The organism is Alcanivorax jadensis T9, assembly GCF_000756655.1.
Taxonomy (GTDB): Bacteria; Pseudomonadota; Gammaproteobacteria; order Pseudomonadales; family Alcanivoracaceae; genus Alcanivorax; species Alcanivorax jadensis.
Map to the genome: position 1 here is coordinate 57,672 of NZ_ARXU01000014.1, position 45,047 is coordinate 102,718.

General features: G+C 57.8%; 48 protein-coding genes (1 of these 48 only partly in view). 31 read left to right on the forward strand and 17 right to left on the reverse strand.

The genetic code is table 11. The annotated features are described in order from the left end of the window. The 5 genes in view from T9A_RS14450 to T9A_RS14470 are tightly spaced (at most 43 nt apart) and all read left to right on the forward strand, a layout consistent with a single transcriptional unit that may run on beyond the window. Positions 1–336 carry the 3' portion of an L-threonylcarbamoyladenylate synthase type 1 TsaC gene (locus tag T9A_RS14450; protein ID WP_232222128.1) on the forward strand. The gene continues 255 nt to the left of window position 1, outside the view, so 336 of the gene's 591 nt are visible here — the last part of the coding sequence; the start codon falls outside the window, past its left edge; its stop codon occupies positions 334–336. Positions 337–363: 27 nt separating this feature from the next. Continuing rightward, positions 364–1,272, forward strand: a complete 909-nt coding sequence (hemF, locus tag T9A_RS14455) for an oxygen-dependent coproporphyrinogen oxidase (RefSeq protein WP_035249801.1) — start codon at positions 364–366, stop codon at positions 1,270–1,272. Continuing rightward, a complete protein-coding gene (gene aroE / locus T9A_RS14460; protein WP_035249804.1) occupies positions 1,269–2,081 on the forward strand; it encodes a shikimate dehydrogenase in 813 nt (270 codons plus the stop codon). The genes hemF and aroE overlap by 4 nt, the downstream gene beginning before the upstream one ends. A 3-nt stretch (positions 2,082–2,084) precedes the next feature. Then, complete coding sequence (locus tag T9A_RS14465; RefSeq protein ID WP_052043056.1) at positions 2,085–2,531, forward strand: ion channel; 447 nt, start codon at positions 2,085–2,087, stop codon at positions 2,529–2,531. Between the two features lie 43 nt (positions 2,532–2,574). Then, positions 2,575–3,552 carry a lipid A deacylase LpxR family protein gene (locus T9A_RS14470; RefSeq protein WP_035249806.1) on the forward strand — a complete coding sequence of 326 codons (978 nt, stop codon included), beginning with the start codon at positions 2,575–2,577 and terminating at the stop codon, positions 3,550–3,552. Between the two features lie 247 nt (positions 3,553–3,799). On the opposite strand, the gene T9A_RS14475 is transcribed toward T9A_RS14470, so the two are convergent. Further along, entirely contained in the window at positions 3,800–4,336 is a 537-nt protein-coding gene (locus tag T9A_RS14475) for a gamma carbonic anhydrase family protein (protein ID WP_035249808.1), read from the reverse strand. A 200-nt stretch (positions 4,337–4,536) separates the two neighbouring features. On the opposite strand from T9A_RS14475, the gene prlC reads away from it, so the two are divergent. From prlC to T9A_RS14510, 6 genes are all read left to right on the forward strand, one after another. Continuing rightward, entirely contained in the window at positions 4,537–6,570 is a 2,034-nt protein-coding gene (gene prlC, locus T9A_RS14485; protein WP_035249813.1) for an oligopeptidase A, read from the forward strand. 118 nt (positions 6,571–6,688) lie between these two features. Further along, the gene (locus T9A_RS14490) at positions 6,689–6,883 is read left to right on the forward strand and encodes a YheV family putative metal-binding protein (protein WP_035249817.1); all 195 of its coding nucleotides are present in this window, start codon (positions 6,689–6,691) and stop codon (positions 6,881–6,883) included. 570 nt (positions 6,884–7,453) lie between these two features. Further along, positions 7,454–7,999, forward strand: coding sequence for a fimbrial protein (locus T9A_RS14495; protein ID WP_232222129.1), 546 nt, complete (start codon positions 7,454–7,456; stop codon positions 7,997–7,999). A 71-nt stretch (positions 8,000–8,070) separates the two neighbouring features. Next, positions 8,071–8,790: a fimbrial biogenesis chaperone gene (locus T9A_RS14500; RefSeq protein WP_035249910.1), complete on the forward strand. Its 720-nt coding sequence runs from the start codon at positions 8,071–8,073 to the stop codon at positions 8,788–8,790. 30 nt (positions 8,791–8,820) lie between these two features. Beyond that, positions 8,821–11,331, forward strand: a complete 2,511-nt coding sequence (locus tag T9A_RS14505; RefSeq protein WP_232222131.1) for a fimbria/pilus outer membrane usher protein — start codon at positions 8,821–8,823, stop codon at positions 11,329–11,331. Next, positions 11,303–12,346 (forward strand): fimbrial protein, encoded by a 1,044-nt coding sequence (locus tag T9A_RS14510; protein WP_198030674.1) that lies wholly within the window; start codon positions 11,303–11,305, stop codon positions 12,344–12,346. Before T9A_RS14505 ends, T9A_RS14510 begins: the two co-directional genes overlap by 29 nt. On the opposite strand, the gene T9A_RS14515 is transcribed toward T9A_RS14510, so the two are convergent. The 3 genes from T9A_RS14515 to T9A_RS14525 all read right to left on the reverse strand — a co-directional run bounded on the left by T9A_RS14515 (position 12,343) and on the right by T9A_RS14525 (position 14,948). Next, positions 12,343–12,684 carry a hypothetical protein gene (locus tag T9A_RS14515; RefSeq protein WP_035249822.1) on the reverse strand — a complete coding sequence of 114 codons (342 nt, stop codon included), beginning with the start codon at positions 12,682–12,684 and terminating at the stop codon, positions 12,343–12,345. The genes T9A_RS14510 and T9A_RS14515 overlap by 4 nt on opposite strands. A 155-nt stretch (positions 12,685–12,839) precedes the next feature. Continuing rightward, positions 12,840–14,039, reverse strand: a complete 1,200-nt coding sequence (locus T9A_RS14520; RefSeq protein WP_035249824.1) for an FAD-dependent oxidoreductase — start codon at positions 14,037–14,039, stop codon at positions 12,840–12,842. Between the two features lie 132 nt (positions 14,040–14,171). Then, positions 14,172–14,948, reverse strand: coding sequence for a ferredoxin--NADP reductase (locus T9A_RS14525; RefSeq protein ID WP_035249827.1), 777 nt, complete (start codon positions 14,946–14,948; stop codon positions 14,172–14,174). Positions 14,949–15,094: 146 nt separating this feature from the next. Here T9A_RS14525 and T9A_RS14530 point away from each other — a divergent pair, with 146 nt between their 5' ends. The 3 genes from T9A_RS14530 to cobS are packed head-to-tail and all read left to right on the forward strand — an operon-like array spanning position 15,095 to position 17,247. Beyond that, a complete protein-coding gene (locus T9A_RS14530; RefSeq protein WP_035249828.1) occupies positions 15,095–15,979 on the forward strand; it encodes a LysR family transcriptional regulator in 885 nt (294 codons plus the stop codon). Continuing rightward, positions 15,958–16,482 carry a M23 family metallopeptidase gene (locus T9A_RS14535; protein ID WP_035249830.1) on the forward strand — a complete coding sequence of 175 codons (525 nt, stop codon included), beginning with the start codon at positions 15,958–15,960 and terminating at the stop codon, positions 16,480–16,482. Before T9A_RS14530 ends, T9A_RS14535 begins: the two co-directional genes overlap by 22 nt. 30 nt (positions 16,483–16,512) lie before the next feature. Continuing rightward, positions 16,513–17,247, forward strand: a complete 735-nt coding sequence (gene cobS / locus T9A_RS14540) for an adenosylcobinamide-GDP ribazoletransferase (protein WP_232222132.1) — start codon at positions 16,513–16,515, stop codon at positions 17,245–17,247. Between the two features lie 108 nt (positions 17,248–17,355). Here cobS and T9A_RS14545 read toward each other — a convergent pair whose 3' ends face one another. Continuing rightward, positions 17,356–18,150 carry a PdaC/RsiV family protein gene (locus T9A_RS14545; RefSeq protein ID WP_035249835.1) on the reverse strand — a complete coding sequence of 265 codons (795 nt, stop codon included), beginning with the start codon at positions 18,148–18,150 and terminating at the stop codon, positions 17,356–17,358. Between the two features lie 418 nt (positions 18,151–18,568). On the opposite strand from T9A_RS14545, the gene T9A_RS14550 reads away from it, so the two are divergent. The 3 genes from T9A_RS14550 (at position 18,569) to T9A_RS14560 (ending at position 20,033) form a co-directional block, all read left to right on the forward strand. After that, the gene (locus T9A_RS14550) at positions 18,569–19,015 is read left to right on the forward strand and encodes a YtoQ family protein (protein WP_035249837.1); all 447 of its coding nucleotides are present in this window, start codon (positions 18,569–18,571) and stop codon (positions 19,013–19,015) included. A gap of 142 nt (positions 19,016–19,157) precedes the next feature. Further along, positions 19,158–19,640 carry a hypothetical protein gene (locus T9A_RS14555; protein WP_035249839.1) on the forward strand — a complete coding sequence of 161 codons (483 nt, stop codon included), beginning with the start codon at positions 19,158–19,160 and terminating at the stop codon, positions 19,638–19,640. 30 nt (positions 19,641–19,670) lie between these two features. Next, positions 19,671–20,033 (forward strand): SpoIIAA family protein, encoded by a 363-nt coding sequence (locus T9A_RS14560; protein WP_052043061.1) that lies wholly within the window; start codon positions 19,671–19,673, stop codon positions 20,031–20,033. On the opposite strand, the gene T9A_RS16710 is transcribed toward T9A_RS14560, so the two are convergent. The 5 genes from T9A_RS16710 to T9A_RS14585 all read right to left on the reverse strand — a co-directional run bounded on the left by T9A_RS16710 (position 20,034) and on the right by T9A_RS14585 (position 25,073). Continuing rightward, complete coding sequence (locus tag T9A_RS16710) at positions 20,034–20,465, reverse strand: SRPBCC family protein (RefSeq protein WP_052043063.1); 432 nt, start codon at positions 20,463–20,465, stop codon at positions 20,034–20,036. Positions 20,466–20,481: 16 nt separating this feature from the next. Continuing rightward, on the reverse strand, positions 20,482–21,354 hold the full coding sequence (locus T9A_RS14570) for an NmrA/HSCARG family protein (protein WP_035249841.1): 873 nt from the start codon (positions 21,352–21,354) through the stop codon (positions 20,482–20,484). 52 nt (positions 21,355–21,406) lie between these two features. Further along, the gene (locus T9A_RS14575; protein WP_035249844.1) at positions 21,407–21,658 is read right to left on the reverse strand and encodes a hypothetical protein; all 252 of its coding nucleotides are present in this window, start codon (positions 21,656–21,658) and stop codon (positions 21,407–21,409) included. A gap of 307 nt (positions 21,659–21,965) precedes the next feature. Continuing rightward, positions 21,966–24,053, reverse strand: a complete 2,088-nt coding sequence (gene recG, locus T9A_RS14580; protein WP_035249845.1) for an ATP-dependent DNA helicase RecG — start codon at positions 24,051–24,053, stop codon at positions 21,966–21,968. Positions 24,054–24,170: 117 nt separating this feature from the next. Further along, positions 24,171–25,073, reverse strand: a complete 903-nt coding sequence (locus T9A_RS14585; protein ID WP_035249847.1) for a hydrogen peroxide-inducible genes activator — start codon at positions 25,071–25,073, stop codon at positions 24,171–24,173. A gap of 180 nt (positions 25,074–25,253) precedes the next feature. Here T9A_RS14585 and T9A_RS14590 point away from each other — a divergent pair, with 180 nt between their 5' ends. The 4 genes from T9A_RS14590 (at position 25,254) to T9A_RS14605 (ending at position 28,747) form a co-directional block, all read left to right on the forward strand. Continuing rightward, complete coding sequence (locus T9A_RS14590) at positions 25,254–26,099, forward strand: NAD-dependent epimerase/dehydratase family protein (RefSeq protein WP_035249849.1); 846 nt, start codon at positions 25,254–25,256, stop codon at positions 26,097–26,099. A 359-nt stretch (positions 26,100–26,458) separates the two neighbouring features. Then, on the forward strand, positions 26,459–26,950 hold the full coding sequence (purE, locus tag T9A_RS14595; RefSeq protein WP_035249853.1) for a 5-(carboxyamino)imidazole ribonucleotide mutase: 492 nt from the start codon (positions 26,459–26,461) through the stop codon (positions 26,948–26,950). Next, the gene (locus T9A_RS14600; protein ID WP_035249855.1) at positions 26,950–28,056 is read left to right on the forward strand and encodes a 5-(carboxyamino)imidazole ribonucleotide synthase; all 1,107 of its coding nucleotides are present in this window, start codon (positions 26,950–26,952) and stop codon (positions 28,054–28,056) included. Before purE ends, T9A_RS14600 begins: the two co-directional genes overlap by 1 nt. Positions 28,057–28,168: 112 nt before the next feature. Continuing rightward, positions 28,169–28,747 (forward strand): VTT domain-containing protein, encoded by a 579-nt coding sequence (locus T9A_RS14605; RefSeq protein ID WP_232222134.1) that lies wholly within the window; start codon positions 28,169–28,171, stop codon positions 28,745–28,747. Positions 28,748–28,786: 39 nt separating this feature from the next. Here T9A_RS14605 and T9A_RS14610 read toward each other — a convergent pair whose 3' ends face one another. The 5 genes from T9A_RS14610 to gmk form a co-directional block, all read right to left on the reverse strand. Further along, positions 28,787–29,023: a DUF2789 domain-containing protein gene (locus T9A_RS14610; RefSeq protein WP_035249858.1), complete on the reverse strand. Its 237-nt coding sequence runs from the start codon at positions 29,021–29,023 to the stop codon at positions 28,787–28,789. Between the two features lie 148 nt (positions 29,024–29,171). After that, entirely contained in the window at positions 29,172–29,558 is a 387-nt protein-coding gene (locus T9A_RS14615; protein ID WP_035249861.1) for a deaminase RidA, read from the reverse strand. Positions 29,559–29,917: 359 nt separating this feature from the next. Next, positions 29,918–32,029, reverse strand: coding sequence for a bifunctional GTP diphosphokinase/guanosine-3',5'-bis pyrophosphate 3'-pyrophosphohydrolase (spoT, locus tag T9A_RS14620; protein WP_035249862.1), 2,112 nt, complete (start codon positions 32,027–32,029; stop codon positions 29,918–29,920). 195 nt (positions 32,030–32,224) lie between these two features. Then, positions 32,225–32,488: a DNA-directed RNA polymerase subunit omega gene (gene rpoZ / locus T9A_RS14625; protein ID WP_035249864.1), complete on the reverse strand. Its 264-nt coding sequence runs from the start codon at positions 32,486–32,488 to the stop codon at positions 32,225–32,227. A 145-nt stretch (positions 32,489–32,633) separates the two neighbouring features. After that, positions 32,634–33,257: a guanylate kinase gene (gene gmk, locus T9A_RS14630; RefSeq protein WP_035249867.1), complete on the reverse strand. Its 624-nt coding sequence runs from the start codon at positions 33,255–33,257 to the stop codon at positions 32,634–32,636. 172 nt (positions 33,258–33,429) lie between these two features. On the opposite strand from gmk, the gene ilvD reads away from it, so the two are divergent. The 5 genes from ilvD to T9A_RS14655 all read left to right on the forward strand — a co-directional run bounded on the left by ilvD (position 33,430) and on the right by T9A_RS14655 (position 39,907). After that, positions 33,430–35,115, forward strand: coding sequence for a dihydroxy-acid dehydratase (gene ilvD / locus T9A_RS14635; RefSeq protein WP_035249869.1), 1,686 nt, complete (start codon positions 33,430–33,432; stop codon positions 35,113–35,115). A 138-nt stretch (positions 35,116–35,253) separates the two neighbouring features. After that, positions 35,254–36,243: a N(2)-acetyl-L-2,4-diaminobutanoate deacetylase DoeB gene (doeB, locus tag T9A_RS14640; RefSeq protein ID WP_035249872.1), complete on the forward strand. Its 990-nt coding sequence runs from the start codon at positions 35,254–35,256 to the stop codon at positions 36,241–36,243. Positions 36,244–36,354: 111 nt separating this feature from the next. Continuing rightward, positions 36,355–37,782 carry a Glu/Leu/Phe/Val family dehydrogenase gene (locus T9A_RS14645; protein ID WP_035249874.1) on the forward strand — a complete coding sequence of 476 codons (1,428 nt, stop codon included), beginning with the start codon at positions 36,355–36,357 and terminating at the stop codon, positions 37,780–37,782. A 570-nt stretch (positions 37,783–38,352) separates the two neighbouring features. Then, complete coding sequence (locus T9A_RS14650) at positions 38,353–38,640, forward strand: helix-turn-helix domain-containing protein (protein ID WP_035249877.1); 288 nt, start codon at positions 38,353–38,355, stop codon at positions 38,638–38,640. Next, the gene (locus tag T9A_RS14655; RefSeq protein WP_035249880.1) at positions 38,630–39,907 is read left to right on the forward strand and encodes a type II toxin-antitoxin system HipA family toxin; all 1,278 of its coding nucleotides are present in this window, start codon (positions 38,630–38,632) and stop codon (positions 39,905–39,907) included. Before T9A_RS14650 ends, T9A_RS14655 begins: the two co-directional genes overlap by 11 nt. A 52-nt stretch (positions 39,908–39,959) precedes the next feature. Here T9A_RS14655 and T9A_RS14660 read toward each other — a convergent pair whose 3' ends face one another. Beyond that, positions 39,960–40,694, reverse strand: a complete 735-nt coding sequence (locus T9A_RS14660; RefSeq protein ID WP_146026884.1) for a hypothetical protein — start codon at positions 40,692–40,694, stop codon at positions 39,960–39,962. Between the two features lie 336 nt (positions 40,695–41,030). On the opposite strand from T9A_RS14660, the gene T9A_RS14665 reads away from it, so the two are divergent. The 5 genes from T9A_RS14665 to T9A_RS14685 all read left to right on the forward strand — a co-directional run bounded on the left by T9A_RS14665 (position 41,031) and on the right by T9A_RS14685 (position 44,462). Then, positions 41,031–42,341, forward strand: a complete 1,311-nt coding sequence (locus tag T9A_RS14665) for a hypothetical protein (RefSeq protein WP_198030675.1) — start codon at positions 41,031–41,033, stop codon at positions 42,339–42,341. Positions 42,342–42,566: 225 nt separating this feature from the next. After that, on the forward strand, positions 42,567–43,280 hold the full coding sequence (locus T9A_RS14670; protein WP_035249889.1) for an inovirus Gp2 family protein: 714 nt from the start codon (positions 42,567–42,569) through the stop codon (positions 43,278–43,280). A 79-nt stretch (positions 43,281–43,359) separates the two neighbouring features. Continuing rightward, positions 43,360–43,548, forward strand: a complete 189-nt coding sequence (locus T9A_RS14675; RefSeq protein WP_035249891.1) for a helix-turn-helix transcriptional regulator — start codon at positions 43,360–43,362, stop codon at positions 43,546–43,548. Positions 43,549–43,611: 63 nt separating this feature from the next. Next, positions 43,612–43,935 (forward strand): type II toxin-antitoxin system PrlF family antitoxin, encoded by a 324-nt coding sequence (locus tag T9A_RS14680; protein WP_035249893.1) that lies wholly within the window; start codon positions 43,612–43,614, stop codon positions 43,933–43,935. Further along, on the forward strand, positions 43,932–44,462 hold the full coding sequence (locus T9A_RS14685) for a type II toxin-antitoxin system YhaV family toxin (RefSeq protein ID WP_052043065.1): 531 nt from the start codon (positions 43,932–43,934) through the stop codon (positions 44,460–44,462). The genes T9A_RS14680 and T9A_RS14685 overlap by 4 nt, the downstream gene beginning before the upstream one ends. Positions 44,463–44,592: 130 nt before the next feature. Here T9A_RS14685 and T9A_RS14690 read toward each other — a convergent pair whose 3' ends face one another. Continuing rightward, positions 44,593–44,949, reverse strand: coding sequence for a hypothetical protein (locus T9A_RS14690; RefSeq protein ID WP_035249895.1), 357 nt, complete (start codon positions 44,947–44,949; stop codon positions 44,593–44,595). Between the last annotated feature and the right edge of the window lie 98 nt (positions 44,950–45,047).

Consider the following 45,047-nt stretch of genomic DNA (forward strand, 5'->3'; position numbering starts at 1 on the left):
AGTCAGCGTGAGCAAGTGGCAAGGCAATGGCCAGCACCGCTGACCTATCTGGTTGACGCCCGCGAAAGCGTACCCGCCTGGGTGCGTGGCGCTTTTACCAAGGTGGCGGTGCGGGTGCCGGATCACCCCTTGGCCAGAGATCTGTGCCGGGCCGTGGGCCAGCCGATCATTTCCACCAGTGCCAATATCAGTGGCCGCCCGGCGGCCCGCAATCAGTTCCAGGTGGCCCGTCAGCTTGGTGAAAGGCTGGACTTTATTGTCAGCGGCGCCTGTGACCGGGCCGCCAAACCCTCTACCATTATTGATCTGGAAAGTGGCCGCACCTTGCGGGCTTAAGCCAAGTAATACAAACCGGGAGACGGCATGTCAGAGGTATCACTGCAGGCGGTGAAGGACTACCTGCTGGAACTTCAGGACCGCATTTGCGAGGAACTGGCCGAGGAAGATGGCAGCGCCACTTTCCGTGAAGACAGTTGGGACCGCGAGCAGGGAGGGGGTGGCCGCAGCCGTGTGCTGGAAAACGGTGCAGTGATTGAGAAGGGCGGGGTGAATTTTTCCCACGTGTTCGGCAATCAGTTACCGCCGTCTGCCACCGCGGCCCGCCCGGAACTGGCCGGCCGCAGTTTCCAGGCCATGGGCGTATCGTTGGTTATTCACCCGAAGAATCCTTACGTGCCCACCAGTCATGCCAATGTCCGTTTCTTTGTTGCGGAAAAAGAGGGCGAAGATCCGGTGTGGTGGTTCGGTGGTGGTTTTGATCTCACCCCTTTCTACGGTTTCGAAGAGGATGTGGTGCACTGGCACCAGACCGCCAGGGATGCCTGTAATCCTTTCGGTGAAGACATCTACCCGGAGTTCAAAAGCTGGTGCGATGACTACTTTTATATCAAGCATCGTGACGAGCCACGTGGCGTGGGCGGACTGTTTTTCGACGATCTAAACCGCTTTGATTTCGAGACCTGTTTTGCGCTGATGCGCAGCGTTGGCGACGCCTATATTCAGGCCTACCGTCCCATTGTGGCAAGCCGCAAAGGGCATGATTATGGCGACCGGGAGCGTCAGTTTCAGCTCTATCGTCGTGGTCGCTATGTGGAATTCAACCTGGTCTACGATCGCGGCACCATCTTCGGGTTGCAGTCTGGCGGGCGCACCGAATCCATCCTCATGTCCCTGCCACCACTGGTGCGTTGGGATTACGACTGGCATCCGCAGCCGGACAGTGCGGAAATCGAGCTTTACCAAAAATTCCTGATTCACCGGGAGTGGTTATGACGGCCCTGTATTGTGTGTTCGGCAACCCGGTAGCCCATTCCCGCTCCCCGGATATTCATCATGCCTTTGCTGCCCAGCGCGATGATGATTTGCGCTATGAAAAGCGCGAAGCGCCACTGGATGATTTCATCGGCATGTTAAAAGCCTTTCGTGAAGAAGGGGGGCAGGGTGCCAACGTGACCGTGCCCTTCAAGGAACAGGCCTTCGACCTGTGTGATGCGGTCACCGAGCGCGCTGGCCAGGCGGCTGCGGTGAACACCCTGTGGTGGGATGGTGACCAGCTCCATGGTGACAACACCGATGGTGCCGGCATAGTAAAAGATATCCGCGACAACCAGGGCTGGGTGATTGCCGGCAAGCGGGTGTTGGTGTTGGGTGCCGGTGGCGCTGTGCGCGGTGTCATGGGACCGTTGCTGGCGGAAAAACCGACCCTGGTAAGGGTGGCCAATCGTACGGCCGAGAAAGCGGAAATTCTGGCTCGCCGTTTCATGAGCGGTGACAGCTCGCCGGTACTGGGTAGCGGGCTGGACGGTCTGACGGGCCAGTTCGACCTGGTCATCAATGCCATTTCTGCCGGTCTGCATGGCGAGATGCCGGACCTGCCCGGGGGGTTACTGGCGGAAGGCGCTGTGGCATACGACATGGTTTACGGCAAAGAGTTGACGCCTTTTATGATCTGGGCACAACAGCAGGGTGCGGTAGCCACTGCCGATGGTCTGGGTATGTTGGTGGAGCAGGCCGCAGAAGCCTTTGAAATCTGGCGTGGCTGGCGCCCGGATAGCGCATCGGTTATGGCCATGCTGAGATAAGTCATGGAGCACGAAGCCATCGTTTACGAAGTAATGTATGCCTCTGCGGTCAGCCTGTTCATGGTGCTGACCACAGTGACCTTGCATTACTGGACTCTGGCGGGGCTGTCGGCGTTGTTGAAACGCTGGAAGCGTTTTCGTGGAGAAATTCTGCTGGTTGTGATCACCATGTTTTTTGCCCATATGGTGGAAGTGACCCTGTATGCCCTGGTCTACCTGGTCCTGGATCGGGGCGATACTGCCATGAATCTGGCCGGTGCAGTGGATGGCAGTTTTCTGGACCACTTGTATTTTTCCGCTGCCTGTTATACGTCGCTGGGTCTTGGTGATCTCTATCCCGTGGGCACCTTGCGTCTTATTGCCGGGGTGGAAGCTCTGAACGGATTGATACTAATAACATGGTCCGCGTCGTTCGCCTTTCTGGTTATGCAGCGGCGGTGGCGTTTTTGATGTTGATAGCGGGGAACGTCTTTTTACCGAAAGAGGTATGGCCATGTCCGCGCGTGTTCTGTTGATCCTTTCCTGCCTGCTTCCCCTGTGTGGCCAGGCGTCTACCTTCGGGTTTTCCTGGGATAACGATTTGTTCGTCGGTTCCGATGGCCAGTACACCAATGGCGTGCGCATCAGCTGGGTGGGGGATGCCCATCATCGTTGTGAAAGAAATGGGACTTTCACCTGTGGTCTGGCCGCCGCGCTGGATCCGCTACCAGGCATCAGCCTGGTAGACGATAAGCATGCACTGACCCTTAGCCTGGAACAGATCATGATTACTCCGTCCGATCTCGCCAGGGAGACGCCGGACTTCAATGATCTTCCCTACGTGGGCTACAGTAATCTGGAGTTGGGATTGTTCAGCTGGAACGGCAACAGCCTGTTCGGCTACGGCGTGCGGATTGGCATCGTGGGTCCGGATTCCGGCGCTGAACAATCACAAAAAGTGGTGCACAAGATCACCGGCTCTGAGGAGCCCAAAGGCTGGGACAATCAGCTTGGCCACGATGCCATCGGCGGCGCCTATTTTATTCATGCCCATCGTCTGTTCCGGTATGTTCAGGGTCCGCTGGAAAGTGAAGTGGGTTATGCCTGGGGGGTGGATGCCAATAATTTTAATGGTACTGCCAGGGCCGGTGGGTTCTGGCGGATTGGTCAGAATTTACCGCGCAACTTTATTCCCGATTATGCGGGCATTGGTACTGCCGGTTCATTGGTGGGTTTGTTCGATGGCGAGGGGTTCGGCTGGGAAGTCTTTTTTGCCAGCTTTGGCGAGTACATCGGCTATTCCTACCTTGAAGAAAACAGTGGGCCCTATGATGTTGAGTCTCGTGACGGCATTCTCGGGCTGGTGCTCGGCGGCGGTATCAGGATGGATGATTTTTCCTTCACGCTGACCTTGCAGGGATCCTCATCGCCGACTCGTAAAAGCGATGATATTCTGAGTTTCGGGAATATGTCGTTTATGTGGAGGATCTAGCTACGAGCTACGCTGGTTGGATAGGGAAAGGCCAAGAAGTTCCCACGTAATCCGTGTTCTCTACGAAGCCGCGGTAGGAGCTATGCTTGCATGGCGAGCCGCGCTTGCGCGGAAATCGCCCGCAGGGCGATCAGGAATCTCAGAGCTCGACAGGTTTCAGAAATAACAGAACGACGGCTAGATTGATCTTCATTCCCCTCGCTACGCTCGGTTCGCGGCTCTAGTGCCGCTCCTACAGTTAGTCTCTTTACCCCTCCTCACCCAGATACCGATCCTTCAAGCGCACATAATTCCCGGCCACATAGGGCAGAAATTCCCTCTCTTCCGCGGTGAGGGCACGCACCTGCCGGGCTGGTTGGCCGCGGTAGAGGTAACCACTTTCCAGCCGCTTTCCAGGCCCCACCAGTGACCCGGCGGCGATGATCACGTCGTCTTCCACTACGGCGCCATCCATGACGATGGCCTGCATGCCCACCATCACCCGGTTGCCCAGGGTGCAGCCGTGCAGCATGGCCTGGTGGGCCAGGGTCACATCGTCACCGATCTGCAGGGCAAAACCGCCAGGGTTGAACCGGGAATCGTGGGTGATATGCAGCACAGCGTTGTCCTGGATGCTGACTCGGGCGCCAATGCGGATGGCATGCATATCTCCGCGAATGACGGCCCGCGGCCATACGGAGCAATCATCGCCCAGCACCACCTCGCCGATCACGGTAGCATCCGGGTCCACAAATACCCGTTCCCCCAACTGCGGGGCCTTGTCTTCAAAGCGGCGAATCCCCATCACTGATAAACTCGATAGCTGAATGTGGTCGTCAGGGAGGCCCATGAACAAGCCGCCCACCCGTATATTGATTGCCATACTGATCTTGCTTGGCGTTTTCCTGCTGAGCAAGTGGCTGATTTTCCAGACGCTGCTGCAACCGGACGAGACTACTCGTCAGCGCTTGCCAGCAGCGCAGACAGAACCAGGACAGGACACCCATGAGTAACAACCCGCTGATTGATTATCCGGAACTGCCGCCGTTTTCCAAAATCCAGCCAGAACACGTATTGCCCGCCGTGGAGCAATTGGTGGCGGATGGCCGCGCGCGCATCCAGCAGGTGCTGGCGGAGGGCAAGTTCGATTACGCCCATCTGGTGCAGGCACTGGATGAGGAAGACGACCGCCTGGGCAAGGCCTTCGGCCCTGCCGGGCATCTCAATGCGGTGGCCCAGAATGAAGCCCTGCGTAATGCCTACAACAGCTGCCTGCCGCTGCTCAGTGAGTACGGCACCGAAGTGGGCCAGAACGCACAGCTGTGTGCCGCCTACCAGGCGCTGCGTGACAGTGATGAATGGAGCTCGCTCAGCGAAGCCCAGCAGAAAGACATTGAAAATACCCTGCGTGATTTCCGCCTCTCCGGGGTAGATCTGCCAGATGACAAGAAAGCGCAATACATGGCCAACTCCAAGCGACTGTCTGAGCTGACCAGCCAATTTTCCGACAATACCCTGGATGCCACCCAGGCCTGGACCAAACACATTAGCGATGAGGCGGAGCTGGATGGCCTGCCCGACAGTGCCAAAGCCGGTGCCGCCGACCGGGCAAAGGCGGACGGAAAGGACGGCTGGTTGCTGACGCTGGATGCGCCGGTCTTTATTGCCGTCATGAGCCACTGCAAGAACGCCGAGCTGCGCAAGGAAATGTACGTGGCCTGGACCACCAAGGCCTCTGATCAGGGTCCTCAGGCTGGCCAGTTCGACAACACCGCCATCATGGATGAAATCCTCAAATTGCGGCACGAACAGGCGCAACTGCTGGGGTTTGCCAACTTTGGCGAAGAGTCCCTGGCCACCAAGATGGCTCGTGATGTGAACGAGGTGATTCAATTTCTCGAGGACCTGGCCAAACGGGCCAAGCCCCAGGCGGAACAGGAACTGGCGGCATTGAGGGCCTTTGCGGCCGAGAAGGGTGCCGACGATCTGAACCCCTGGGATATCGGTTTCTGGAGCGAGCGGCTGCGTGAAGAGCGCTACAGCATTTCCGAGGAAGAGCTGCGCCCCTGGTTCCCGGCGGATACCGTGATCAACGGCATGTTTGCCGTGGTCGGAAAGCTGTTCGGGATTCAATTCCGGCAGCGTGATGATGTGGACCTGTGGCACGAGGATGCGCGTTTCTACGAGCTGGTGGACGACGATGGCAGCGTGCGTGCGGCTTTCTATCTGGATATGTATGCCCGCACCGGTAAGCGCGGTGGCGCCTGGATGGATGACGCCCGCATTCGCCGTCGGCGCCCGGACGGCAGTCTGCAAACGCCGGTGGCTTATCTGACCTGCAACTTCGCGCCGCCCGCCGGTGGCAAGCCGGGCCTGCTGACCCACGATGAAGTGGTCACCCTGTTCCACGAGTTCGGCCACGGCCTGCACCACATGCTTACCGAACAGGATGTGTCCGGTATTTCCGGCATCAACGGTGTGGCCTGGGATGCGGTGGAGCTGCCCAGTCAGTTCCTGGAAAACTGGTGCTGGACGGAAGAGGGCATCGCGCTGATCTCCGGCCATTATGAAACCGGTGAGCCCCTGCCCAAGGAGAAGCTGGAAAAAATGCTGGCCGCGAAGAATTTCCAGGGTGCCATGCAGATGGTGCGGCAACTGGAATTCTCCCTGTTCGACATGCGCATTCATGCCGAATACCAGGAAGGGCTGGATATTTATCAGGTCCTGAACGAAGTGCGTGAGCAGGTATCAGTGATACAGCCACCCGCGTTCAACCGTTTTCCCAACAGCTTCGGGCACATTTTTGCCGGCGGCTATGCGGCGGGGTATTACAGCTACAAATGGGCGGAAGTGCTCTCCGCGGATGCTTATTCCCGTTTCGAGGAAGAAGGCGAGTTCAACGAAGACACCGGCCGTGCCTTCCGTAGCGAAATTCTTGCCAAGGGTGGCAGCCGCGAACCCATGGAACTGTTCAAGGCCTTCCGCGGCCGCGAGCCCAGCGTGGAACCCCTGCTGCGCCATTGCGGTATCAACGGATGATAATCTCATAAAACCTCACCGTAGGAGCGGCGCTTGAGCCGCGAACTGTACTTGGGAAAGCCTTCGCAAGCAGGTTCGCGGCTCAAGGGCCGCTCCTACGAAGGGATAGGGAGCAACCATGAAACGCCAATTTATTGCCGGTGCCACCTGTCCGGAGTGTGGGCAGATGGACAAGATCCAACGCGTCATCGACGCCGACAAACAGTGGATGGAATGTGTGGCCTGCGGGGCGACAAAGGATCTGGATGCCAAACCCCCAGAAGCTAGCGATGCTTTGGCTAAACCGGTCACCCTGCAGCCAGCAAAGAAATAAGGTTTTCCTTTAGGCGCGGAGCGCAGGAGGGAATCGTCGTTTCCTTCAGAGAACGCCGAAGGCAGTCGGCAGCCGCTTGCATTTCCTTCCCCTCCCCCCCTGAAAGTAGCGCCAGTGGCGTTATTCACTGACGTCTCTGCTGGAGGCGTTGCACCACACCCTTTCTCCTCCGCCGCTACCGCTTATCCCGGCCGCAGTCCCGGTCCGTGACAGGCAGTTTCAATGCCCCTGTTCATATCAACGGTTGTCCGTTTTCCCGGCAAGTGCGAGGGGGAGGCTTATTACTCATTGTTTATTAGAAACATGAAATATTGAATCACATTCATGCTTTGATGGATTTTAATAATAAAAGCGTAGGACCCATAAAATAAAGTAAGCGCTAATAACTATAAAGGTGACATCAGGATGATCAATCGTTATTAGAGTGTGTAAAAAAGTAAGCAAAGGTATCCAATTTTACAAATAACTTTCCTCAAGCCGTGCTAAGTTCCATTCCGCTGTCTGTTATGTGAACTATTTCACTAAAACAAATAGCGAACTCAGTTGCGACCACCCAAAGAGGGAACTTCCATGCGCGTGAAAAAGCTTATTCTGGTTTCTGCCGTCGCGGTATTGTCTGCACCGGCCCTGGCGGTAGACGGTACTATTACATTCAATGGCCTGGTGACTGATCAGACCTGTGAAATCACCACTCCTGCGGGCAAAGACTTCACTGTCACTCTGCCCACAGTGTCTGCCAGCACGCTGAATGCGGCCGCTCAAACTGCCGGTCGTACGCCTTTTTCTATCAATCTGTCCAACTGCAGCAGCGATGGCAAAGTAGCGACCTACTTCGAGCCGGGCCCGACCGTTGATTTCGACACTGGCCGTTTGGTTAACCAGGCCAACGCTGCCGATGCTGCCACCAACGTACAAATTCAGTTGCTGGGCGAGAACAGCCTGTTCATTCCGGTTCAAGCTGCCGGTGCTGGTGGTGCGCAAGACAACTCCCAGTGGGTTGACGTAACCGCAGGCGGTGCTGCTGATCTGAACTACTACGCTGAATACTACGCTACCGCTGCAGCGACTGCCGGTACGGTTAATACCTCCATTCAGTACACCATCATCTATCAATGATGACGTGATGGCAGCTCCCGCCTCCCGGGGGCTGCCAACAATCTGAGCCGGGTAATGCAATGTTATTAAGAATGAAACTGTTCTTGCTGAGCGGCTTTCTGCTGTCGGCAGAGTGGGCGAGTGCCAGTGTGATTATTGATGGCACCCGTGTGGTTTATCCACAAAAAGCCCGCGAGGTGACTGTGCAGCTTCACAACACAGGTGAAACACCGTCGCTGGTGCAATCGTGGGTAGACGAAGGTGATAAGGATGCAACACCGGATTCGAGTTCGGCACCGTTCATCATTACACCACCCATTTCCCGTATAGAAGCGGGCTCTGGGCAGGCATTGCGCTTGACCTTTACCGGCAGGGATTTGCCCTCTGACCGGGAATCCTTGTTCTGGTTGAACGTTCTGGAAGTGCCTCCGGCACCGGAAAGTGCCGAGGACAAGAATCTTATGCAGTTGGCGTTTCGTTCAAGGCTGAAAATTTTTTATCGCCCTGTTGGTCTTGCAGGTAGGGCGAATTTATCAAGCCACTCTCTTGAGTGTGGTTTTGAATCAGAAAACAGAGTCATGAGTTGCACCAACCCAACGCCTTACCACATAAGCGTTGTCAAGTTGGAGCTGGTCCATGAAAGCGGAGAAACGGATCCGGTTGAAAAGGGGCTGATGTTTTTGCCTTTTGCGACACATGATTTCGAAATCGGCTTCAAAAAAGATGTCAGGCAGGGAACAAAAGCCGTTTTTACATCGATAAATGATTTTGGTGGGGCGGTAGAAGCTAGCATCGATATATCCCAACGATAACGGAATAAACGGCCTAGAGGTCTGGTAAGGATGCCAATGCTGTCGGCGTTATCAATCAATAAAAGCTTCGCTATCGGTATGGCCATCCTGGCTGTCGGGTTTTGGTGTGGTACTTCCTATGCACAGGATGAACCTGCATCGTTCAACTCATCTTTCCTGATGGGTTCCGCCAGAGACATGGATACCTCCTTGTATAGTCACGGCAATCCTGTGTCGGCAGGCGAGTACCGGCTGGATATGTATGTTAATGGCCAGTGGTTTGGTAAACAGGATATTGTTTTCAAGCCGGTGCCAGGAGAAAAAAGCGCAGAAACCTGCTTTACCGCTGAGGAGCTTCAGTTCTATGGCGTCGACGTTGAGTCTGTCGGGGCGCCAGATATTGAGGTAAAAAAGTGCAAACCCCTTTCTGAATGGATTGGGCAGGCGCAATCTCGCCTCGAGATTTCCTCACTACGCATGGATCTGACCATTCCTCAGGAAAATATGCGCCGCGAGGCGAGAGGTTACGTGAATCCTGAGCTATGGGATCGTGGTATTGATGCCGGTTTTATCGGCTACGACCTGAATGCTACAACTATCCGTGCGGACGAATCAGGGTCTGGAATCTCAAACAGTGACAACCTTTATCTTGGTATGAATTCCGGTGTGAATGTTGCGGGGTGGCAGCTCCGGCATAACTCCAGCGTATCAAGGCGGTCCGGTGATGGTTACGATTTTCAGAAGACTTCCACATTTGCGCGTCGCGCGTTCTCAAAAATTCGTAGTAATCTGACCATTGGTGATAGCTTTACCAGTGGCGAGTTGTTCGATTCCGTAGCGTATCGAGGCATGAACCTTTCCAGTGAGGATCGCATGCTGCCTGATTCCATGCGTGGTTATGCCCCGGTGATTCGGGGCGTGGCTTCGACTAATGCCCGTGTCGAAGTTCGCCAGAACGGAAATCTTCTCTATAGCACCACAGTATCACCCGGAAACTTTGTCATTGATGATCTTTATCCCACAGGTTTCGGGGGAGATCTGGATGTGCTTGTCACCGAAGCTGACGGCCAGCAGCGCACCTTTAGTGTGCCCTATTCTTCCATTGCACAATTGCTGCGCGAGGGCATCGGTCGGCATAGCGTTACCGTGGCGCAACTACGCAATGACGAGCTGGAAGATGAGCCTCTGTTTATGCAGGCCACGTACCAGCGTGGCCTGTATCATGACATTACCGGTTACCTGGGCAGTACAGTCAGTCAGGGTTATCGCTCTGTTTTGGTAGGTGCTGGCCTGGCCACAGAGCTGGGTGCCTTCTCCTTTGATGTGACCCGATCGCAAACAGAATTCAGGAATAATGACGACAAGTTTGGTAATAGCGTTCGTATCAATTATTCAAAGATGCTGAATCAGACCAACACCAACTTTACGCTTGCCGCGTATCGCTACTCTACAAAAGGTTTTTATGGTCTGTCGGATGCCATGTTTGCCAGAGAGTTTGATGAGCAGCAGTTGAGTCTGGCAGCGCTGAGAAACCAAAAGAGCCAGTTTCAGCTGACATTGAATCAGTCTCTTGGTCGCCGCTACGGATCTTTATACTTCACCGGCTCTGTGCGTGATTTCTGGGATACTGAAGGTGAAACCAAGCAATACCAGATGGGCTATAACAACCGCTTCAGGTCTGTTAGCTATGGTATTTCTGCAATCCGTACCACAACCCAGGAAGGCGATGCAGATAATCAGTTTGATCTTTCCTTCACCATGCCAATCGGTGGTGGTTATAGCGGTCAATATATTGATGGTGGTGTTTCACTGGATGATGACGGTTATACATCGAGCCGTGCCGGTATCAATGGCTATGGTGGTGACCGCAACCAGTACAACTATGGTATGCGGGTAACTGATAACGAACAGAATGGTTCCACGGTTGGAGTAAACGGTGAATACCGGAGCCGCTTTGCGTCTGTTAATGGTTCCTACAGTTACAGTGATGATTACCAGCAGGCCTCTGCCGGTGCGCGTGGCGCTTTTGTGGCGCACAAGGATGGCATAACCATGACACCGCAACACGGTGACACCATGGTGCTTATTGAAGCCAAGGATGCCAAGGGTGCCGGAGTGGTAAGTGCCTCTGGTGTAGAAGTCGATGACTTTGGTTATGCGGTTTTACCCTATGTAACCCCTTACCGGATGAATCGCATCACTCTGGACCCCAACGGCATTGACAGAAATGTTGAGCTGAAAGGAACCAGTCGCAAGTTGGCACCTTATGCCGGTTCCATCACCAAGATGACATTCGAGACAGAAAAAGGCCTTCCCATACTAATAAAAGCACACCGTCGTGATGGCATCAGTCTCCCTTTCGCTGCCAGAGTCTTTGATCTGTCTGGAAATGAAGTGGGTGTGGTTGGTCAGAGCAGTGTCATTTTTGTTCGCAGGGAGCAGCGTCAAGGGGTGTTGACGGTGAAGTGGGGTGGTGAGCAGTGCAGGCTGACCTATCAACTTGGTGATGTGTCTCCAGAACAGGAGTTCGGTTTTGAAAAAACCAATGCGATTTGTCACTGAGCGATTTGATGGCATGGCGGCGTACTGTTTATCCGTCAGCATGCTGTGTTTGCTGAGTATTACAGGTCATGCAGCTTGTTATGTGTCATCCGGATTTAGCGCTCAGGACGTGCGCATGGAATTGGGCCGTGTCCTGATCCAGCCGGATTTGCCGGTCGGGGCGATCATTCAGACCCTGCAAGTGCCGATTACCGCAAAAAACAATGCCGGGTCCTGTAACTTCGGAGGCTTTTCCAGAGGGGAGCTGGTGCGCAATCCTTCTGCTGTCCCCGGGTTTTCGAATGTGTATCAAACGGATGTGCCGGGGGTGGGGATTCGGCTTTACCGGGAAGCGGGTGATATATCGACCTACTATCCTCACCAGATCAATTTCAGCGGCAACCGGCAGTTAAACCTGATTGGCGGGTACTTCAAAGTGGAGCTGGTAAAGACGGCAGCGGCCACCGGGTCCGGGCCTGTTGGCCCCCCGGGATTGTTTTCAACGTATTATCTCGATGGTTCTGGCATTAACCGACCGGTTCTTACCTCCACGTTGACGGGGCAAGGGATCACTATTGTTAATTCATCCTGCCAGGTCGATGCGGGCTCAAAAAATATTGCCGTTAACTTCGGCTCGGTTTCCAACCGTGATTTTAGCGGGGTAGGGTCGAGGGTGAATCCGAGAGATTTCGAGATCCGTATGCGTTGCCAGGGCGGCAATGTTGCCGGTCTGGATCAGGGGCTCATCAAGGTAAGGTTTGATGGAACCCAGGACACATCAAACATGCCGGGTGTGCTGGCCATTGATAGTGGTCCGGCATCGGCTAGTGGTATTGGCATTCAGCTTAATCAGACGCTGGGAGGCACCGAGCAGACGGTTTCTTTAGGTGAAGGCGTTACCCTGGGCCGCACTCCTGTTAACGATTCGGCGGAGTTTGTGTTGCCCATGCGTGCTTACTATATCCAGACCCAGCCAGGCACAGTTGGCGCAGGGACCGGTAATGGAAGAGCCACGTTCACCATTGAGTACCATTAATGGTACTCAATGACATAGCGCATACTGGTCGGCTCCGTGCCAGAAGACGCAATACGCTCCTGAAGGTGTCCTGACCGGGTCTCTACCGCCACAGATTGGGTGTGACTGGATCCGGCGACAGGCTCAAGGTAGGTCTTGGCAATGTGCTGCCCGGCAGACAGCCCCTGATTGCCGCAGGAGTTCACGATCACGTCGGTATAACCGGCCTGGTTCTGCGTCCCCGGTTGGCAAGACGCATAAACAACCGCTCCCTGGAATGAGATCGTATTGCTGGCCATGGCTGCTGAGGCAGACAGTGCGAGTAGCGCGGCGATCCCTGTTCGGCTTGCAGTATTCATGGTGCCCCCTTCGATCACTGTTTAGTTATTTTGTCTAAGCGCGAAGGTTTATTTCTAGTACTTTTTCATTGGTTTTATGTAGTGATTGGCGTGCTCTTTTACATTTTCAGCACTGAAAGGTGGAAAATGGAGGATGACCGGTTGCGGCAGAAGGATCAGTCGAGCAACGAACATTTCCGTCCCGCCACCGTCTTTGCCATCTGCATGCGCAGCCATGGCACTCTCTCCATGATCGGAAAGAGCAGGTCCCGCCCGGTGGATACGTTGCGGCTATGGGATTGAAACGCCGGGGTCAGCCAGCGGCTCATGCGCTGGTAGAAGCGGATTTGTGGCTCCCGCTGGCGATGATAGTGCGCCCAGGCCTGGGGCCAATTGTCCGTGTTGGCCACGGCCTGGCCGAGAGCCCGGGCATCCAGCAGGGCCATGTTGGCGCCCTGGCCCAGTTGCGGGCTCATGGCATGGGCGGCATCGCCAATGATGCCCAGCCGATTTTCCCCCCAGTGATGCATGATTACATCCCGGTAGGTGGCGGGGAGCAGCTGTTTCTGGTGTGTCAGGGGAGCCAACACTGATTCCAGTTGCGGCCAGAGCGTGAGTGCCTGCTGGCGCCAGCCGGCAAAATCAAAATCCGGGTGCTGCCAATCGTTCATCTGCGCCACCGGCAGGCTCCAGAAAAAACTGGCCAGGGCTTGCTCCGGCTGATCCGGGCGGCAGCCGGTGGGCAGGATGCCAGCCATCTGTCCGGCCTGGTGGTAGCGCTGTTGCAGCAACGGTGCCGCAAACGATTCGACCATGGGCTGCATGGCCCACATGGCTCCCCAGGGATAAAGCCGGTCATAGCGGGTCCAGGCGGCCGGGCGTAGACGGCTGTGGCTGCCGTTAGCAATCAACACGGCATCAAAGGACAGCCGGCAGGGCTCACCTGCCTGCTCGGCGATCACGGTGGCGTGATCCGCCAGGGTTTCCACGGCACTGACCGTGCAGTCCATCAGCCGTTGGTGTGGGAGTGTGTGCAGGTGCTGGTCCAATACATGGCAGAGACTGGCACGGTGCACGCCCAGGCCGTGGCTGTGAGCGTCCAGGCTGCGGTAGGTGGTGTTCATGATGCGCCGGCCTTCGCGGGTGTGGCCGACCAGAGCATCGACGCGGGCGCCGTAGCCGAGCATCGCCTGATACAGCCCCATCTCCTTGAGTACCGACAGGCCGGTGGGTTGTAGTAAAAGACCGGCCCCCACTGGCGCCAGTGCCTTGGCCCGTTCAATCAGGGTGATGTGGTGCCCTTGTTCGGCGAGCAGGGCGGCAGTGGCCAGGCCGGCGGTGCCGGCGCCGATAATGGCGATGGATTGTGGTTGCACTGATGAGCGTCCTTCCCCGAAAAGGCTTGCTCATGCTAGCAGAGCAAGGTGCTATGGTTTGGGCAAGGATCAAAAAAAACGGGCCGCGAAGCGGCCCGTAGCGTGTTGCGTGCAAGCATGTAGGCGTTTAACTCATTTCTCAACAAACGCCCGCTCGATCACATACTCACCCAGCTCGCCGCCGCGGGTTTCCTTGAAGCCCCAGCCATCGAGAATTGCCTGGGTATCCTTGAGCATGGCCGGACTGCCGCACAGCATGAAGCGATCGTTTTCCAGGCTCGGGGTTGGCAGCCCCAGGTCCTCAAAGATCTTGCCGCTGGTCATCAGGTCGGTGAGGCGGCCCTGGTTGCGGAAGGGTTCGCGGGTCACCGTCGGGTAGTAGAGCAGTTTGCCTTTGACGAATTCACCGAAGAATTCGTTGTTGGGCAGCTCGCTCTGAATAGTGTCCTGATAGGCCAGTTCGGATATATGGCGCACCCCGTGGGTAAGGATCACCCGGTCGTACTGGTCGTAGACCTCTGGGTCCTTGATGATGCTCATGAACGGTGCCAGGCCGGTGCCGGTGGACAGCAGCCACAGATTCTTGCCCGGAAGCAGGTGGTCGGCTACCAGAGTACCGGTGGGCTTGCGGCTCACATAGATCTTGTCACCCGGCTGGATGTTCTGCAGCTGGGAGGTGAGCGGGCCGTCCGGCACCTTGATGCTGAAGAACTCCAGTTCTTCCTCATAGTTGGCGCTGGCGATGGAGTAGGCACGCAACAGCGGGCGGCCATTGTCCTGTTCCAGGCCGATCATGGTGAAGTGGCCATTCTTGAAACGGAAACCCGGGTCCCGGCTGGTGGTGAAGCTGAACAGGGTGTCGTTCCAGTGGCGCACGCTGGTAACGGTTTCAGTATTCAAATTAGACATAATTAATTCAGCGCTTATTCCAAAACTCCAGTTGGTGGAAATTTAATCGAAGAAGGTTTATCGGTAAAATGGGTAATTCCGATAGAATATATCGGTAAATACGATATAAGGGCTCGTCCACCTTTGCAGACAGCCCGGAGGGAGCCATGAAATTTACTCTGCGACAGCTCCAGGTCTTCCTGGCCACGGCGCACCACGAAAACATCAGCAAGGCAGCGGACAGCCTCAGCATGAGTCAGTCCGCTGCCTCCGGGGCGCTCAAGGAACTGGAGACCCTGTACGATCTGAAGTTTTTCGAACGCGCAGGGAAGCGACTCAAGCTCAATGAGGTGGGGCGTCAGTTCTGGCCGCGGGCGGAGGCGTTGCTGGCCCAGGCCCGGGAGCTGGAGGCAGACCTGTTGTCGCACCGGGATCTGGGGCGCCTGAATGTGGGGGCCACGCTGACTATCGGCAATTATCTGGCGGTGGGCATCATGGCCGATTACATGGCAGAACAGCCCGGCGCCCGAGTACATCTGGAGGTGGCCAACACCCGGAACATCGTGGAGCGGGTGTTGGCGTTCGAGCTGGATCTGGGCCTGATTGAGGGCGAGCTGAACCACCCGGATCTGGAGCTGCTGCCCTGGTTGGAGGATGAGCTGGTGGTGTTTTGCAGCCCGAGCCATCCGCTTGCCGGTAAGGAAGCACTTACCGATGAAGAGCTGCGGGCGGCCCAGTGGATTGTCCGCGAATCCGGTTCCGGCACCCGGCAGACCTTTGAACGTGCCCTGCATGGACTGGTGCCGGAGCTGGATCTGGCCCTGGAGCTGGAGCATACCGAGGCGATCAAGCGGGCGGTGGAAACCGGGCTGGGCATCAGTTGCCTGTCGCGGGTATGTCTGCGCGAGGCCTTCACTCGCGGGTCGCTGGTGGAATTACCGGTGCCCCACCGGGATTTCAGCCGTGATTTCTACTTTGTACTGCATCGCCAGAAATACCGCAGCCCGGGCATTGAGAGGTGGCTGGAATTATGTCGCGCTTGCGCCGGATAACCGGTTACAGCCTGATCGGGCTGACACTGCTGCTGGCTCTCGGGTTGCTGCTGCCGGAGGGGCGCCAGGTTCCCGTGCAGGGCGCCGACAGCAACGACTGGCACCCGCAGACGTTCTGGTATCATCCCTGGGGCAAGTCCGGAGTGCACAAGGGCGTGGATATTTTTGCCACCAGCGGCACGCCGGTACTGGCCAGTAGCGGCGGTCTGGTGCTATTTCGCGGCGAACTGGCCCGGGGCGGCAAGGTCGTTCTGGTGCTGGGCCCTCGTTGGCGGCTCCACTATTATGCGCACTTGGCGGACATTGCCGATACCGGCCCCTGGCTATGGGCCGGGGAACCGCTGGGCACCGTGGGCAATAGCGGCAATGCGATCGGCAAGCCGCCCCATCTGCATTATTCGCTGGTCAGCCTGTTGCCGTTGGTGTGGCACGCTGACGGTGCACCGCAGGGCTGGAAGAAGATGTTTTACCTTAACCCGCTGACGCATTTTGATGTGCGCTAACCTGTTGCTGCTGAAGGAGATCCCGTCATCGTGAAACAGGAGTGGCAGGCGTTCTGGCTGGCAGTGGGCTTCCTGACCCGGATTCCCATGCCGGTGACGATCGACTATTCACAGACGCTGATGAACCGCTCCAGCCTTTACTTCCCTTTGGTGGGGCTGTTGCTGGGCGGGCTTTATGCGGCGCTCTTTACCGGCCTGGCCGCGTTCTGGAGCCTGCCGGTGTGTATCGGTCTGGTGCTGGCCTTCCATCTCTGGATTACCGGTACTTTCCATGAGGATGGTCTGGCGGACAGCATGGATGCCCTGGGCGGCGGCTACACGGTGGCGCGGCGGCTGGAGATCATGAAGGACAGCCGCATCGGCACCTACGGTGCGGTGGCGTTGTTCGTGGCGCTGGGCCTGAAGGTTGTGTTGCTGATGGATGCCGAACCGGTCTGGCTGGCCCTGCTGGTGACGCCTGCCATCGGGCGGCTGACGCCCTTGCTGCTGATGCGTTTTCTGCCCTACGTGACCGACCCGGATACCAGTAAAAGCAAACCGGTGGCGGAGGCCTTCAGCGGACAGCGATTGCTACTGGCCACACTCTTTACCGTGGTGGTGGCGCTGCTGTTTTCGGTGTGGCTGCCTGCCTTGCTGGCAGTGGGGGTGGTCGCTCTGCTGTGGGGCGCCAGCCTGAAGCGGCAGCTGGGTGGCTATACCGGGGATGCATTGGGGGCCAGCGTGGTGTTTACCGAGTTGGTGTTTTTGTTGGGTTTGGCTCTGTAGGGTGAATTAGCCGCAGGCGTAATCCACCATGCATGCTCCTATTCCAACCATCACGCCTACGATGAAAAAGGTGGATTACGCCTGCGGCTAATCAACCCTACGTTTCCATCAGGGGTTGAGGTATTTCCCCCGCACAATCCCGTCCAGTTTTTCATACGGAATGGTCAGTTCCGGTTGCCCCATGGCATAGGGGGCGATGTGGTAGACGTTGTAGTGCAGCACCAGGCCGCTCTTGCCGAAGTAGACATTGTCGGTGGGATCGAAGGGCCAGCTGTCGCGAAAGGCCTGATCCAGCTCTTCCTTGTCCAGCCATTGCTGGTGCTGGTGACGGGCCAGCTCCCAGAAAGCCTGTTTTTTACCAGGCTCCAGCAGGTCAGCAAGGGTCAGTTTTTGCTGGCGAGCCAGGTCCCAGTGGAAGTACTGCACGCCGGGCTGGCCATGGGCGCCACCGGTGTATTCGTAGCTGTCCATGCGCAGGGTAAGCAGGTCGCCCCGACGGGTTTGACGCTTGATGGTGGCATTCAGCTCCCAGCCTTGTTTGGACGCCATGGCCATGTCTGAGGCATCGGCAAGGAAGGCATCCACCAGGCTTTCGATGGTGCCGTCATGGGGGGTGCTGCCCTGATTCTGAACCAGCATGCCGGCCAGTTGGGTGGTGATCGCCTCATTCAGGGTCGGCTGGTTTTCAAAGGTGATCCAGGCCAGGTTCACTTTCGGGCAGCCGTCGCCCTGGCATTGTTCATCGGTTTTTTCCAGGGTGTGGAGAATGCGCACCAGCTCACCGGTATGCCCCTGGGCGTCGGCGGTGCCCTGTTTTGCGGCAGACGGGTCGGTGTCCTGATTTTTGTTATCACAACCTGCCAGCAGTGCTGCTGCGAGCAGGAACACAAATGTCATGCGCATGGGATAGCCTTTTCGGGAAATTCGGGATGCGGGCATTTAACGGCAGTCGCCTTGCCTTTTGCAACCATGGACCTGGCAGGCTACTGAAAAACCCGTTGCATGCTCAGCGTGGCCTGAAGTGTGCAGCTGTTGTGTCTTGTCTTGACGGGCAGGGTGGCTCCCTTTCCTAGAGACAAGGCGCAGCAGATGTACGCTTCAGGCCGCGCCCTTCGGGTCTTCCAGGCTGGCCCGTACTCGTCGTTGCCGTTCTTTGAAGGTAGAAGGATCGACAGGCAACCAGCATGCCATCAAAATTGCGCCCTCTGTGCCCTGCGGGTATAGATTACGAGCCAGCCTGAAAGACTGAGCACGCAACGGGTTTTTCAGTAGCCTGCTATGCTGGCCGGGCTTACTGACATTGATAGATGGGAGAAACGCAATGAGCTTCTGGACGGTTTACCTCTCCGGGGAGATTCACACCGATTGGCGCGAGCGCATCATTCAGGGGTGTGCCGAGAAAGAACTGGATATCGAATTTAGCGGCCCGGTGACCGATCACGAAGCCAGCGACAAGGTGGGGGTAAACATTCTTGGCGCGGAAGAAAAGCGCTTCTGGGAAGATCGCCTGGGTGCCGGGATTAACGGCATCCGAACTCGCAAGCTGATCGACGAGGCCGATCTGGTCATTGTCCGTTTCGGGCCCAAGTACAAGCAGTGGAATGCGGCCTTCGATGCGGGTTACACCGCCGCCCTGGGCACGCCCATGATCATTCTTCACGACGAAGAACACGACCATCCCCTCAAGGAAGTGGATGCCGCTGCCGATGCCGTGGCACGCACTCCCGAGCAGGTGGTGGAAATGCTGGTCTATATCCTCAACGCCTGACAGGACGCGGGGTCAGAGCTTGCTGGAAGTGGTCAGTTCAGGCCCCGTTTTACCTCATTTTTCATCTCCTAAGGAGCATTTCCTGCGTTCTGCTTGTCCTACCGGGTGACAGGCATTAACAGGCAATACAAGGAGTGCTCCGATGACACACCGTTTACTCGCTGCCGCCGCATTCATGCTGGTAACCACCGCTACCTCCTGGGCGGACACCCAAGGGGTGCCCAATGTGAAAACCCCGGACCCGGATAAAGTCGCCGTGCAGATGGAAGACACCCTGGAAGATATTCAGGAATTCACGGTGGAACAGAAAAACGATGCCATGCGCACTGCCCGCCATGCGCTGGATGATCTGGATCGGCAGATCACGCTGCTGCAGAGCGAAATTGATAGCGGCTGGAAAGAGCTTTCCCAGCAGGCTCGGCTGGACAAACAATCCGCCATGGCAGCGCTGAAAGAGCAACGCGCAGAGCTGGAAACCCGTTACCAGGCACTGCAGCAGGCCGGTGCGGACAACTGGGAAGCCGCCAAGGTAAAATTTTCCCAGGGCTGGGAAGCCGCCAAACAGAGCTGGCAGGCGTTGAATGCGCCCGTGGCTGAAGGCACGGATAACCCCGAGGAACAATGAGGGCCGAGCGGCACACAAGGAGGGGCAGGCATGCTGACACTCATTCCGTTTGACGATGATCGCGTGGTTGGTGCAAGAATTTCCGGCAAGATCACCCGCCCGGAGTTCGATGCAGTGGCAGAAGCCCTGGAAGCGGCGCTGGCCAAGCACGACAAGGTGCGCTTCTACGCGGAAATGGAGACCTTTGGTGGTGTCGCCATGGATGCCCTTTTCCAGGACCTGAAGTTCGGTTTGCGCCACTGGCAACAATTCGAACGCGAGGCCGTGGTCACCGACCGGGACTGGATGCGCCGTCTGGCGCTGCTGGCGGACAAGCTGTTGCCTTCCATAGAGGTAAAGGTCTTTGCCGGTGATGACGTGGACAGTGCCAAGGCATGGATTTGTGAGCCCTGATTAGCTGTCCAGTAAAGTGGCCAGATGGGAAAGGCAGAACCGGTACATCTGTTCGCCCCCTTGCCTGGCTGCTTCCAGCTTTTCCGGTGGTGTGTCTGCCGCATCAAAGTCAGCCTGCCAGGTTACCCGGCAGCCCTTGTCGACAGGCCTCACGCTGACCGTGGCTACAAAACGGTTTTCTTCCCGTACTCCCGGCGCTGCCACAATGCGGTAGGAAAACCGCCTGGAGGCCTCGTCGTAGGCAACCAGTTCTTCAATGACCTGCCCCCCTGTGGCCATGCTGACGGTACGAGTAGCTCCCACGCCGGTGCCGGTTACCGAACAGTCGGTGACACCAGGTAACCAGCTTTTCAGATCGCCAAAACCTCGAATCCGGTGCCATACCGTATCGGCGTCATGAGTATAGTGATGGTCTGCGTGAATGCTGGGCATAGGGCTCCTCATTGTGTCAGACGGCGGCGGATCGCTGCCGCAGGAAAGTCTCGAAGGATGTCAGGAACGGAAAGTCCTTGCGTACCGCTTCCATATCGAAGCGCCAGCGCACGGTGTTGTTCCAGACATATTGGCGGGCGGCTTCTGCATTGGTCATGCGCAGTGCCCAAAGCGGAATACTGAACGGCAGCGGTCGCTTGCCGGTAACGTCCCGGTAGATGGTTTTCATCTCGGCTACGGTCAGCACATCGCTGGCCAGATCGGGTTTGCTGCCGATGAATTTTTCCGGGTTGGCAAAGATCTCGGCACTGGCGCGGGCAATATCGTTAACGGTGACCATGTGGAAAGGCACATCCTTTTTCAGGCAGCCGTCCAGAGTAGCCAGTACCAGAGCCGGGTTGATGGCCTTCTTGCCCTTGTTGCCCATCACTGGCTCGAAGAAGTTCTCCATGAAGAACACTTCGCGCAGCATGGTGAATGGCAGGGCGAGTTTTTCGATGTGCTGCTCGATTTCCCACTTGCTGGCGAAATGCAGCACATTGCCGGCTTCCTCGCACCCGGCCACAGAGGTTTGCAGGAAATGCTGAACGCCGGCGGCCGCCGCGGCATCGGCCAGGCGGATGCCCTGGTCGATCTCGCGCTGGTAGCCCACGCCTTTTTCCCAAAAATTCTGTAGCGCAAAAACACCGTAGCAGTCCTGGCAGGCCAGCTGCAGCGATACGCCGTCATCCAGGTCGCCGGCCACGACTTCCGCGCCTTTGCGGGCCAGTGCCTGGGCGGAGGGCTTGTCCGGGTTACGAGTGAGGGCGCGAACCTGAAAGCCTTGCTCCATCAGGAGAGGGATCAGGGCGCCGGTGGCGCCGGTGACAAGAATACGTTTTTCGGTCATTGGCGATCTCGTAGTAGAACTGGCAAGTTCTACAAGGGTAATCCGATGCTCGCTAGCGACAATGACATAAACCATCAGGGCGCTGGTGAAGGTCGCCGTTTTGCGATGCAAAAAAAGAGGGGCCTTGCAGCCCCTCGTTATCTTCCGGTTCCTGACGGACCTGCAGGTCCTCGAATTCGTCCAGCGCCTGGCGCCAGTCCATACGGGGCCGGGTCTGTTCCCTGGCGGATTGATGAGCGCCGCCCTTACGCATCAGCGGATCCATTGCCGCCCAGTTGCGCAGCGGTTTGGGGCCTTTTGCCATTGTCTTTCTCCCTGTTAAATCAGACAGTTGCTGCCTGGAAGTGTGAATCCTTCCGCACCCGTCTGGCTGCATGTGGAAGGCGGCGGCGATAGTACGCCTCGACTCTCTGATTCACTAGCGTCGGCAGATAAAAAAGCGTTTTAAATAATGGCTGACAGCGTTGTCAGGGTCTTGCCGGCAGAGGCCGTCGTGCCGTGCAATCCGGATAGAGGACTTTCTGCCTGTGGGGGTAGTGGTGGTGGCGCTTGGGTGGGGGTGATCCTGGACGTTCCCGGCCGATCCGCTATACCTGACAATGAATGGGGGCTCAGATATCCGCGTAATCCTGCCCGCCCTTGAGCCAGCGTCGCAGTAGCGGCTCCACGCTTCCCGGGCAATGTTGCAACAGATTGTCTGCCACGTCCCGGGCAGGCTCCATCAGCGCTTCATCGCGCATCAGGTCAGCAATGCGGAATGCCATGTCGCCGGTCTGGCGGGTGCCCAGCCATTCGCCGGGGCCACGCAGTTTCAGGTCTTCTTCGGCAATCACGAAGCCGTCGGTGGTGTCGCGCATCACCGCCAGGCGCCGTTTGGCGGTGAGCGACAGGGGCGTCTGGTAGAGCAACAGGCAGTAGCTTTGCTCGCCGCCCCGGCCCACTCGACCGCGCAGCTGATGGAGCTGGGCCAAGCCCAGCCGTTCCGCACTTTCCATTACCATCAGGGTGGCGTTGGGCACATCCACGCCCACTTCGATCACGGTGGTGGCCACCAGTAACTGGGCCTCACCGCTGGCAAACCGGGCCATGCGTTCGGCCTTCTCTTTTGCCTTCATGCGGCCGTGTACCAGTTCCACGGTGAGATCGGGCAGGGCGGTCTGCAATTCCTCAAAAGAGGCCTCCGCCGCCCTGGCCTGGATTTCCTCGGATTCCTCAATCAGCGGGCAGACCCAGTAGGCCTGGGTACCCTGCTGGCAGGCGTCGTTGATGCGCTCAATCACCTGGGGGCGGCGTCCTTCCGGCAGCACCAGGGTGTCGATGGGTTTACGGCCGGGGGGCATTTCATCGATCACCGACGTATCCAGATCGCCATAGACGCTCATGGCCAGGGTGCGGGGAATTGGCGTGGCGGTGAGCACCAGCTGGTGGGGCACCTGGATGCCGTGGCGGGTATCGAAGCGGCCTTTTTCGCGCAGGGCCAGGCGTTGCTGTACGCCAAAGCGGTGTTGTTCATCGATGATGGTCAGGCCCAGGCGATGGAACTGTACGGCTTCCTGGAACAGGGCGTGGGTACCGACCACGATAGGGGCGCGGCCATCTGCCAGCGCCGCTTGGGTGTCCCGGCGGGCCTTGGCCCCCAGGCTGCCTGCCAGCCAGTGCACCTCGATGCCCAGCGGCGCGAGCCAGTGGTGGAAGTTGTCCCGGTGCTGTTCGGCAAGCAGTTCCGTGGGTGCCATCAGCGCCACCTGGTAGCCGGATTCGATCGCGGCCAGCGCCGCCGCGGCGGCGACCAGGGTCTTACCCGAACCCACATCCCCCTGGACCAGCCGCAGCATGGGGTGGGGCTTGCCCATATCGCCAAGCAATTCTCCAATCACTCGCTGCTGGGCTCCGGTGAGGGTGAAGGGCAGGCTGGCCTGCAGTTGTTCGAATAAATCATCCGCGTGCAGGCGCGGGGCGTGGAAGGCTTTCTGGCCGGCCCGTTTCTGCAGCATGCCCAGCTGGTGGGCCACCATCTCTTCCATGACCAGTCGCTTTACCGCCGGGTGCTTGCCGTCCAGTAGCAGGTTGACCGGGTCATCCGGGCGCGGGTTGTGCAGCTTGGTCAGCGCCTCGGTGAGTGACGGCAGGCCGCGTTGATCAAGCAGATTGCCGGGAATCAGTTCCGCCGGCGGGTGACCCTGCAGGTACTGCAGGGCCTGAGCGGCCAGGTTGCGCAACAGTTTCTGGCTGACGCCTTCGGTGGTGGGGTAGACAGGGGTCAGTGCTTTTTCCAGTGGTGGCAGGCTGGTGCCGATTTGATATTCGGGGTGATAAAACTCCAGCCCGGCGGCCCCGGGGCGCGGTTCGCCATACACGCGAATGGGCTTCCCCCGTTCCATGTTGTTCTTCTGCGCGGCGCTGAAATGATAAAAACGCAGGGTCACCATGCCGGTGCCATCGGCCACCTTGCACAGCAACGAGCGTCGGCGTCCGAACACCACATCCGCCGCCATCACTTCTCCTTCGATGACGACCCCGGTTTCCGGGCGCAGGCTGCCGATGGGGGTGATGCGGGTGCGGTCTTCGTAGCGGAATGGCAGATGGAACAGCACATCTTCCAGATTGTGCAGGCCCAGTTTCGTGAGTTTTTCGGCAGCAGCGGGCCCGACGCCTTTCAGGCGGGTGATGGGCAGGGCGGAAAGACTGTCACTGGCCATGATACTGCGCCGCTGTAGAAGCACCTCTCGAGGTGCGAACGGTACTTTTGGGATCGTCTTCAAACAGGTTCGCACCTCGAGAGGTGCTCCTACAGGGAGAGATCGTCCAGCCCATCGTTAGCCCGCCAGCCCTTCCTTTGGCACCGCCTGGCGCAGTACCTCGATGGCTTTCGGCCGCGGGAAGCTGTCGCGCCAGATCAGGGCAATGGTTCGCGCCGGGACCGGGGCCTTGAAGGGGCGAACCGCGAAAGTCGCCTTGTCATAGCCATGCTGGTGGAGCGCCGAGTTGGGCAACACGGTGATACCCAGGCCGCTGGCCACCATATGGCGAAGGGTTTCCAGGGAGCCGCCTTCAATTTGTACCAGATTGCGCTGGCGCTGGGAGTCGATGGCCGGGCACAGCTCCAGCACCTGATCGCGGAAGCAGTGGCCTTCGCCCAGCAGCAGCAAGGTTTCATCCAGCAGTTGCTCCGGCGCGATTTCTGTCTGGCTGGTCCAGGGGTGGTCGCCGGGCAACAGCACCGAGAACGATTCCTCGTACATGCGTGCCCGTACCAACCCGCCACCGGAGAAGGGCAGTGCGACGATAATGGCGTCCAGGTCGCCCTGTTCCAGCTTGCGACGCAGCACGTGGGTATAGTTTTCTTCGATGAACAAAGGCATTTCCGGTGCCGCCGCGCGTACCTTTGGCACCATGGTGGGGAACAGATAGGGTGCCACAGTAAAAATGGCGCCGACCCGTAGTGGCGACCCCAGTTGATCCTGCTGGCTCATGGCCATCTGCGTCAGCAGGTCTGCCTGTTCCAGAACCCGTTGGGCCTGCGCCACAATGGGCCCCGCCTGGGGTGTCACCACGACTTCCCGGGGGCGACGTTCGAACAGCGGCATGCCGAGCTGGTCTTCCAGCTTTTTGATGGCTGCACTGAGGGTGGGTTGGCTCACGTTGCAGGCCTGGGCGGCGTGACCAAAATGGCGTTCCCGCGCCAGGGCGACGAGATAGCGTAGTTCTGTTAATGTCATGGCACTGATTCGCTAATTCAATTACTGATCATTGTGCCTAGAAAATAAGGCAGTGAATAGTTAACAGTGAATAGTTAATAGCTCGCGAAAAAGGGAGTGGGCTGCGGCATGGCAGACGCCCCTTAAGGGCGTTTGTGGTTGTTAACTATTCACTATTAACTATTAATTGGTTTTGCATTTATGTCCCACATTCTGATTGCCGGCCTGGGTGACCTGGGGACCGGCCTGGCGGAGCAGTTTCTGGCCGAGGGTCATCGGGTCAGCGCCATTCGACGGGGCAGCCACTGTCCCTCCGGTGTGGAGCTATACAGCCAGGATTTGCTCGCAGGCGCTGCCATGTTGCCTCCGGATCCAGTGGATCTGGTTATTATCATCATGACGCCGTCTGAGTTCAGCGAGGAAGGTTATCTGAAGGCCTATGTGCGGGCGCCACAGACGCTGCTGGATGCCCTGGCCGCGCAGCAGCCGTTGCCACCAGTGGTTTTTGTTTCCAGCACGGCGGTCTTCGGTGACGTTGAGGGAGACGTCGACGAGCTTACGCCGCCAACGCCGTCTCGCTACAACGGCAAGGTGTTGCTGGCGGCGGAAGAGGAACTCAGCATCCGCTCCCATTGCACGGTGGTGCGCTTCTCTGGCATCTACGGGCCAGGTCGCTATCGCCAGATCGACAAGGCGGCCCGTCTCGCTCGCGGCGAGGAAGCACTGCCTTCCGCCCAGTGGACCAATCGCATTCATCGGGACGATTGCGTTGGCCTGCTGAAGCAGGTGGCCGATGGCTGGTTGGCGGGGCAGGAAATGCCGCCATTGGTGATCGGCACCGACAACGTGGGCGGCCGCAATCTGGACGTGCTGCAATGGCTGGCTCAGCAACAGGGACTGACCCTGGCGGTGCCCGATGACGCGCCCGCTGGCAAGCGGATCCGCAGCCAGTACATTCGCCAGGGGCATTACACCCTGCGCTATCCGGGTTATCAGGATGGGTACAGCCAGGTGCTGGCGGAAAAAGAGCGGCAAGTTAAACGTTGAAAATGGAAAACCGCGCAGGTTGGGTTGAGTGCAGCGAAACCCAGCAATACCGGGCGTTTGACCGATCTCTGGTTGTGATGTTGGGTTTCGCTGCACTCAACCCAACCTGCGCCACCCTGATCAGCCGATAAACGGCGCGATCCATCAAAACCGGGGGAAAGTGCTCAAAATATCGGTAACCAGTTGAATTTAAAACTTATTTTTCTCTTTTATCGATTCGCTGTTCACTGTTAACGATTCTCTGCCCCTAAAGCGGACTTGCCTCCCGCGTACGCGCTAGTAAAGTGTGCGCCTCAATTTTTTCTGTGGCGGGCCCAGAGCCCGCAAAAGCCCGTGGTGGGCGCGATGGAGTGAAGCGAATGAGCACACCGGTTGCCGTGGTAATGGGCTCCCAGTCCGATTGGGAAACCATGAAAGAAGCCTGTGACGCCTTGACCCAGTTCGGTGTGGGCTGGAAGGCGGAAGTGGTGTCTGCCCACCGGACCCCCCAGCGCATGTATGACTTCGCCAAAAGCGCCCACGACAATGGCTATCAGGTGATCATTGCCGGTGCCGGTGGCGCCGCTCACCTGCCCGGGATGATTGCGTCCCTGACCCCGCTGCCGGTACTGGGCGTGCCGGTGAAAAGCCGCACCCTGTCCGGCTGGGACAGCCTGTTGTCCATCGTGCAGATGCCCAAGGGCGTGGCCGTGGGCACCCTGGCCATCGGCGCCGCCGGCGCCTGGAATGCAGGCCTGCTGGCGGCGCAGATGCTGGCCGCCGGCAACCCGGAGCAGTTGCAGAAGATCGCCGACTGGAAAGCGTCCCGCGCCGACGATGTGCTGGCTAACGCCGAGCTGGGTGAAGGCTGATGAATCGTGTGCTCGTTCTCGGTGGTGGCCAGCTTGGCCTGATGATGGCAGAGGCGGCGGCGCGTCTGGGTCTGGTAGTAGATCGCTACGATCCGGAGCGGGCGCTGCTGCTGCCCGGTACCTCGGACCTGGCCGTGCCGATCAGCTGGGAAGAGTGCCAGGAGCGCTACCCGGTGATCACCGTGGAGCGTGAAGCCTTCCCGGAAGCCGGTCTGTCCGCCGAGCTGGCAAAAAGCGACCGTTGCGTGGCCCGCGGTGCCTTGGAAGTGATTCCCGATCGCTTTACCCAGAAATCCATGCTCGACAAGCTGGGTATTCCCACAGCCCCCTGGGTGACCCTGGACCAGCCGGACGATCTGGATGCGGCGGTGGCGAAGTTTGGCGGCGTGGTGGTCAAGGCGCGCACCGGCGGTTATGACGGACGCGGAACCTGGATCGTCGGCGAAGGTGGTGATCTGAGCGCGGTGCCTGCCGGCGAACTGGCCGGTAAGGCCATTATCGAACAGAAGATCCCTTTCCGCCGCGAGCTGTCCATTGTCGGTGCCCGCAGCACCAGCGGCGAGACCCTGTTCTACCCGCTCACCCGCAACTGGCATGTGGACGGCATCCTGCGCTTGAGCCTGGCGCCGGCCACCGCCTGCGCAGACTTGCAGAAGCCCGCGGAGAAGATGCTCAAGGGCATCATGGAAGAACTGGATTACGCCGGTGTGATGGCAGTGGAATTCTTCGAAACCGATGGCCAGCTGATGGTCAACGAAATTGCCCCGCGAGTGCACAACTCCGGTCACTGGACCCATGAAGGCGCCGACTGGTCCCAGTTCGACCTGCATGTCCACGCGCTGGCCGGGGTGCCCCTGCACGCGCTGAACGTGCATGGCCCCACCGCCATGGTGAACCTGATCGGTACCCCCTTCGAAAGCGCCTGGTTACAGCACCCGGGTGTGGTGCACTGGTATGGCAAGGGGGTGCGCCCGGGTCGCAAGCTGGGCCACGCCAATCTGGTGGCGGACAGCCTGGAAGGCCTGCGTGAAGGCCTGGATGCCTGGGCGGATGTGTTACCGGAAGGCTATCAGGCCGTGCTCGATTCCGAATTGGCGCTGGGGTGAGTTTCAGGATTCAAGTTGAACGTTGCAACTTGTAACCCTTGGCGGCCCTTCACGTTCCTGCCTTCCGGCAATCGGTTACACTGAATCCTGACTTTGAGACAGGAATTCGGATGTGGCCTTGCCGCTTGCTATGACGCGTTATCGACGACTGATCCTGCTGGCCGTGGTGCTGGTGACAGTACTGTTACTTGTGGAACTCACCGGCCTGCGTGAGCAGTTTTCCCTGCCTGCCTTGCGGGCGCTGCTGGAAGCCAATCTGGTGGTGGGCGTCTTGCTGTTTGTGCTGGCGTTTTCCATCGGTAACCTGATCCAGTTGCCGGGCTGGCCGTTTCTGGCGGCGTCGATATTGGCGCTGGGCACGGCGACCGGCGGGCTGGTCACCTATGTGGCGGCCTGCGTGTCCTGCCTGGTGACATTTCAGGTGGTGCAGGGCGTTGGCGGTAGTGCCCTGCGGGATATCGACAGGCCTCTGGCAAGGAAGATTCTCGCCCGCTTGGACCGGCATCCTGTACGCAGTGTGGTGTTGCTGCGGCTCTTGTTCCAGACCATGCCCGCCCTGAACTACACCCTGGCATTGAGCGGGGTAAGGCGCCGCGATTACCTGCTTGGCTCGCTGCTGGGCCTGCCCTTACCACTGCTGGTTTACTGTTTTTTCTTCGACCGCATCGCCCGAGTGTTGCAACTGGCGTAACCAGGCAGTGCCTGGCCATCACTCCATTGCCTGTGAGCGCTAATGTCTTAACAGGGCACTAAGGCTGTCTACCGCTTCAGCCCAGTCTGCATCTTCGCGAATGGCATCTGCCAGAAAGCGCGCCTGTGAATCGTTCCAGAATGGCGCCTGATGTAGATGCATGCTGTCTTTCAGGGTACCGGCGTACTGATGGATGAAGTCTTCGATGGCCGCATCGCTGTTATCCAGACCAAGCTGGGCAAACAGGGTGGGTAGGTCGTGGGTTGCGGTGTCCATATCGCAGTCCCTCCGGGTCGGATGACGTTATATCCAGATGGTGCACTTTTGAGGCGCTGCTGTCTTCCCCCTGAGAAGGAGAGTTTGGTAACAAAAACGCCCGCGAGTAGCGGGCGTGTTGCATGGTGCATGCGGCCTGTTGCGGCGGTTATGCAATATCCATGATGCCGTCCATTTCCACCCCGGCGCCCTTGGGCAGAGCGGCCACGCCGATTGCGGCCCGGGCTGGGTATGGCTGTTTGAAGTGACGCGCCATGACCTCGTTGACCAGGGCAAAGTGGCCCAGATCGGTGAGGAAAATATTCAGTTTGACGATGTCCTGCAGGGTGCCGCCGGCGGCTTCGCAGACGGCGGTCAGGTTGCTGAATACCTGTTCGATCTGCGCTTCCATATCGCCGTCCACCAGCTCCATGGTGTCAGGCACCAACGGGATCTGGCCGGACAGGTAAACGGTGGCGCCGGCCTTGATGGCCTGGGAATAGGTGCCAATGGCCTGGGGCGCCTTGTCGGTGCTGATAACGGAATGGTTGGACATGGTCGGTTCTTCACTTGGTTGAGCTGTCAGCGCCGCAGCGCTGGCAGGCGGAAATCAGGAAAGGAGCTATGCTTGCACGCAGCCGGCCCGCACGCAACATGGGAAGCGCCTGCCTGTTTGCAGGAGCGTCACTGGCGGCGCGATAGCAAGGCTTTTGCTGCCCCGAGCTGTTTCGAAGCCGCTGTAGGAGCTCCTCTTGAGGGGCGAACCACGCGTCAGCGTGGAAATCGACCGCAGAGCCTGCCCCGGACTTGATCCGGGGGCGATCAGGAATATCAGAGCGTGGCACAGGCTCTATGCGAGCCGGCCATTCGGTTCGCCCCTCAAGAGGAACTCCTCCTACAGGGCGGGTGTGGCTATCAAAGCCGGTGGATCCGCACAATACTGTCCAGCGTGCGTAGCTTCTTGATGATGCGGGCCAGGTGGATGCGGTCTTTTACCGTCATGGTCACGTTGAGGGAGGTGAGCGTGGGGTCCTTCTCCGCCATGTCGATGGTGTCTATGTTGGAGCCCAGCTCGGAAACGCTGTTGGCCAGGGTAGCCAGCACGCCGCGCTTGTTGATCAGCTCGATGCGAAGGGCGGCGGTGAACTCTTGCTCCACCTGTTTATCCCAGCTCAGGGCGATGCATTTTTCCGGGGCGTTGCGCATTTCCGCCAGCAGGTTCTTGCAGGTGTCCCGGTGTACCACGATGCCGCGACCGGCGCTCAGGTGGCCGATGATGGTGTCGCCGGGCAGGGGCAGGCAACACTTGGCATAGCTGACCATCAGCCCTTCGCTGCCACGGATGGCCAGCGGTCGACGGTCATCTTCGTGCTGGCGTTCGTCATCATCGCGGGCGCCAGCCAGTTTACGGGCCACCAGCGGCGCCAGGCGGTTGCCCATGCCGATGTCTTCCAGCAGTTCGTCCAGTTCCACATAGCCGTTACCGGCCAGCTCACTGACTACTCGCTCGATGGGCAGCTCGTCCATGCCGATGTCATAGGAATGCAGCGCTTTTTCCAGCAGTCGCTCACCCAGCTCCACGGCGTCCTCGCGGCGCTGGTGTTTGAGGAAGTGACGTATGTTGGTGCGCGCCTTGCCGGTGACCACGAAGTTGAGCCAGGCCGGGTTGGGAGTGGCGTTGGGGGCGGTGATGATTTTCACCGTCTGGCCGGATTCCAGGGGGGTGGAGAGCGCCGCCAGCTTGCCGTCGATACGGGCGGCCACGCACTGATTGCCCACCTTGGTATGCACCGCATAAGCGAAGTCCACGGCGGTGGCACCGCCGGGCAGTTCCTTGATGTCGCCCTTGGGGGTGAACACATAGGCTTCGTCCGGGAACAGGTCCACCTTCACATTCTCGATGAACTCCATGGAGTTGCCGGCTTTCTGCTGCAGCTCAAGCAGCCGCTGCATCCAGCTCTGGGTGCGACTGTGGGTGGGCGAGCCGGGCTCGTCGTCGGCCTTGTACAGCCAGTGGGCGGCGATGCCGTTGTTGGCCATGGCCTCCATTTCCTCGGTGCGGATCTGCATTTCCAGGGGAATGCCGGAGCGCGCCTTGAGGGTGGTATGCAGGGACTGGTAGCCGTTGGCCTTGGGAATGGCGATGTAATCCTTGAAGCGGCCGGGGATCGGGGTGAAGTAGTTGTGCACCGCACCCAGTACCCGGTAACAGGTATCCACCCGGTCGACGATGATGCGAAAACCGAACACATCCATGATGTCGGCAAAGGGTTTGTGCTGTTCCTTCATCTTGGTGTAGATGCTGTACAGGTGCTTCTCGCGGCCCAGCACGCGTGCCTCGATGCCTTCTTCTTCCAGGCAGTGCTCGAGGCTGGCTTTTATGGTGGTGAGGATTTCCTTGCGGTTGCCGCGGGCCTTCTTTACCGCCTGGCCGATCAGGCGTGCGCGCATGGGGTAGATGGCGTGGAAGGCCAGGTCCTCGTACTCCACCCGCATGTTGTACATGCCCAGCCGGAAGGCGATGGGGGCGTACAGCTCCAGAGTCTCGGTGGCGATGCGACGGCGTTTTTCAGCACGCATGACGTGCAGGGTGCGCATGTTGTGCAGTCGGTCTGCCAGCTTGATAAGAATGACGCGGATGTCCCGGGTCATGGCCAGCATCATCTTGCGCAGGTTTTCGGCCTGCTGTTCGGCCTTGGACTCGAACTTGATCTGGGCGATCTTGGACACGCCATCCACCAGCTCGGCCACTTCTTCGCTGAATTCCCCGGCCAGCTGTTCCTTGGTAATGCCGGTGTCCTCGATCACGTCGTGCAGCATGGCAGCCATCAGTGAAGAATGGTCCATGTGCATATCGGTGAGGATGTTGGCCACGGCCAGCGGGTGGGTGATGTACGGATCCCCGGTGCGGCGGTACTGCCCCTCGTGCGCTTGCTCGGCAAAATGGTAAGCGCGTACGACCTGGGCGATCTGATCATCGTCCAGATAACTGCGTAACCGTTTTTCCAGGTTATGGATGGTGGGCAAAAGTCCTCGTCACGCCCGGGGCGGAGTAATGATTAGGGATTAACCTTAGCTTAGATTTGAGGGCGAGGTTTGTCTATGACAAGCGCGATAGTCACGGGCAATCAATTTTCCGACAGGTGCCGGAAAGGGAAAGTAGAAGAGAAAGAGGGGGGAAATACAGGCAAGCGCCCGGGCGGGCGCTTGCCGAAAACAGTGTTACTCGCCGAAGGACTGAGTCAGCAGAGCCAGCTCGTCTACGTCGGCGCTGCGGTCAGCAATCGGGTTGTCCACGGATTCCGCGGTCACGTGACCTTCGGCGATTTCGCGCAAAGCGACTACGGTGGGCTTGTCGTTTTCCCAGGCCACGCGGGGCTCTTTGCCGCCAGTCTGAAGTTGACGGGAGCGCTTGCCGGCAACCAGGACCAGCTCAAAGCGGTTGTCCAGTTTTTCCAGGCAGTCTTCAACGGTTACACGGGCCATGCTGTTCTCCTACAGGGTGGCGGTGCCGAAGTCGGCAGCGCCTGAAATTCGCAATGGGAGATTTTACTGGTGAATTGGTGACCAGTCCAGCAGAAGGGTCTGCCGCAGGGCGGAAAGGCGGGCATTGCCCTCTGGTTTCGCCGGGTTACCGCTTCGCGAGCAGGTTGCTCAGGGTGCCGGCCAGCCGCGCGGACTGACGGGCGGTGATCAATCGGCGGGCCTCCAGGACGGCTTCCAGTTCGTAGAGGGCGCGCTGGAAATCGTCGTTCACCACCAGATAGTCGAATTCGCCGTAGTGACTCATCTCGTCCTGGGCGCCGTCCAGACGTTGCTGGATCACCGTCTCGTCGTCGGTGTCACGGCCGCGCAGGCGTTCGGCCAGGGTTTCCAGGGAAGGTGGCAGAATAAAGATGCTCACCGAGTCGGGTAGCTGCTTGCGGATCTGGGTGGCGCCCTGCCAATCGATCTCCAGAATTACGTCCTCGCCGCCCCGTAGCGTCTGGGCTACCCAGTCGGCGCTGGTACCGTAGAGGTTGCCAAAGACTTCGGCGTGTTCCAGGAATCGCCCCTTTTCCACTTGCTGGACAAAGGTATTGCGGTCGGTGAAGTGGTAGTTCACCCCGTCTTCTTCCCCGGCACGCATGGCGCGTGTGGTGTGGGAGACAGAAATGCGCACTTGCTCGAGCTTGTCGACTAGCGCTGCCACCAGGCTGGTCTTGCCGGCGCCGGACGGGGCGGAAATGATATACAGCGTGCCTTTGTCGGCCATAGTGAGGACGGTCCTGTTCGCGATCCCGGTAAAGCGCGCATTATAGGCGTAAAGGAGGCGGCACGTCATATGCGACTCGATGCCAGCGCCATGGCAGGTTACCGTATGCAATGCTGTGCCGAGCCCGCCACGAATGAGTCGGACACTTCCCGGCACCGGACAAGGAGAGATTATGAGCGATACCCAGGACGACCCACGTCGTCGTCATTCATCGAAGGTGGTAGATGGCCCGGGCAAGTCGGCCGGCCGTGCCATGTTGCGGGCAGTGGGCTTTACTGACGAGGACTTTCGCAAGCCACAGGTGGGTATCGCTTCCACCTGGAGCCAGGTGACACCCTGTAATAGCCATATCGGCGAGCTGGCGGAGCGGGCCTGTGAAGGGGCTGACGGCGCCGGTGGTAAAGGCGTGATATTCAATACCATCACCATTTCCGATGGCATCGCCAATGGCACCGAGGGCATGAAGTATTCGCTGGTGTCTCGCGAGGTGATTGCCGATTCCATTGAGACGGTTGCCGGCTGCGAGGGCTTTGATGGGTTGGTGGCCATTGGTGGCTGCGACAAGAACATGCCCGGTTGTCTGATCGGCCTGGCCCGACTCGACCGCCCCAGTGTGTTTGTCTACGGCGGCACTATCCTGCCGGGTAAGGGCCATACCGATATCGTTTCCGTGTTCGAAGCCATGGGTGCCCATTCCCGCGGGGATATGGACCTGATCGAGCTCAAGCAGATTGAAGAAACCGCCATTCCCGGACCGGGTTCCTGTGGTGGCATGTACACCGCCAATACCATGGCCTCGGCCATTGAGGCGCTGGGCATGAGCCTGCCCGGCAGCTCGGCACAGAACGCGGTGTCCGCAGAAAAGGGGGAGGACTGCGTGCGGGCCGGTGCGGCGGTATTGAACCTGCTGGAACATGATATCAAACCCTCCGACATCATGACTCGTGAGGCCTTCGAAAATGCCATCACCGTGGTGATTGCCCTGGGCGGCTCCACCAATGCGGTGCTGCATCTGTTGGGTATGGCCCGCACGGTGGGGGTGCCGCTGTCGCTGGACGACTTTACCGACATCGGCAAGCGGGTGCCGGTGCTGGCGGACCTGCGCCCCAGCGGCCAGTACATGATGAGCGAGCTGGTCGCCATCGGCGGCATTCAGCCGCTGATGAAAATCTTGCTCGAGGCCGGTCTGCTGCACGGCGACTGCCTGACCGTCACCGGTCGCACCCTGGCAGAGAATCTGGCCGAGGTAGCGCCTTATCCGTCGGAGCAGGACATCATCGCGCCGCTGTCCGCGCCGCTGAAAGCGGAAAGCCACCTGCGCATTCTCTATGGCAACCTGGCCCCGGAGGGTGCGGTAGCCAAGATCACTGGCAAGGAAGGGACCCACTTTTCCGGCTCGGCACGGGTGTTCGGTTCGGAAGAGGAAGCCCAGGCGCGCATCAATGACGGCACTGTGGTAGCCGGCGATGTGGTGGTGATTCGCTACGAAGGGCCTCGCGGCGGCCCGGGCATGCGCGAAATGCTGACGCCCACCTCGGCGATCATGGGGCGCGGTTTGGGCAATGACGTCGCCCTGATCACCGACGGGCGTTTTTCTGGCGGCAGTCATGGTTTCGTGGTCGGTCATGTGACCCCGGAAGCCTTCGATGGCGGGCCGCTGGCGCTACTCGAGGACGGTGACCGCATCACCATTGATGCCGAGGCCAACAGCCTTGTCGTGGATCTGTCCGATGCCGAGCTGGCGCAACGTCGAGCGAACTGGCAGCAACCGGCGCCGCGTTATACCCGCGGTGTGCTGGCAAAATATGCACGCCTGGTCGGTTCCGCCAGTGAAGGAGCGGTAACCGACGACTTCTGAGGTGAAGGGTGCCGCGTTTCGGTATTGCTGGCAGAGCAACATTGCGCTGTTCGTCATCCCGGCAAAGCGCGCATTATAGAAGGCGGGGGCGTGGTAGGCGCCCCCGCCAACCTTCCCAACCCTGGACCCGATGCCGTTATGCAAGACAGCCCCATCACTGCCACCGTGGACTTCGACCGTGACGGCGTTCAGCACGGTTTTCTCAAGCTGCCCCATTCCCACGATGGCTCCGCCTGGGGCAATGTAATGATCCCGATCACCGTGGTGCGCAACGGTGAGGGGCCTACGGCGTTGCTCTCCGGTGGCAATCACGGTGACGAGTACGAAGGCATTACCGCGCTGCTGAAACTGGCCAACCGGTTGCAGCCTGAGCAGATCACCGGGCGCGTGATTATCGTGCCCATGCTCAACCATCCCGCGGTGCTTAATGGCTCCCGCACTTCGCCGCTGGATGGCGGCAATCTGAACCGGGCCTTTCCCGGTAATTCGGCGGGCACCCTGACGGAAAAGATCGCCGATTACCTCACCCGCTACCTGGTGCCACTATGTGATCTGGCACTGGATATTCACTCCGGCGGCCGCACCCTGGATCTGTTGCCCTTTGCCGCCACCCACCGCATGGCCGACCGGGAATTCGAAGCCCGTTGTCTGGCCGCCGCCACCGCCTTTGGTGCGCCCTACACGCTGTTCATGGCCGAGCTGGAAGGCGACGTGCTCTACGACAGCGTGGTGGAGGCTGGCGGTAAGGTGTTTGTCAGCACGGAACTGCGCGGCGGCGGCACTACCACGCCGGAGACCGTGGCGCTGGCGGAACGGGGGGTGGACAACCTGCTGCGCTTCGCCGGCATCCTGCCCGGTGATCCGGAGGTGGTGGCCTCGCAGGCGCTGGAGATTCCCGGCAGTGAGTATTACCGGGTCAGCGAACATCGTGGCCTGCTGGAATTTGCTGTCGCTTTGGGGGACGCCGTTCGTGCCGGTGATGTGTTGGCCCGGGTGCATTCCCTGGAACGTACCGGTGAAGCCCCGGTGGAGTATTACGCCCCCTGTGATGGTCTGCTGATCGGTCGCCGGCATCCGGCTTTAGTGAATGTGGGGGACACCTTTGCAGTACTGGCGGTGCCGCGCTGACTGGCACTTTGGTGCACGTTAACAGGGTATAACAAAGCACAAACACCCTTGCCGGGAAGGCGCTGCTAATGTTCAGGTTCTATCAAGAACAACAGGACTGACGGAGCAGCCATGAGCGACAGCAAGTTTGCCCAGCAGGGCATGTCATTTCGTGAAAGCGTTGAGCATATGGTGGACCATGCCATCGGCATCATGGGTCTTGATGCGGGGATGGGTAATGCCATGAAGGTGTGCCAGAGCGTGGTGCAGGTATCCTTTCCGGTGGAGATCAACGGCAAGGCCGAGATCTTCACCGGCTGGCGCGCCACCCATAGTGATCACCGGCTGCCTTCCAAGGGCGGTATCCGTTACGCCCCGATTGTGGATCAGGATGAAGTGGAAGCGCTGGCAGCGCTGATGACCTACAAGTGCGCCATCGTCGATGTGCCCTTCGGCGGTTCGAAAGGCGGCCTGGTGATCGACCCGAAAAAATACGAGCGCCACCACCTGGAAGCCATCACCCGCCGCTTTGCCCGCGAACTCATCAACAAGGGCTACCTGAGCCCATCCCAGAATGTGCCGGCCCCGGACATGGGCACCGGCCCCCAGGAAATGGGTTGGATGGTGGACACCTACAAGCAGATGTTCCCCAACGACATCAATTACATGGGTGCGCTGACCGGCAAGCCGGTGGAGCATGGTGGCGTGCGTGGCCGTAATGAAGCCACTGGCCGGGGAGTGCAATACGCGCTGCGCGAGCTGTTTCGTCACCCGGAAGAAATCAAGCGTGCCGGGCTCTCCGGTTCACTATCCGGAAAAAGAGTCATTGTTCAGGGATTGGGGAATGTGGGTTATCACGCTGCCCACTTTCTGGAAACCGAGGATGACTGTCTGATCACAACGATCATCGAACGTGACGGCGCCATCATTAATGAGGACGGGTTGAATGTGGGCGCGGTGCGCCAGCACATCGTCGAAAGCGGCGGGGTGAAGGGCTTCCCCGGGGCCGAGTATCTGGAAGATGGCATCAAGGCCCTGGAAAGAGAGTGCGACATTCTCATCCCGGCGGCCCTGGAAGGGGTAATCACCACTGAAAACGCGCCACGCATTCAGGCCAGCCTGATCGCCGAAGCGGCCAACGGGCCGATAACCTTTGAAGCAGATCGAATTCTCCGCGAGCGCGGTGTGGAAATCATACCCGATGCCTATTGCAACGCTGGCGGCGTAATTGTTTCCTATTTCGAATGGATCCGTAACCTGAACCATGTGCGCTTCGGTCGTCTGGACAAGCGCTTCCACGAAGCCCGCGGTCAGCATGTGATTGATGCCATTGAGCAGGCCACCGATACCAAGGTGCCTGAACATATCGTCAAGGAGCTGGCCCGTGGCGCCGACGAGTTCGACCTGGTGCGTTCGGGCCTGGATGACTCCATGCGACTGGCCCTGCAGGAAATCATCCGTACCCGTAATACCAATCCGAAGATCGACGATTACCGCATGGCGGCCTATGTAATCGCCATTGAGAAGGTATCCCGGCATTACCGGGATATCGGTTTCTGAAAAAGAAGAGGGGCGCGGGGCTTATTCGATATTCTGGATCTTCTTGTTGGTTAAAAAATAAAAGTATTTTAAAAACAGTAGTTTATTGTGGTTTTTGCATAGTGGTTTTTGCTTTGCCCACCATGCTGCCCACCACTTTTAAGTCCTTGATTTAGCTTAATGAGCAAATACGCGGGGCCTTTTGGAGGAGGGGTGGGCTGCTGAGAATTCAGGGTCCACGTGCTCGGTTTTTCAGGTCGTGACGATAGGGTTTCTGGTGAATCTATTCACTGGAGAGCAAGATGACAATTCGTTGGCGTTACCTGGATGGATGGCTGGTAGCTAATCATGAAGAAGGGTCGGGGTTGAGGATCTGGGAAGCGGATTCTTCATTGGGCCCGGCGCTGGTCTTATTGCTGAATAAGGCTCCAGGACTCTCACGTCTGTTAGTGCAGGGATTTGGTCAAAATTGCTGACGGCAGTACGATTCCTGGTCTTTGCTGCACCCGCGAGGCTATTATTGGGCATTATGGTGTCTATTTTGTCCATTAAATGCGATAATTGGACAAAATAGTATCCATTAGGTGTGATATGGTCGCCCTACTTGACGATGCCGATGTCCAGCAGGCATTTGCCACCCATCTGCGACGTTTGCGCAAGCAGGCCAAGCTGTCTCGCGATGCGCTAGCTGCGCGTAGTGGTGTGCCAGCATCCACCATCAAGAAATTCGAGCTCACCGGCCAAATCTCGTTCCGGCAGCTGCTATTCCTCTGGCAGAGTCTGGATGATCTACGTCGCCTGTATGCGCTGACTCGCCATTCCCTCAGCGAAGCTGAGTTGCCATCCAGTATCGATGAGGTGTTGAGCAATGACCTTTAAGCCGGTCCGCAAGCTGACGGTAACCCGCACCCTGGCAACGGGGCAGGCGGTGACGGTAGGCGTGCTGGCGCAGAACCGGCAGGGCGTCTTTTTTCAGTACGATGCCGATTATCTCGGGCGCTTCGGGAACTTGTCGCCCTTTGGCCTGAAGGCAACCACTGAGCTGCAGCTTGCTCCCAAAAGGCCGCATTCTGGCCTGCATGGCCTGTTCGGGGATAGTCTGCCTGATGGTTGGGGTTCCCTGCTGCAAGACCGAGTGTTCCGACAGCATGGCATTCTCCCTGCCCAGATCACCGCCATGGATCGCCTGGCGTTTGTAGGGGCTTCCGGGATGGGTGCCCTGTCATTCTCGCCGACCTCGGAATACCAGCTTGCCTCAACCGGCGACATCGACCTGGCGAAGCTGGGTCTGGAGGCGCAGGCGTTTTTTGACGGTCAGACGGAAGAGGTGCTGGCGGATCTGGTGGCAGCAGGTAGCTCCGGTGGTGCCAGACCCAAGGCGCAGTTCTACATCTCCCCGGATGAGCCAGATCGCTGCCGCACGGTGGCGAGGCCAGGCGATGAGGCCTGGCTGGTCAAGTTTACCTCCAGGAATCTGCCCCTCGGCCATGAAGAAGGGCTCTGTGAAGCGGTCTATCTGCACCTGGCCGGAAAGCTGGGGCTGGAGCCGCCTGAGTGGCGGCTGTTCGAAGCGCCAGAGCAAAGCGGCGCCCGTGCCTGGCTCGGGGTAAAGCGGTTCGATTGGATAAGCCATCCCCAAAAAGCGGGTCGACTCCACATGCACAGCGCCTGCGGCCTGCTGGATGCGGATTTCCGTACCCCCAGCCTGGATTACGAAGATCTGATCAAGGCCAGCCGCCATCTTTGCCGGTCGCCAGCGGTCGGCAAGCTGCAGTTCCGCAGAGCCATGTTCAACCTGTTTGCCTGCAACCAGGACGACCACAGCAAGAACTGGGCTTTCCTGCAGGATGATGCCGGCGACTGGGTGCCTGCCCCTTTCTACGATGTGACCTTTAGCCCTCACCCATACCAGGAGCATGCCACTGCCTATGCCGGTTTCGGCAAGAATCCGCCGCTGAAAGCCATCCAAGCGCTGGCGGCGCGGGCGGGCTACGCCAAATGGGAGCAGGCCCAGCGCGATATTGAGGAGATCGTGACTTTTCTCGCTGATTTCGCTGTCGTTGCCAGAGATTTCGGAGTGGATAGTGGTGTTGCTGAGCTGATTGACCGGCAGCTTGCTGGTTTGAGGGATGGGTATGGAGGTTAAGCCTGCCCTCTACTCAAGAGGGGCTGAGACCAGGTGCTGTGGCTGTTCCTTCTCAGGTTTTCTGTGGTCTGGGTCCTTGATTGGTGCTGCTGTGGTTCTCGGCTTGAGCAAGTGAGGCCGTCGCTTTTAACTGCTTGCGGAAGTAGTCGAGCAGAGACTGGTGTCTGTGCAGGGCTTCTTGTTTCTCATCTGGTGTTAGCTCAAGGCTTTCCTCTGCTTGTATGTTAAGGGCGACCTCAAGCTCGACCAGTCTAAACAATATATTGCTCATCTCTTTCTGGGTTTCCGAGAGCTCCGCCTGGAGCTCTTCATTATGAAATATCAGCTTCGAGCGTTCCTTCTGCAGGTGGTCGAGTTTGCCTGCGGCGGACTCTTCGTGACGCTGAATATGCTCCTGAATCGCGTTCTGGATTGCTGCATTCCTGTCTTTGAAATAGCCGACTTCCTCCTTGATTAATCTCTCAACAGTTTCGGAAACACTTGTTCTCTTGGAGAGGTTGGCAAGCTGTCTTTTCACGCGTGGACTGAGCCTGACTTGGACCACCTGGTTTCCGTGCTTTTTGTCTGATTTGTATCTTCTCCATGCGGCCTTGAGGTTCATGAGCTCCTTCTGGCTGCTGCTATTGATGATCAAATAATGAGCGGCATCGAGGAGCGCTGGGCGAAGGTTATATGGGTTTAAAACCTGGATGGGCGCGCCTTTTCGTCTCAAGTGCTGCTCCAGCCAAGTCAGCATTTCTTGATCATTCGTGAGCCAATCCTCTAGAGGTATTTCTGACCTTGCCATGCTGAAAACCCCGAAAAATTAAATAGTACGAGTAAGACGTATTATAGACGTATATTCGTACTGCTAAAAACATGCCATCTGGTATAATTACGACAAATAGAAAGAGATGACATATTTCGGGGGGGTTGCGTGCTTGGGTTGCTAGGAACATCAGCGGAATTTGATCGGCGGAATGGTCTCGCGTCTATTGCAGGGCCAACCCGTTACTTCTTGTATCGGCTGCTTTGCGACGATGAGGGGCGTGGCGTTGCGTTTACAGTCCAGGACTATGTCGAGCGCTTTAAGCTAAACGACAGGGTGGTGAGTAAAGCAATCCGGGAGTTGTCTGAGAGCGGGGTGTTACAGAAACGATTTGTCGATGGGGGGCTGGGAAAAAGAAGGAGGTGCTTGGAGTTGGAGCCTCAGCTTGAGGAAGCGCTTGCTGGTCTGGAAAGTGAGCAGCCGGTCGTTGAGCTCCGCAGTCTTGCTGAACATGTGTTAACTGCGACAGGAGATGATACAGGCAAACCAGGCCAGAAATGGTTGACTCCCTACAATCGTTTGGTGCTGGCGGCGCTGCTGGTTGGGTCCAATTCAGCGGGCGCAGTATATGGGGTTGGGGGGAGTGATCTGAAGCGCTTGGCGGGCCTGACCGATGACGGATTGAGATCCCAGTTGAGTACGCTGATGCAGCGTGGATACCTTCGAAGCAGGGTTGCAGGAGTAACCGGGAGGTATTTGTTGGGAATGTCGAAAGGCGCATATTTCATTAACCTCGCTCACCCTGACTTTATGGGTATAGGTGGCGCTGCCTGCTTTCTAATCAGGGAGGCCAAACTAAGTAGTAAAGAGAATCGGTACCGTACGGCTTTTGGTATGTACAACGCAGCCAAAGTGATTGGTAGTTTGCAGCAGAAGGAGGCGAGGGAGGCTAATAAATCGGCTAGGTGGAGAGCAGGTGATACGGGAATACTACCTAGCACCCAGACGGCCATGGAATTTGAGAGGGCTTTTACTGCAAGGGGAGAGTTGAGGGCTCCTTGCAACTTGCATGAGAACTTTCGAGATACTCCCAGTGAGAGATTTTCCCGATACCTGCAGATGCTCATCAACCGATATGCCAGCCTGATTGTTAATAGTTGCCTACATCATGGAGGCTGGGATGGTAATGATGAAAATGGAGAGCTTCGGACCGAAATAAGGCAGCATTTGGGTACCAAGGCGGCTCAGGCACCTTTGGCTGTGGTGGATGCGATTGTCTGTGCTTCAATCCACGAGGCAGTCAGGGTATGGGAAGTTTTGGTTTCGGATGCGGAGATCTGGAGGGTGGTCATGTCAGGGGCACGTTGCCTTATACTGCCACTATTTGAAGTGCGGGACGCTCACGTGGTTACTCCTATTGTCTTATCTGGTGAAGGGATTCCTGACGAGATGAGGGGGGAGTGCTGGAAAGTGAGCATGCTGCCTGATCTGGGAAGGCGGCTATATAGGCAATCGTACAGGAGGCATGCGGGGAAAGAGCAAGAGTTAGGTGCTCAGGCCGAATTATGGGGGTTGCGAGGTGTCGGGAAGAGATATCCTCTGAATAAATCACATGGATCCGGCCTGGCTGAAGATGCGAGTTTCAGCAATTTGGTCACCGGAGCCCCTCCCACTGAAGGCGATTGATTTGGTTTAACCTTTGAGTGGGCTGCAGTCTACAGCTCAGAGATGCTGCGGCTCGTTCAGCTTTGTGGAAACGGTAATAGTAATGATAAGGCAGGTTGGCCTCTTGGGTATTTACTGTATATCGTAACTCATTGATAAGTATGACCAAAGCACATAACTTCATTAATAATTACTCGATAGCTACCTCTTATGGAGAATTCCCTCCTCATTTCTTAAGAGGTAATCATGAGAAAGCGTCATCCCGAGAACACCAACCTTACCCTTCACCACTCTGGCCCCTGGAATGGATATGACGTCCAGCTACAGCGGGGACCGCTGTTCATTCCGTATCTGGAAAGAATTCATCAGGCCATGGAGCGAGAGGCAGACCGCCAAGCCAGGACAATGGCCGTAAGGGTGGATCTGAAATTGCCAAGGCACGGCTACATGCGTGATGGCGATCTGTTTGGTTTCTTTATCCAGTCCCTGCAAGCACAGATTGATGCTGATATGGATCGGCGTAGACGAGAGGGGCGCCGAGGGCCTGCTTGCAAGGTTGGCTATGTCTGTGTGAAGGAGACGGCAGATGCCTTCCATCACCATTACCACCTGTGTCTCTTTCTGAATGGAGAGTGCTACCGGGGATTGGGGCGGATGCCAGAGGGGTGCAGGGCCGGAGCTCAGGATTTCGACCCTGACTTGCCGGTAGATCCTGCTGCCGGGGAAGCCGACAGTTTGGCCAAGAAAATCGTACTTGCCTGGTCCAGGGCGCTGGGCTTGAGCATGGAGCAGGCTGTGGGGCTGGTGCACTTCTGTGAAGGCGGAGTGTACTGGGTCAGGCGTGGGTCTATGGAGTGCGATAGCCAGATAGCGGGGCTATTCAATCGTCTTAGCTACTTTGCCAAGCAGGAGACAAAGCAATTCGGAGACGGAAGCCGGAATCTGCGTTGTAGCCGGTAGGAGATGAGAGGCTGGGTGGTCGTCCGCCCAGTCTTATTTTACCAACATGCCGCATCTCATGAGATGAAGGAGATTGCTCATGAGAATCATGCGTTTGAAAGAAGTGATGGATACCACCGGCTTGGGACGGTCCTACATTTACAAGCTGATTGCGGACGGGGTCTTTCCAAAGCCGGTTCCGTTGGGTGCCCGTGCAACGGGATGGGTCTCGGACGAGGTGGAGTCCTGGATTCTGGAGAGAATTGGAGAGAGGGATCAGGCAGGGTGATGTCTTTGGTAATGCGGTTGCATTACCATTTGCGTGTCATCCCCCATAGTGCAGGAGGCGGCCATGGCCACGCTTGAAGTCGAATCCACGCTGACAGATCGGTATCAGACCACCGTGCCGGAAACGGTTCGCCGTGCTCTCAAGCTCAACAAGCGAGACAAAATTCAGTATGTCATCCGCCAGAATGGCGAAGTGGTCTTGACGCGGGCTACCAGCGAAGGCGATGACCCGGCTCTGGGGTCGTTCCTGGATTTCCTGGCGATTGATATCGCCGAGCATCCGGAGCACATCCTTACGGTTGAGGATGCGTTAATGCAGCGTATTCAGTCGCTGACGAAGGGTGTCGAGGTTGATCTGGATGCGCCTTTACAGGAAGACGATGAATGAGTGGGAGGCAATCGACCACTCTAACTATCAGTGGGTGGGCGGTTTACGCTCACCCATTATTTATGGAACAGCTTGAAACCCTGGCAAGACAAGTCGAAAGTCACAAAGAAAAAAATGCCGAGGGGTTCGCCAAGAAAAATGCTACCAAGCGATTGGCTGCGATTGCCAAGTTAGCATTCGAGGTTATCCCGCAGGACCCTGCAAGGCCGGAGTACCGTCAGGGTGGTACGCTTGGCGCTGATCACAAGCACTGGTTCCGCGCGAAGTTTTTTCAGCAATACCGGTTATTCTTTCGTTATCACGCCTCAAGCAAGGTGATTGTCTATGCTTGGGTAAATGATGAGGGCACCAAGCGGGCGTATGAGAGCTCCGATGATGCCTGCCGGGTTTTCCGCAAGATGTTGAAAAGTGGCCACCCTCCCGATGATTGGGATCAGCTTTTGATCGAAGTAAGACGGGATGAGCAGAGTCAGGAAGCCATGCGTTCCCTAGCCGAGCAAGCCCAAAATCAGGACATGGGTTACTGATCTTCTTTGCCGTTGTTTCGAGTTCGCAAATTCTCTTGATGTTGTAGGGTTTTGCCATCCCGAATATGTATAAGAAGAGTTTGTGCACCAACCTGAAGTGGGCTGATCGACTAACTGATTCTGTGGAGAATCAGTCCTTTTTGTAAATGACGGTGACTTTGCCGGCAGGTTTGTTCTTACCTATCTCATAATCAGGGTTGAAAGTGGCGAGGTTATGAGCGGCGATGCCAATCACTGAGGCAAAGCCAGTAACCTGGGTAAAGCCGGTCGGGATAGCGAAGCTGGCTAAGGAGGCCGCTCTGTATTCCGTGTACACGCGGCAACGTAGTCCTTTCTTTTCAATAGCGCCCTCGACTTTGTTTACCACGGAGCTGATGTTCTTGACCGCGACAATTTGAAAGGAAGCTTTCTTGGCAATGAGTTCAGAGAGCTTTTCAGTAGTGATGTCTTCGGAGGTATATTTTTCGATGTCAATATCTTTGCTCATTGAGTTTTCCTTGTTTGAGGAGTTGATAAAACGGGCAGATTTGCTGCCCGTTCAAGTCAGCGAATGGTTCTTGTTGAAGTATGATCAAAGCTCCGCTA

Bases quoted from the DNA above. Each gene is read 5' to 3' on its own strand.
- T9A_RS14670 (WP_035249889.1), top strand. From the start codon at position 42,567: ATGAGAAAGCGTCATCCCGAGAACACCAACCTTACCCTTCACCACTCT.
- T9A_RS14690 (WP_035249895.1), bottom strand. From the start codon at position 44,949: ATGAGCAAAGATATTGACATCGAAAAATATACCTCCGAAGACATCACT.
- T9A_RS14550 (WP_035249837.1), top strand. From the start codon at position 18,569: ATGAGCTTCTGGACGGTTTACCTCTCCGGGGAGATTCACACCGATTGG.
- T9A_RS14615 (WP_035249861.1), bottom strand. From the start codon at position 29,558: ATGTCCAACCATTCCGTTATCAGCACCGACAAGGCGCCCCAGGCCATT.
- doeB (WP_035249872.1), top strand. From the start codon at position 35,254: ATGCAAGACAGCCCCATCACTGCCACCGTGGACTTCGACCGTGACGGC.
- T9A_RS14590 (WP_035249849.1), top strand. From the start codon at position 25,254: ATGTCCCACATTCTGATTGCCGGCCTGGGTGACCTGGGGACCGGCCTG.
- recG (WP_035249845.1), bottom strand. From the start codon at position 24,053: ATGGCCAGTGACAGTCTTTCCGCCCTGCCCATCACCCGCCTGAAAGGC.
- T9A_RS14470 (WP_035249806.1), top strand. From the start codon at position 2,575: ATGTCCGCGCGTGTTCTGTTGATCCTTTCCTGCCTGCTTCCCCTGTGT.
- T9A_RS14465 (WP_052043056.1), top strand. From the start codon at position 2,085: ATGGAGCACGAAGCCATCGTTTACGAAGTAATGTATGCCTCTGCGGTC.
- T9A_RS14645 (WP_035249874.1), top strand. From the start codon at position 36,355: ATGAGCGACAGCAAGTTTGCCCAGCAGGGCATGTCATTTCGTGAAAGC.
- purE (WP_035249853.1), top strand. From the start codon at position 26,459: ATGAGCACACCGGTTGCCGTGGTAATGGGCTCCCAGTCCGATTGGGAA.
- hemF (WP_035249801.1), top strand. From the start codon at position 364: ATGTCAGAGGTATCACTGCAGGCGGTGAAGGACTACCTGCTGGAACTT.
- T9A_RS14505 (WP_232222131.1), top strand. From the start codon at position 8,821: ATGCCAATGCTGTCGGCGTTATCAATCAATAAAAGCTTCGCTATCGGT.
- T9A_RS16710 (WP_052043063.1), bottom strand. From the start codon at position 20,465: ATGCCCAGCATTCACGCAGACCATCACTATACTCATGACGCCGATACG.
- T9A_RS14490 (WP_035249817.1), top strand. From the start codon at position 6,689: ATGAAACGCCAATTTATTGCCGGTGCCACCTGTCCGGAGTGTGGGCAG.
- T9A_RS14680 (WP_035249893.1), top strand. From the start codon at position 43,612: ATGGCCACGCTTGAAGTCGAATCCACGCTGACAGATCGGTATCAGACC.
- T9A_RS14560 (WP_052043061.1), top strand. From the start codon at position 19,671: ATGCTGACACTCATTCCGTTTGACGATGATCGCGTGGTTGGTGCAAGA.
- rpoZ (WP_035249864.1), bottom strand. From the start codon at position 32,488: ATGGCCCGTGTAACCGTTGAAGACTGCCTGGAAAAACTGGACAACCGC.
- T9A_RS14495 (WP_232222129.1), top strand. From the start codon at position 7,454: ATGCGCGTGAAAAAGCTTATTCTGGTTTCTGCCGTCGCGGTATTGTCT.
- T9A_RS14525 (WP_035249827.1), bottom strand. From the start codon at position 14,948: ATGTCTAATTTGAATACTGAAACCGTTACCAGCGTGCGCCACTGGAAC.
- T9A_RS14475 (WP_035249808.1), bottom strand. From the start codon at position 4,336: ATGGGGATTCGCCGCTTTGAAGACAAGGCCCCGCAGTTGGGGGAACGG.
- prlC (WP_035249813.1), top strand. From the start codon at position 4,537: ATGAGTAACAACCCGCTGATTGATTATCCGGAACTGCCGCCGTTTTCC.
- T9A_RS14675 (WP_035249891.1), top strand. From the start codon at position 43,360: ATGAGAATCATGCGTTTGAAAGAAGTGATGGATACCACCGGCTTGGGA.
- aroE (WP_035249804.1), top strand. From the start codon at position 1,269: ATGACGGCCCTGTATTGTGTGTTCGGCAACCCGGTAGCCCATTCCCGC.
- T9A_RS14570 (WP_035249841.1), bottom strand. From the start codon at position 21,354: ATGACCGAAAAACGTATTCTTGTCACCGGCGCCACCGGCGCCCTGATC.
- T9A_RS14575 (WP_035249844.1), bottom strand. From the start codon at position 21,658: ATGGCAAAAGGCCCCAAACCGCTGCGCAACTGGGCGGCAATGGATCCG.
- T9A_RS14655 (WP_035249880.1), top strand. From the start codon at position 38,630: ATGACCTTTAAGCCGGTCCGCAAGCTGACGGTAACCCGCACCCTGGCA.
- T9A_RS14555 (WP_035249839.1), top strand. From the start codon at position 19,158: ATGACACACCGTTTACTCGCTGCCGCCGCATTCATGCTGGTAACCACC.
- T9A_RS14545 (WP_035249835.1), bottom strand. From the start codon at position 18,150: ATGCGCATGACATTTGTGTTCCTGCTCGCAGCAGCACTGCTGGCAGGT.
- T9A_RS14500 (WP_035249910.1), top strand. From the start codon at position 8,071: ATGAAACTGTTCTTGCTGAGCGGCTTTCTGCTGTCGGCAGAGTGGGCG.
- T9A_RS14515 (WP_035249822.1), bottom strand. From the start codon at position 12,684: ATGAATACTGCAAGCCGAACAGGGATCGCCGCGCTACTCGCACTGTCT.
- T9A_RS14685 (WP_052043065.1), top strand. From the start codon at position 43,932: ATGAGTGGGAGGCAATCGACCACTCTAACTATCAGTGGGTGGGCGGTT.
- ilvD (WP_035249869.1), top strand. From the start codon at position 33,430: ATGAGCGATACCCAGGACGACCCACGTCGTCGTCATTCATCGAAGGTG.
- T9A_RS14585 (WP_035249847.1), bottom strand. From the start codon at position 25,073: ATGACATTAACAGAACTACGCTATCTCGTCGCCCTGGCGCGGGAACGC.
- T9A_RS14610 (WP_035249858.1), bottom strand. From the start codon at position 29,023: ATGGACACCGCAACCCACGACCTACCCACCCTGTTTGCCCAGCTTGGT.
- T9A_RS14535 (WP_035249830.1), top strand. From the start codon at position 15,958: ATGTCGCGCTTGCGCCGGATAACCGGTTACAGCCTGATCGGGCTGACA.
- T9A_RS14530 (WP_035249828.1), top strand. From the start codon at position 15,095: ATGAAATTTACTCTGCGACAGCTCCAGGTCTTCCTGGCCACGGCGCAC.
- gmk (WP_035249867.1), bottom strand. From the start codon at position 33,257: ATGGCCGACAAAGGCACGCTGTATATCATTTCCGCCCCGTCCGGCGCC.
- T9A_RS14650 (WP_035249877.1), top strand. From the start codon at position 38,353: ATGGTCGCCCTACTTGACGATGCCGATGTCCAGCAGGCATTTGCCACC.
- T9A_RS14660 (WP_146026884.1), bottom strand. From the start codon at position 40,694: ATGGCAAGGTCAGAAATACCTCTAGAGGATTGGCTCACGAATGATCAA.
- T9A_RS14600 (WP_035249855.1), top strand. From the start codon at position 26,950: ATGAATCGTGTGCTCGTTCTCGGTGGTGGCCAGCTTGGCCTGATGATG.